At 59.8% G+C, this 55,413-nt stretch carries 56 protein-coding genes and 3 tRNA genes (1 of these 59 cut by a window edge); 37 read left to right on the plus strand and 22 right to left on the minus strand.

The features are described 5' to 3' along the window. Window positions 1-285, plus strand: the 3' portion of a protein-coding gene (locus I9184_RS01725; protein ID WP_209832486.1) for a cytochrome c. Its footprint begins 123 nt before the window's first position; 285 of the gene's 408 nt are visible here — the last part of the coding sequence; its start codon lies beyond the left edge, outside the window; the stop codon is at window positions 283-285. On the opposite strand, the gene I9184_RS01730 is transcribed toward I9184_RS01725, so the two are convergent. Together I9184_RS01730 and I9184_RS01735 are read right to left on the minus strand one after the other, a co-directional pair. Continuing rightward, on the minus strand, window positions 282-974 hold the full coding sequence (locus I9184_RS01730) for a hypothetical protein (RefSeq protein WP_209832488.1): 693 nt from the start codon (window positions 972-974) through the stop codon (window positions 282-284). The two genes, I9184_RS01725 and I9184_RS01730, sit on opposite strands and share 4 nt — an antisense overlap. Window positions 975-1,016: 42 nt before the next feature. Beyond that, window positions 1,017-1,679, minus strand: a complete 663-nt coding sequence (locus I9184_RS01735; protein WP_209832490.1) for a DNA-3-methyladenine glycosylase I — start codon at window positions 1,677-1,679, stop codon at window positions 1,017-1,019. A gap of 418 nt (window positions 1,680-2,097) precedes the next feature. Between I9184_RS01735 and I9184_RS01740 the strand changes: the two genes are divergently transcribed. The 5 genes from I9184_RS01740 (at window position 2,098) to I9184_RS01760 (ending at window position 7,530) form a co-directional block, all read left to right on the plus strand. Further along, window positions 2,098-3,048, plus strand: a complete 951-nt coding sequence (locus I9184_RS01740) for an ABC transporter substrate-binding protein (RefSeq protein ID WP_171630927.1) — start codon at window positions 2,098-2,100, stop codon at window positions 3,046-3,048. A gap of 9 nt (window positions 3,049-3,057) precedes the next feature. Continuing rightward, window positions 3,058-4,107, plus strand: a complete 1,050-nt coding sequence (locus tag I9184_RS01745) for a betaine/proline/choline family ABC transporter ATP-binding protein (RefSeq protein WP_171630931.1) — start codon at window positions 3,058-3,060, stop codon at window positions 4,105-4,107. Next, window positions 4,104-6,170, plus strand: coding sequence for an ABC transporter permease subunit (locus I9184_RS01750; RefSeq protein ID WP_209832492.1), 2,067 nt, complete (start codon window positions 4,104-4,106; stop codon window positions 6,168-6,170). The genes I9184_RS01745 and I9184_RS01750 overlap by 4 nt, the downstream gene beginning before the upstream one ends. Before the next feature lie 102 nt (window positions 6,171-6,272). Further along, on the plus strand, window positions 6,273-6,938 hold the full coding sequence (locus I9184_RS01755) for an NnrU family protein (RefSeq protein WP_171722897.1): 666 nt from the start codon (window positions 6,273-6,275) through the stop codon (window positions 6,936-6,938). 70 nt (window positions 6,939-7,008) lie between these two features. Continuing rightward, complete coding sequence (locus I9184_RS01760) at window positions 7,009-7,530, plus strand: DUF2478 domain-containing protein (RefSeq protein ID WP_171114871.1); 522 nt, start codon at window positions 7,009-7,011, stop codon at window positions 7,528-7,530. A 79-nt stretch (window positions 7,531-7,609) separates the two neighbouring features. Here the strand turns inward: I9184_RS01760 and I9184_RS01765 are convergent, their stop codons facing one another. Then, on the minus strand, window positions 7,610-8,284 hold the full coding sequence (locus I9184_RS01765; RefSeq protein ID WP_171722898.1) for a VPLPA-CTERM sorting domain-containing protein: 675 nt from the start codon (window positions 8,282-8,284) through the stop codon (window positions 7,610-7,612). Window positions 8,285-8,435: 151 nt separating this feature from the next. Next, window positions 8,436-8,519: transfer RNA gene (locus I9184_RS01770), tRNA-Tyr, on the minus strand. Between the two features lie 116 nt (window positions 8,520-8,635). On the opposite strand from I9184_RS01770, the gene rlmB reads away from it, so the two are divergent. The 3 genes from rlmB (at window position 8,636) to I9184_RS01785 (ending at window position 10,929) form a co-directional block, all read left to right on the plus strand. Beyond that, complete coding sequence (gene rlmB, locus I9184_RS01775; RefSeq protein WP_171722899.1) at window positions 8,636-9,406, plus strand: 23S rRNA (guanosine(2251)-2'-O)-methyltransferase RlmB; 771 nt, start codon at window positions 8,636-8,638, stop codon at window positions 9,404-9,406. Between the two features lie 397 nt (window positions 9,407-9,803). Beyond that, window positions 9,804-10,262, plus strand: coding sequence for a YHS domain-containing (seleno)protein (locus I9184_RS01780; RefSeq protein ID WP_171630946.1), 459 nt, complete (start codon window positions 9,804-9,806; stop codon window positions 10,260-10,262). Window positions 10,263-10,458: 196 nt separating this feature from the next. Continuing rightward, window positions 10,459-10,929, plus strand: a complete 471-nt coding sequence (locus I9184_RS01785; protein ID WP_209832494.1) for a CoA-binding protein — start codon at window positions 10,459-10,461, stop codon at window positions 10,927-10,929. On the opposite strand, the gene I9184_RS01790 is transcribed toward I9184_RS01785, so the two are convergent. From I9184_RS01790 to I9184_RS21070, 4 genes are all read right to left on the minus strand, one after another. Next, a complete protein-coding gene (locus tag I9184_RS01790; protein ID WP_171114881.1) occupies window positions 10,926-11,498 on the minus strand; it encodes a hypothetical protein in 573 nt (190 codons plus the stop codon). The two genes, I9184_RS01785 and I9184_RS01790, sit on opposite strands and share 4 nt — an antisense overlap. A gap of 69 nt (window positions 11,499-11,567) precedes the next feature. Then, window positions 11,568-11,885 carry a phosphoribosyl-ATP diphosphatase gene (locus I9184_RS01795; protein ID WP_171630951.1) on the minus strand — a complete coding sequence of 106 codons (318 nt, stop codon included), beginning with the start codon at window positions 11,883-11,885 and terminating at the stop codon, window positions 11,568-11,570. Then, window positions 11,882-12,643 (minus strand): imidazole glycerol phosphate synthase subunit HisF, encoded by a 762-nt coding sequence (gene hisF / locus I9184_RS01800; RefSeq protein ID WP_171630953.1) that lies wholly within the window; start codon window positions 12,641-12,643, stop codon window positions 11,882-11,884. The genes I9184_RS01795 and hisF overlap by 4 nt, the downstream gene beginning before the upstream one ends. Window positions 12,644-12,750: 107 nt before the next feature. Then, window positions 12,751-14,973, minus strand: coding sequence for a fused MFS/spermidine synthase (locus tag I9184_RS21070; protein ID WP_348539497.1), 2,223 nt, complete (start codon window positions 14,971-14,973; stop codon window positions 12,751-12,753). 226 nt (window positions 14,974-15,199) lie between these two features. Between I9184_RS21070 and I9184_RS01810 the strand changes: the two genes are divergently transcribed. Further along, window positions 15,200-15,646: a DUF302 domain-containing protein gene (locus tag I9184_RS01810; RefSeq protein ID WP_245217958.1), complete on the plus strand. Its 447-nt coding sequence runs from the start codon at window positions 15,200-15,202 to the stop codon at window positions 15,644-15,646. Window positions 15,647-15,656: 10 nt separating this feature from the next. On the opposite strand, the gene I9184_RS01815 is transcribed toward I9184_RS01810, so the two are convergent. Beyond that, entirely contained in the window at window positions 15,657-16,121 is a 465-nt protein-coding gene (locus I9184_RS01815) for a DUF2867 domain-containing protein (RefSeq protein ID WP_209832496.1), read from the minus strand. Window positions 16,122-16,125: 4 nt separating this feature from the next. Beyond that, on the minus strand, window positions 16,126-16,848 hold the full coding sequence (gene hisA / locus I9184_RS01820; RefSeq protein ID WP_152458684.1) for a 1-(5-phosphoribosyl)-5-[(5-phosphoribosylamino)methylideneamino]imidazole-4-carboxamide isomerase: 723 nt from the start codon (window positions 16,846-16,848) through the stop codon (window positions 16,126-16,128). A 134-nt stretch (window positions 16,849-16,982) separates the two neighbouring features. Between hisA and I9184_RS01825 the strand changes: the two genes are divergently transcribed. Further along, complete coding sequence (locus I9184_RS01825) at window positions 16,983-17,384, plus strand: DUF2147 domain-containing protein (RefSeq protein ID WP_171722904.1); 402 nt, start codon at window positions 16,983-16,985, stop codon at window positions 17,382-17,384. Window positions 17,385-17,387: 3 nt separating this feature from the next. On the opposite strand, the gene hisH is transcribed toward I9184_RS01825, so the two are convergent. Beyond that, window positions 17,388-18,026 (minus strand): imidazole glycerol phosphate synthase subunit HisH, encoded by a 639-nt coding sequence (hisH, locus tag I9184_RS01830; RefSeq protein WP_171630963.1) that lies wholly within the window; start codon window positions 18,024-18,026, stop codon window positions 17,388-17,390. After that, on the minus strand, window positions 18,027-18,614 hold the full coding sequence (gene hisB, locus I9184_RS01835) for an imidazoleglycerol-phosphate dehydratase HisB (RefSeq protein WP_209832498.1): 588 nt from the start codon (window positions 18,612-18,614) through the stop codon (window positions 18,027-18,029). It lies immediately after the preceding gene. Between the two features lie 154 nt (window positions 18,615-18,768). On the opposite strand from hisB, the gene I9184_RS01840 reads away from it, so the two are divergent. Beyond that, the gene (locus I9184_RS01840; RefSeq protein ID WP_050602861.1) at window positions 18,769-19,008 is read left to right on the plus strand and encodes an Lrp/AsnC ligand binding domain-containing protein; all 240 of its coding nucleotides are present in this window, start codon (window positions 18,769-18,771) and stop codon (window positions 19,006-19,008) included. Here the strand turns inward: I9184_RS01840 and I9184_RS01845 are convergent. The 3 genes from I9184_RS01845 to I9184_RS01855 all read right to left on the minus strand — a co-directional run bounded on the left by I9184_RS01845 (window position 19,005) and on the right by I9184_RS01855 (window position 20,135). After that, window positions 19,005-19,871: a GNAT family N-acetyltransferase gene (locus I9184_RS01845; RefSeq protein WP_209832500.1), complete on the minus strand. Its 867-nt coding sequence runs from the start codon at window positions 19,869-19,871 to the stop codon at window positions 19,005-19,007. The genes I9184_RS01840 and I9184_RS01845 overlap by 4 nt on opposite strands. 81 nt (window positions 19,872-19,952) lie before the next feature. Next, a tRNA-Gly gene (locus tag I9184_RS01850) sits at window positions 19,953-20,027 on the minus strand. Between the two features lie 33 nt (window positions 20,028-20,060). After that, window positions 20,061-20,135: transfer RNA gene (locus tag I9184_RS01855), tRNA-Gly, on the minus strand. 150 nt (window positions 20,136-20,285) lie between these two features. On the opposite strand from I9184_RS01855, the gene I9184_RS01860 reads away from it, so the two are divergent. After that, on the plus strand, window positions 20,286-20,438 hold the full coding sequence (locus I9184_RS01860; RefSeq protein ID WP_171167198.1) for a hypothetical protein: 153 nt from the start codon (window positions 20,286-20,288) through the stop codon (window positions 20,436-20,438). 15 nt (window positions 20,439-20,453) lie between these two features. On the opposite strand, the gene I9184_RS01865 is transcribed toward I9184_RS01860, so the two are convergent. The 4 genes from I9184_RS01865 to I9184_RS01880 form a co-directional block, all read right to left on the minus strand. Continuing rightward, the gene (locus tag I9184_RS01865; RefSeq protein WP_171630974.1) at window positions 20,454-20,837 is read right to left on the minus strand and encodes an MAPEG family protein; all 384 of its coding nucleotides are present in this window, start codon (window positions 20,835-20,837) and stop codon (window positions 20,454-20,456) included. A 79-nt stretch (window positions 20,838-20,916) separates the two neighbouring features. After that, window positions 20,917-24,354 carry a pyruvate carboxylase gene (locus I9184_RS01870; protein ID WP_209832502.1) on the minus strand — a complete coding sequence of 1,146 codons (3,438 nt, stop codon included), beginning with the start codon at window positions 24,352-24,354 and terminating at the stop codon, window positions 20,917-20,919. Window positions 24,355-24,514: 160 nt separating this feature from the next. Beyond that, window positions 24,515-25,636 carry an alpha-hydroxy acid oxidase gene (locus I9184_RS01875; protein WP_209832504.1) on the minus strand — a complete coding sequence of 374 codons (1,122 nt, stop codon included), beginning with the start codon at window positions 25,634-25,636 and terminating at the stop codon, window positions 24,515-24,517. Window positions 25,637-25,675: 39 nt separating this feature from the next. Then, window positions 25,676-27,451, minus strand: a complete 1,776-nt coding sequence (locus I9184_RS01880) for a diguanylate cyclase (RefSeq protein ID WP_171722910.1) — start codon at window positions 27,449-27,451, stop codon at window positions 25,676-25,678. Between the two features lie 178 nt (window positions 27,452-27,629). Here I9184_RS01880 and I9184_RS01885 point away from each other — a divergent pair, with 178 nt between their 5' ends. Then, window positions 27,630-30,023, plus strand: coding sequence for a UvrD-helicase domain-containing protein (locus I9184_RS01885; RefSeq protein WP_209832506.1), 2,394 nt, complete (start codon window positions 27,630-27,632; stop codon window positions 30,021-30,023). An 88-nt stretch (window positions 30,024-30,111) separates the two neighbouring features. Here I9184_RS01885 and I9184_RS01890 read toward each other — a convergent pair whose 3' ends face one another. Together I9184_RS01890 and I9184_RS01895 are read right to left on the minus strand one after the other, a co-directional pair. Continuing rightward, complete coding sequence (locus I9184_RS01890) at window positions 30,112-30,318, minus strand: DUF1330 domain-containing protein (protein WP_209832508.1); 207 nt, start codon at window positions 30,316-30,318, stop codon at window positions 30,112-30,114. A 373-nt stretch (window positions 30,319-30,691) separates the two neighbouring features. After that, on the minus strand, window positions 30,692-30,916 hold the full coding sequence (locus I9184_RS01895) for a DUF1127 domain-containing protein (RefSeq protein WP_171630987.1): 225 nt from the start codon (window positions 30,914-30,916) through the stop codon (window positions 30,692-30,694). A gap of 966 nt (window positions 30,917-31,882) precedes the next feature. Here I9184_RS01895 and mraZ point away from each other — a divergent pair. The 10 genes from mraZ to I9184_RS01945 all read left to right on the plus strand — a co-directional run bounded on the left by mraZ (window position 31,883) and on the right by I9184_RS01945 (window position 42,124). After that, the gene (mraZ, locus tag I9184_RS01900; protein ID WP_171630988.1) at window positions 31,883-32,386 is read left to right on the plus strand and encodes a division/cell wall cluster transcriptional repressor MraZ; all 504 of its coding nucleotides are present in this window, start codon (window positions 31,883-31,885) and stop codon (window positions 32,384-32,386) included. Between the two features lie 4 nt (window positions 32,387-32,390). Continuing rightward, entirely contained in the window at window positions 32,391-33,386 is a 996-nt protein-coding gene (gene rsmH, locus I9184_RS01905) for a 16S rRNA (cytosine(1402)-N(4))-methyltransferase RsmH (RefSeq protein WP_171633764.1), read from the plus strand. After that, entirely contained in the window at window positions 33,383-33,751 is a 369-nt protein-coding gene (locus I9184_RS01910; protein ID WP_152458671.1) for a cell division protein FtsL, read from the plus strand. The genes rsmH and I9184_RS01910 overlap by 4 nt, the downstream gene beginning before the upstream one ends. Next, a complete protein-coding gene (locus I9184_RS01915) occupies window positions 33,748-35,535 on the plus strand; it encodes a penicillin-binding protein 2 (protein WP_209832510.1) in 1,788 nt (595 codons plus the stop codon). Before I9184_RS01910 ends, I9184_RS01915 begins: the two co-directional genes overlap by 4 nt. Before the next feature lie 22 nt (window positions 35,536-35,557). Then, entirely contained in the window at window positions 35,558-37,057 is a 1,500-nt protein-coding gene (locus I9184_RS01920) for a UDP-N-acetylmuramoyl-L-alanyl-D-glutamate--2,6-diaminopimelate ligase (RefSeq protein WP_209832512.1), read from the plus strand. Beyond that, window positions 37,054-38,448, plus strand: a complete 1,395-nt coding sequence (gene murF / locus I9184_RS01925) for a UDP-N-acetylmuramoyl-tripeptide--D-alanyl-D-alanine ligase (protein WP_209832514.1) — start codon at window positions 37,054-37,056, stop codon at window positions 38,446-38,448. The genes I9184_RS01920 and murF overlap by 4 nt, the downstream gene beginning before the upstream one ends. A gap of 36 nt (window positions 38,449-38,484) precedes the next feature. Further along, complete coding sequence (mraY, locus tag I9184_RS01930; protein ID WP_171630992.1) at window positions 38,485-39,567, plus strand: phospho-N-acetylmuramoyl-pentapeptide-transferase; 1,083 nt, start codon at window positions 38,485-38,487, stop codon at window positions 39,565-39,567. A 17-nt stretch (window positions 39,568-39,584) separates the two neighbouring features. Beyond that, window positions 39,585-40,247, plus strand: a complete 663-nt coding sequence (locus I9184_RS01935) for a hypothetical protein (RefSeq protein WP_209832516.1) — start codon at window positions 39,585-39,587, stop codon at window positions 40,245-40,247. Then, entirely contained in the window at window positions 40,244-41,644 is a 1,401-nt protein-coding gene (gene murD, locus I9184_RS01940; RefSeq protein ID WP_171722916.1) for a UDP-N-acetylmuramoyl-L-alanine--D-glutamate ligase, read from the plus strand. The genes I9184_RS01935 and murD overlap by 4 nt, the downstream gene beginning before the upstream one ends. A 105-nt stretch (window positions 41,645-41,749) precedes the next feature. Further along, window positions 41,750-42,124, plus strand: a complete 375-nt coding sequence (locus tag I9184_RS01945; RefSeq protein ID WP_245217959.1) for a glycine zipper family protein — start codon at window positions 41,750-41,752, stop codon at window positions 42,122-42,124. On the opposite strand, the gene I9184_RS01950 is transcribed toward I9184_RS01945, so the two are convergent. Next, window positions 42,121-43,302 (minus strand): NAD(P)/FAD-dependent oxidoreductase, encoded by a 1,182-nt coding sequence (locus I9184_RS01950; RefSeq protein WP_171630994.1) that lies wholly within the window; start codon window positions 43,300-43,302, stop codon window positions 42,121-42,123. The genes I9184_RS01945 and I9184_RS01950 overlap by 4 nt on opposite strands. 189 nt (window positions 43,303-43,491) lie before the next feature. Here I9184_RS01950 and I9184_RS01955 point away from each other — a divergent pair, with 189 nt between their 5' ends. The 13 genes from I9184_RS01955 to ftsZ all read left to right on the plus strand — a co-directional run bounded on the left by I9184_RS01955 (window position 43,492) and on the right by ftsZ (window position 55,272). After that, window positions 43,492-43,827: a cupin domain-containing protein gene (locus I9184_RS01955; RefSeq protein ID WP_209832518.1), complete on the plus strand. Its 336-nt coding sequence runs from the start codon at window positions 43,492-43,494 to the stop codon at window positions 43,825-43,827. 226 nt (window positions 43,828-44,053) lie between these two features. After that, a complete protein-coding gene (gene ftsW, locus I9184_RS01960) occupies window positions 44,054-45,217 on the plus strand; it encodes a putative lipid II flippase FtsW (RefSeq protein WP_171362489.1) in 1,164 nt (387 codons plus the stop codon). Further along, entirely contained in the window at window positions 45,217-46,314 is a 1,098-nt protein-coding gene (locus tag I9184_RS01965; protein ID WP_209832520.1) for a UDP-N-acetylglucosamine--N-acetylmuramyl-(pentapeptide) pyrophosphoryl-undecaprenol N-acetylglucosamine transferase, read from the plus strand. Before ftsW ends, I9184_RS01965 begins: the two co-directional genes overlap by 1 nt. After that, window positions 46,311-47,720 (plus strand): UDP-N-acetylmuramate--L-alanine ligase, encoded by a 1,410-nt coding sequence (gene murC / locus I9184_RS01970; RefSeq protein ID WP_171630998.1) that lies wholly within the window; start codon window positions 46,311-46,313, stop codon window positions 47,718-47,720. Before I9184_RS01965 ends, murC begins: the two co-directional genes overlap by 4 nt. Before the next feature lie 76 nt (window positions 47,721-47,796). Further along, window positions 47,797-48,045: a DUF2484 family protein gene (locus I9184_RS01975; RefSeq protein WP_171631000.1), complete on the plus strand. Its 249-nt coding sequence runs from the start codon at window positions 47,797-47,799 to the stop codon at window positions 48,043-48,045. Then, the gene (locus I9184_RS01980) at window positions 48,042-48,308 is read left to right on the plus strand and encodes a DUF2484 family protein (protein WP_171114920.1); all 267 of its coding nucleotides are present in this window, start codon (window positions 48,042-48,044) and stop codon (window positions 48,306-48,308) included. The genes I9184_RS01975 and I9184_RS01980 overlap by 4 nt, the downstream gene beginning before the upstream one ends. Before the next feature lie 24 nt (window positions 48,309-48,332). Beyond that, window positions 48,333-48,626, plus strand: coding sequence for a hypothetical protein (locus I9184_RS01985; RefSeq protein WP_152458656.1), 294 nt, complete (start codon window positions 48,333-48,335; stop codon window positions 48,624-48,626). Next, window positions 48,623-49,549, plus strand: a complete 927-nt coding sequence (murB, locus tag I9184_RS01990) for a UDP-N-acetylmuramate dehydrogenase (protein WP_209832522.1) — start codon at window positions 48,623-48,625, stop codon at window positions 49,547-49,549. Before I9184_RS01985 ends, murB begins: the two co-directional genes overlap by 4 nt. Before the next feature lie 102 nt (window positions 49,550-49,651). After that, the gene (locus I9184_RS01995) at window positions 49,652-50,575 is read left to right on the plus strand and encodes a D-alanine--D-alanine ligase (protein ID WP_209832524.1); all 924 of its coding nucleotides are present in this window, start codon (window positions 49,652-49,654) and stop codon (window positions 50,573-50,575) included. Further along, on the plus strand, window positions 50,563-51,570 hold the full coding sequence (locus I9184_RS02000) for a cell division protein FtsQ/DivIB (RefSeq protein WP_171631006.1): 1,008 nt from the start codon (window positions 50,563-50,565) through the stop codon (window positions 51,568-51,570). Before I9184_RS01995 ends, I9184_RS02000 begins: the two co-directional genes overlap by 13 nt. Before the next feature lie 8 nt (window positions 51,571-51,578). Next, window positions 51,579-52,913 carry a cell division protein FtsA gene (gene ftsA / locus I9184_RS02005; protein WP_170344711.1) on the plus strand — a complete coding sequence of 445 codons (1,335 nt, stop codon included), beginning with the start codon at window positions 51,579-51,581 and terminating at the stop codon, window positions 52,911-52,913. Further along, on the plus strand, window positions 52,900-53,319 hold the full coding sequence (locus I9184_RS02010) for a hypothetical protein (RefSeq protein WP_209832526.1): 420 nt from the start codon (window positions 52,900-52,902) through the stop codon (window positions 53,317-53,319). Before ftsA ends, I9184_RS02010 begins: the two co-directional genes overlap by 14 nt. A 348-nt stretch (window positions 53,320-53,667) precedes the next feature. After that, the gene (ftsZ, locus tag I9184_RS02015) at window positions 53,668-55,272 is read left to right on the plus strand and encodes a cell division protein FtsZ (protein ID WP_209832528.1); all 1,605 of its coding nucleotides are present in this window, start codon (window positions 53,668-53,670) and stop codon (window positions 55,270-55,272) included. Window positions 55,273-55,413 lie beyond the last annotated feature (141 nt).

Raw genomic sequence — 55,413 nt, forward strand, 5'->3', positions numbered from 1 at the left:
GGAATCGATGCGATGGGTCAGGGTCCGATGGCAGCCGTGCTGGTGGTTCAACCAAGTGATCTGACCGCTTTGTCCAACGAAGAGGGCGTGTTCCCGACTGCGGGCGTTGTCGCCCGCATTGATGGTCGGGATCCGCTGGTCAGCCATGGTAGCCCTATGCCGGTTTATGGTCCTTATTTTGACGGGCAGGACACATCCATGAAAACGCCGCAGGGTCAGCCAATTCTGACGAGCCAGCCCATCGTGGATCTGGTGGCCTATCTGGAAACACTTCAGAAGAATTAGGTTCCGCTGCAAATCCCGTCGATCTCGGCCTCGCTCCAGGGAAGCAAGATCGCGCGCTCACGCCCTTTTTGCGGAAGCGGGGACAGATCAAAATGCGCACTCAGCATCCTGTGCAGCCGTTTGGTTCGGGTGGCCTGAGGGTCCAGCGCACGGCAGCAAACGTATTCCTCAACGATGGCGCCCTGCTGTTCAAACCCGTAGGACAGGAAGTCCGGCGAGGTTTCGAGGTCAAAAAGATACGGGTCGCTGCGCCCACCATGTTCCGCCGCTGCTCGCAACGGGTGGTAACCGGTGGTCCGGCGATTCTGCCACTGCCAGACATGCGTCAGTTCATGGGCCAGCAGCATCGCGGCCACCAGGTTCATCTGATCCGGAAAATCGGACATGTAGTCTTCCAGATACCAGTCGCGCGCAAAATAGACCTTGTTGAACAGGGCCACGGCTGCGGGCCTGCCGGTCACCGGCCCGGGTTCTACCGGAGGAAGGATGCGCTCGCGGCAGGCCAGACGTGGCCGCTCTTCGCGGAAATACGTCACATTGGTAACCGGCGCGCCTTGTACCAATCGCACGCTGTCCAGATTCAGGGTCTCGCCCTGAATGGCATCCGCAAAGTCGCGCTCTTGCTTTGTCAACGGACGGCCGCAAGAGGACAGCAAAAAAAGAGCACACAGGAATACGCGCAGAACCATGAGGTGAATCCTAGTCCTCTGCTTGCGATCCGCAAACGGTTTTCACAGGCTCATGGCCAGAACCCGGCTGATTTCCGTCAAAGACCGCCCGGATTGATCCATCCAGGAATTGAAGGCCCGTTGTACCGCCGCCATGGCTTTTTTCGACGTAGCGGGTTTGTCGATCACGCCCTCGGCGATCAGACGGGCGGTGACGTCCTGCGATAGAATGAAACTGTCGCGGCCCGCAAAACGCATTGCATATTGCGCCGAAGCCCCGCCAAGACGAGACCCGCGTTTGGCCAGCATGGCTAGAAGGTTGACATAGTCATCAGAGGGCCAGCCCCCCAGAACCTGGCCCGCGCCGCCTTCGTTGCGCAGTTCCAAAAGGAACGCCGCGTTGTCCCGCACTGCTGCGATCTTGGTTCCATTGCGGACAATGCGTGTGTCTTGCAGCAGGGAATCGAACTTTTCATCATCCATGAACGCACACCGGCCCACATCGAAGCCGTCAAAGGCGGCCTCGAATCCATCCCATTTGTTTTCGATGACCTTCCAGTTGAAACCGGCCTGAAAGACGCATTTCGTGATGATCGATAGCCACCGGTCGTCGGGCATCGCCGCCAGTTCTTCGTGGCTTTTGGGCTTGTTCAGCTGTGCTTCAAAGGCTTCGATCCCACCGTGGCGAGAGGCGGCAATATCAAAGATCTCGTCAAATGAACGCATGAACCCAACCTCAAAGCTGTCTTAGGAAGAGTGTTTTGTTTTGCCTTCCTTTTGCAATGGGAATTTTCGGTGTTCGAAAGCCACTTGACCGGAAATGAAACTCGGCCCGAACAAGAAAAACACTGAACTGTCAAAGAAATGCTCGACAAACGGGTTTAAAACGGTTTGTGATTGACTCGTCAGTCAACATTCCGTGCCCCGGGGCGGGGGATAATGGCGGGTTGGGCTGGGGTCCTTGCGGCGCCTGCGGGAAAAAATCAACGCTTCAGCGGCAAGAAAGCCGCGCTGTTACAAACTGATCACTTTCCTTTTCCGACCAAATTTGTGCATGTTGCGGCATGGTATTGTCATCAGACAAAGACACCGGCGGGAAACCCCTGCCGGGGTGGGCAAAACAAATAAGACAGGGAGAAAATCCATGAAAAAACTGAGTGTAAGCCTTATGGCCCTGACCGTTGCCGGTGCGGCGCATGCGGCGGATATGGGGGCCGTGGACGAGCCGATCAAACTGGCGATCAACGAATGGACCGGTCAGCACGTGACCACGCATGTGGCGGGTGAAATGCTCAAGGCCGCCGGTTATAACGTGGAATATGTGACCGCCGGCATGATGAACCAGTTTCAGGCGCTGGCCGATGGAGACATCGACGCGACGCTTGAAATCTGGTCGTCCAATGTTTCGGATGAATATGCAAAGAAGATCGAGGAAGGCACGGTTGTCGAAATCGGCGATCTAGGCCTGGATGCCAAGGAAGGTATCGCATACCCGGCGCATGTCGCTGATCTGTGCCCCGGCTTGCCTGCGTGGGAAGCGCTGAAAGACTGCGCGCAGGTGTTCGCCACGGCGGAAACTCTGCCCGGTGGCCGTCTGGTCGACTATCCGGCCGACTGGGGCACGCCTGGTGCGGATCGCATGACTGGCCTTGAGCTGCCGTTCAAGGCTGTCCCCGCCGGTTCCGAAGGTGCCCTGATCGCTGAACTTCGCGCATCGACCGAGCGTAAATCGCCGCTGCTGATCACATTCTGGCAGCCGCACTGGGCGATGTCTGCCTATGACGTGCAGTTCGTTGAACTGCCCGCAGGTGAAGAGGCATGTTTTAACGATCCGGCGTGGGGTCCGAACCCGAACGCGGTAAACGATTGCGACTTTTCGCCATCGCGCATCTTCAAAGCCGGCTGGAGCGGCCTGGAAGAAAAGTGGCCGGCCGCCTATGAGATCCTGTCCAACTATCAACTGGCGGTCGAAGACCAGCAGCCGATGATGGGCGCGATCGATGTCGACGGCGGTCAGGTCGAAGAAGTTGTCGCCGCATGGATGGCCGAGAACGAAGACAAATGGCGTCCTGTTGTCGACGCGGCGACCAAGTGAGCCACTTAGGTGACTGACACGACTGTGCCAGCCATCGCCTGCCGGAATCTCTGGCAGGTGTTTGGCCCGGGCGCTGACAAAGCCCTGACCGACGCGCTGTCTCGGTCAGGGAATGACGCCGACAAGGCTGCCGTCGCCCTTCGCGAACAGGGACTGATCCCCGCCGTTCAGGATGCCAATTTCGAAGTTCAGGAAGGTGAACTTTTCGTCATCATGGGCCTGTCGGGCTCGGGCAAATCCACGCTGATCCGCTGTATCTCGCAACTGCTGCCGGGCACCGGTGGTGAAATTCGGGTGGATGGCGAGAATGTCATAGGCGCCTCAAAAAAGGCCCTGACCGAGCTGCGCCGGAAAAAACTGGGCATGGTGTTCCAGCATTTCGGCCTGTTCCCCCACATGACCGTTGCTGAAAACGTCGCATATCCTCTGCGCGTTCAGGGCGTGGGCAAAAAGGAACGGCTGGACCGCGCGCAGGAAGTGATTTCGCTGGTCGGTCTGGAAGGGCGCGAAGACAGCTTCCCGCGACAACTTTCCGGCGGGCAGCGGCAGCGGGTGGGTATCGCTCGCAGTCTTGCCGTAAACCCTGACATCTGGTTTCTGGACGAACCGTTCTCGGCGCTTGATCCACTGATCCGTCGCCAGTTGCAGGATGAATTCCTGCGCATTCAAGCGACGTTGAAGAAGTCGATCGTCTTCATCACCCACGATATTCAGGAAGCGCTTAAGCTGGCTGACCGCATCGCCATCATGCGGGACGGCAAGATCGTGCAGATCGGCACGCCCACGGATATCGTCCTGCGACCCGTCGATGACTATGTGCGCGAATTCTCGAAGGACGTCGCCAAGGGGCAGCATGCCAAGGTCGCCTCGGTCATGCGAAACGAGGCAGAGTGCGGCCCGGACGATCCCGGCCTGACCACGTCGATGACACTGGACGCGGCCCTGGCCCATTGCATGGAACTTTATGAACCCGTGCCGGTGCGGGATGCCGATGGCAATGTCGTTGGCACGGTGCACCCTTCCGATCTGGCTGCCGCGCTTCAGGTGGACGAAACATGACTGCCGTAACTGAGGTTCCGACGCAGCACGGCGCGCGGCTGACGGCAGGCGCCAAGGCCGCCCTGATCACGGTTGTCGTCGGTGCGGTTTGCCTTGCACTCGAGGGCATCGCCCCATGGCTGGTCAAATGGCCCGCCGCGTGGGAACTGCCTGCAACCCAATGGGTGGGCACGTTTCTGGACTGGTTTCTGAACCTGATCAAACCGGCGATGCGGTTGTTCTCGGATTTGATGACCTATCCGATGAACTGGGCGAATTTCGTTCTTGGCAACACACCATGGCCCATTCTGATCGGGATCGTGACCGCGCTGGGCTGGTATCTGGGCGGTTTGCCCATGGCCGCGCTGGGCTTTCTGGGCCTCAGCTTTGTTCTGGCGTCGGGTTACTGGGCTGAGAGCATGAACACTCTGGCCTTGGTCGCAGTATCCGTTCCGGTGGCGTTGATACTGGGTGGTGGCATCGGCATCCTCGCCAACGAGGTACCGCGGGTGAAATCCTTCGTTCAGGCGGTTCTGGATGTCATGCAGACGGTGCCGACCTTCGCATATCTGACACCACTGTTGCTGCTCTTTGGCTTTGGCCCGGTTGTCGGTCTGATCGCCTCGGCCATCTATGCTGCGCCGCCCATGGCGCGCAACGTGATGCTGGGGCTGGAACGGGTGGAGCCCGAGATCAAAGAGGCCGCCATCATGTCCGGTGGCACGCGTTTTCAGCAACTGTTTCAGGTCGAAATTCCCGCCGCCACGACGCAGATCATGGTCGGTGTGAACCAGTGTCTGATGGCGGCCTTGTCCATGGTCATCATTGCCGCCGTCATCGGTGGGTTCAACGATATCGGCTGGGAGGTTCTGCTGACCATGCGCAAGGCGCAGTTCGGGGAGTCTCTGATGGCGGGTCTGGTCATCGTGGTCTTTGCCGTCGTCATAGATCGCATGAGCGGCACCTTGGCGACCGAGCGCAAACGTTATGACAGCCGGGTTGTCTGGGCGATGTTGGGTTTCGCCGTGGTCTTCACGGCCGCCTTCTGGGCGTGGTTGCCGAACCCATCCGAACTGACCTTGCTGGATCCGATGGCCGAGGCCGTGGACAGCGGCCTGACCGCGTTCACTCAGGCCAATGGCCCATGGTTGGATGCGCTCAAGAACAACTCACTTTTCTATGTGCTGCTGCCTTTGCGGATCGGTCTGGATCAGGCGGTGCTGCCCTTCACCTGGGGCTTTCAGTGGACGCCGGGCATGAGCTTTGGCCTGTTTGCCGCAGGTGCCGGGATCGCGCTGTTGATGGCATGGCGTGGGCGGCTGACGGGTGGTCTGATCGTCATGATCCTGATTGGAATGCTGGAAACCGGCATTGCCAACCTGCCGTGGCCCTTTGTCCTGACCGGCGCCGCTGCTCTGGGCTGGGTCGCGGGGGGCTGGCGTCTGGCGGCGCTGTGCGTGGGGCTGCTTTGCACCATCCTCGTTTCGGGCCTGTGGGAGAGAGCGCTCTTGTCGCTTTACCTCAGCGGTGCGGCGGTGTTTTCCTGTGCCGTAGTCGGCGGCCTGATCGGCCTTGCCAGCGCGGTCTGGGAGCCGGTGTGGAAAGTGGTCCGTCCGATCTGCGACATGTTGCAGACAATCCCTCTGTTCGTGTTCCTGATTCCGGTTCTCATGGTGTTCCAGATCGGCGAGTTCTCGGCGTTTCTGGCAATCTGTGCCTATGCGATCGTGCCCATGATCCGCTACACACGGCACGGGCTGGTCAACACGCCGGACGAGATGATGGAGGCCGCGATCTCAAGCGGTGCGACCGAGTGGCAGATCATGCGCGACGTGCGCGCGCCCTATGCCGCGCCCACGATCCTGCTGGGGTTGAACCAGACCATCCTCTATGCCTTTGCGATGCTGGTGATCGCCGCATTGATCGGCACCACGGGTCTGGGGCAGTCGATCTATCTGGCGCTGGGTCAGGCGGATGTGGGACTTGGCATTTCGGCCGGGGCCGCGATGGCGATTCTGGCGCTGATTGCCGACCGCATCGTGCAGGGGTTTGCCGAAGAACGCCGCGCGGCGCTTGGATTGTAAACAGGGCAGGGGCGATGCACCGCCCCTGCGCCGAACTTGATTTTGGACAAGGATACCAGTGTCGTCCTGATCTAGACCGATCCCAATAACGCGGAGATCACCATGACCGGTTGGGTTCTATTCCTTGCAGCGCTCGTCACATTCCTTCTCAGCCACGCGATTCCGGTGCGACCCGCCATACGCGGACGGCTGATCGATACACTCGGACGCCGGGGGTATTTCACGGCCTATTCGGTTCTGTCGCTGGCCGTCCTGGCGTGGTTGATCATCGCCGCTGCCAACGCTCCTTATGTCGAGGTCATTCCGCCATTTGCGGTTTTGCGCTGGGCGCCGGTTCTGATCATGCCGGTGGTCTGCTGGCTGGCTGTTGCGGGGCTGATCATTCAGAACCCGTTCTCATTCGGAGGGCTGGGCAATCGGCCCTTTGACCCAGAACAGCCCGGTATCCTGCGCACCACCCGGCACCCGATTCTCGCCGCGCTGATGCTGTGGGCGGTGGCACATCTCCTTGCCAATGGCAGCCTGTCACATGTGATTCTGTTCGGCCTGTTTGCCGGTTTTGCAGCCATGGGCATGGCCCTTGTCGACCGGCGCAAGTCGCGGGAAATGGGCTTTGAATGGGTCCGCTTGTCCCGCAACACGGCGCGGTTCTCACTGCGCGCACCGCGGCCCTGGCCGCGTCCCGGGGTGTGGCTTGCCGCGCTGGCCGCCTATGCGGTTCTGCTTCACCTGCACGCTCCCGTGATTGGCCTGTCCCCGCTTCCGTGAACGAGGGAGTGGCCGGGCGGTGTCATGCGTGCTATTTGAAACGTCACAAACGAATTACAAGAGATCCAAGATGCATCTGGCCTATGTCACCACCACCGATCGCGGCGCGACGGACCGCCTGCTGAGCGCCGTTGCGGACCGCCTGCTGGCCTCCGGAGCAAAACTGGCCGGTGTCGTGCAAACAAACACGGAATGCGCCGACAGCAGCAAATGCGATATGGACTTGCGCGTGCTTCCCGACGGTGAAACCATCCGCATTTCGCAGTCGCTGGGCACCCAGTCGCGCGGCTGCCGTCTGGACCCGGCAGCGCTGGAACAGGCGGTGGGATATGTGACTGCCTCGCTGGAGGGCGCGCCCCAATTGCTGATCATCAACAAATTCGGCAAGCATGAATCCGATGGGCGTGGATTCCGCCCCGTGATCGGCGAAGCCCTGGCGATGGATATCCCGGTTCTGGTCGGCGTGAACGGTTTGAACGAAGAGAAATTCCAGACTTTCGCGGATGGCGCAGCGGAAGCCCTTCCGGCGGATCTGGATGCAATCGAGGCGTGGTTCAACAAGGTCTCGGAACTGCGCCCGGCGGCAGAATAGAACCTTCCAAACCCTTGGTTAAGAAACAAAAAACGGCGCTGACCAACAATCAGCGCCGTTTTTTTGATGTTGGGTGCAACTAGGTTGTCTTAAGCCTGCGGTACCCGAACAGGCCCAGAACGGCCCCGATCAAAAGCAGCCCGCTTGCGGGCAGGGGGACCGGTGCAACCTGCAGGTTATCCACGTTGAATTCGCCACACCATTGGTCGCACCAAACGGTGTTTGACCCAAGGCCAAAGGGGAATTTGACTGCGTTGGGGACGTTCAGCGTGATCAAAAGTTGATCAATGGCCGTGAACCCACTTGAAAAACTAAAAGTGTTCAAAGCCGAAGGTCCGAACGTCTGCGTCGCAACTGTGGCACCGTTCAGAAGCCCCGAAAATGTCAGGGTTGGAACTGTTGCAGTACCCGCCTTGAGCCACTGGTTGTAGGCCTGCGTTCCAAGTGCGGGTGCAGGGCCGGATCCAGTCTTGAACACACGTGACAACCCCCAAAGATCGACGGACTGCACAGTGAATTTCGTCCCGTTTACGGCCTGCACGACGGTTGACAGCACACCGTTGTCATCATGGAAATTAATCTGATTTCCAAAATTGTAGACCGCACCATAGTCAAAGGTGAAACCTTGGCTGGTTCCCTGATATGTTGTCAGGCCGCTTTGGGGATCATTTGGAAAATTATTATCAAACGTAATCGTCAGCGCATTCGCCGCGCCTGCGACACACACGGCAATAGCCGCCAGTATCAATCTCATAACAAATCCCTCGCAAATACGTGAACAGACTAGCGGGCGGTGCCCTGTTTCGCAACTTTTACGAGTCTTTGCAGCCATCATTGCGCATAAGCATGCACATAAGCTCGCGCGGGCAATGCGTTCTAGCCATCTTTGAATTCTACGGGAAAGATGGTGGGCGACCCTGGAATCGAACCAGGCGTGCGTCTCCGCGAGGGAGTTACAGTCCCCTGCCACACCTTGCGGCCTGTCGCCCACTGTCAGGCGTTGCACCTGACGTGGAGGCGTGATTACTAGCGCACCAAAGGAGCGTCAACAGGAAAATTTCGCTTTGGCGCAGGAAACCGAATTCCCGGCCCGGAGGCCTGAAAAATGAAGAAACCCAAATGGGTCGTTGAAAAGGAGCAGGCGCGCAAGGCCGCGGCTGCTGAAACCGTTTGGCTGTTCGGTCTGCATGCAGTTCGCGACGCTTTGATGAACCCCAATCGGCAGAAATTGCGCCTTATCGTAACGCGCAATGCGCGGGACAAACTGGCGGAAGCGATTGAATTCGCTGGTATCGAGCCCGAGATGGCCGATCCGCGCAAGTTTACGGCGCCCATCGATGCAGGCTCGGTACACCAGGGTGCCGCGCTGGAGGTAAAGCCGTTGGATTGGGGCGGACTGGCCGAAAATTGCATCGGTCGGGAAAATCCACGCGTTATCCTTCTGGACCGCGTTACGGACCCGCACAATGTCGGGGCGATTCTGCGCTCGGCCGAAGTTCTGGGTGCCAGTGCCGTCATAGGCACCCGCCACCATTCCGCGCCCGAGACCGGGGCCCTGGCAAAAACCGCCAGCGGCGCGCTGGAGCGTCAACCCTATCTGCGGATGCGCAACTTGGCCGACACAATTGTTGAACTACAGAATATGGGATTTCTGGTCCTTGGGTTGGATGGTGAAGCAGAGGTAACGATCGAAGGCGCGCTGAGCGACGGTCGGGACCGCCCCGTCGCACTTGTTCTGGGGGCGGAAGGCCCGGGATTGCGCCAAAAGACGAAGGAAACCGTGGATCAATTGGTGAAAATTGACGCAGCCGGGGGATTCGGATCGCTGAATGTCTCAAATGCGGCGGCAATCGCCTTATATGCATCCCGGCCCTGACAAAAAAAGGAGAGCGCTATTTCCGGTCCATCCAAAATTGCGACCTGCTGCTATTGCGGGACCCGGGCTGCGCTGGTCCTGAGGGGCAAAGAACGGCACGAGCTGAGCTGTTCCAGTTGTGGCGCACCTTTGCACGATCTGAAGATGCTGCCCAAGCGGAAGGCCGCGCCTGCCAAAACAGTGCGATCTGCGGTTTCTCATGCCCCTCCGCGGAAGGCCAAGCGAAAAAAGAAGAAAAAGAGCATGTTCTCGCGCGTGTTCGATGAAGCCTGGGATGTGATCGAAGACATTTTCGATTGAACGTTTTTGGGTGAAGATCGTTCACATCCACGTCAACAGGGGTTCCGCATGCAGCAAAAAATTGCATCTTGATACCCCAGTGATTTCAGATTCTGACATGGCAATGCTGACCCGACGTTCCACACTTGGCGCGCTGTGCGCTTTTTTTCTGGCGCCTGCCACGTATGCGCAGGAAAGGCCCGTTTACTACGCCACCGAAGGGGTGGCGTTGGCCGGGTATGACGCCGTGTCCTATTTCGACGGTTCTACGCCGATCATGGGCATGCCCGAGAATTCCGTGATGTGGAAAGGGGCGCGGTGGCATTTCACCTCGCAGGAGAACCGCGAGCTGTTCGAAAGCAATCCCCGTGCTTTCGCGCCGCAGTTCGGCGGGTATTGTTCATATGCAATGGCGATGGGCGTTCTGAAGAGCTCGGACCCCAAGGCCTGGAAAGTCGTGGATGGTCGTCTGTACCTGACACACTCGATCGAGATCGAAGAAATCTGGAAGCAGGATCAGGCAGAATACATTGAGTTGGCTGAAGAAAACTGGCCGGCAATCCTCTATCACGAATGAGCGGGAATCAGCTAATTGTGAAGAGTCATCACAAAAATGCGCCGCCCCTCTTTTTTTTAACAAATATATGCCTAAATGTCACAGTGACCGCGGAATGGAACTGCCGCGGGTCATTTCACTGTCCCTCGTTCCAACAACTGGCGCCCAAGGTTTCTTGGGCGCTTTTTTCTTTTTGGAACCCTGCTAAGGATAGGGCATGCCAGACTATTCCGATCAGCACCTGAGAACCATTCTGCAACGCACCAAGTCCGTTGCCGTTGTCGGGGTGTCCATGAACCCGGTGCGGCCCAGCTACTACGTCGCCCGCTACCTGTCGTTGAAAGGGTTCAACGTGATCCCGGTCAATCCGGGCCATGCCGGGAACGACCTGTTTGGCCAGACGGTACGCGGCAGCCTTTCGGAGATATCCGAACCCGTGGACATGGTAGACATCTTCCGACGGTCCGAATCCGTGCCGCCCATTGTGGACGAAGCGTTGGAGGGGTTCCCGTCCCTCGGAACGATCTGGATGCAGATCGGGGTTGAACACCCTGAAGCGGCAGCCAAGGCCGAGGCCAGCGGTGTGGACGTCGTGATGAACCGCTGTCCGAAGATCGAGTATCAGCGCCTGTTTGGCGAGCTGCGCATGGGTGGGTTTTCCACCGGGATCATCTCGTCCAAGCTTTAGGGCGTTGCTGGCTGATAGGGTTTCAGGCGGGCAACCTGTTCCTGTCGTCGTTTTTCCAGCACCACGTCCCGAGGGACCCAATCATATCGGGTATCCTCGACCAGAGGTGACCAGAACAAAACCCCGCCATAGCGCCACGGATCCAGCACGACGCCCTCATACAGCGATTCACCCTTGCGACTGATAATCGCGGTGCTGTGGTCGATCCTCAACGGATTGTCGGCGTTGGCGATGGCGCGGTGCAATTCCAGCGTCTGGAAGTTTTCCTGTTTCAGACGACGCTCGATATCCTCGGCCCAATGCCAGCACAGACCACGCGGGCGCAATCCCTTGTTGACCTTCGCATTGTGGATCAGCGGCGGGTCGGTGATCTGGTATTCGTCCACCAGCTGCGCGGTATAGGAATAGGCGACTTGCGCCGCCCGGCGGGCTTCTTCCGGATCGATATCCGGGCCAAGACGCTGAATCTCGGCTGTCAGGCGTTGCACCTCATCCCCGGTCGAAGGGGGAGGCGCCGCACATGCCGCAACGATGGCAAGCGTTGCCACAAGCATCAAAATTCGGATCATGTCGCGCCCTCGGCCTGTCATTCTGACGCCCGAGTATAGCGGGCGTTGCGGCGGCGCGGAACCCGGCCGTTACCCTTTGGGGCGGGCGGCTTTTTCGGCAATGCCGCTGATGCCCTGACGGCGCGCAAGTTCGGCCAGAACATCCTCCAGCGCCACGTCCCGGGCGGCCAGCATGACCAGCAGGTGATACAGCACGTCTGCGGCTTCGGCGGTCAGCTTGGCCTGATCGCCCTTTGTGGCTTCGATGATGGCTTCGATGGCTTCTTCACCAAATTTCTCGGCGCATTTCTCGGGACCCTTTGCAAGCAGCTTGGCTGTCCAGCTTGAATCGGGATCAGCCCCTTTACGCGCCTTAATCGTGGCAGCAAGGTCGTGCAGAATGCTCATGTCAGCCTCATCGGAATGCCTGCGGCGGCCATATGCTCTTTGGCTTCGCGGATCGTGTATTCTCCGAAATGGAAGATCGAGGCTGCAAGCACCGCACTTGCGCCACCTTGGGTGACGCCTTCGACCAGATGGTCCAGTTTACCGACACCGCCGCTTGCGATCACGGGCACATCCACGGAATCGGAAATCGCGCGGGTCAGGGGCAGGTTGAAGCCAGCCTTGGTGCCGTCGCGGTCCATCGAGGTCAGCAGAATTTCCCCGGCGCCTTTGGCGACAACAGTTTTTGCGAACTCGACCGCATCAATGCCCGTTGGCTTGCGGCCGCCATGCGTAAAAATCTCCCACTTTCCGGGGCTGACCGTCTTGGCGTCGATGGCGCAGACGATGCACTGGCTGCCGAATTGATCTGCTGATTCCGCGATCACGTCGGGATTGGCGACGGCTGCCGAGTTGAAGCTGACCTTGTCTGCCCCCGCCAGCAACAGGGCGCGGACATCATCCTTGGTGCGAACTCCGCCGCCGACTGTCAGAGGTACAAAGCACTGCTCGGCGGTGCGCTGTACCACATCGAACATGGTGCCGCGGTTTTCGTGGGTTGCGTGGATATCAAGAAAACAGATTTCGTCCGCGCCTGCGGCGTCATATGCCTTGGCCGATTCCACGGGATCGCCCGCATCGCGCAGACCGACGAAATTCACGCCTTTGACCACGCGGCCATCGGCAACATCAAGGCAGGGAATGATCCGGGTCTTCAGCATCTGATCGTCCTTCGTTGCCGGACCTTTACCGACAAAGCGCCGCCGATGCCACAGACGTTTTGCCGCCCATGGCCCTGGTAGCACGGGCCATGGGCGGAGCGGGGGGCTTAGTGATCCCGGTTCTTCAGCAGTTTCAGTGCCGAAAGCAGGTTTGCCTTACCATCGGTCCATGGCAGCGCTCCGTCGGTTTCGACGATTTGCCAGTTTCCATCCTGCGCAAAACTCTCAATTCGGGATTTGTCGGGGCTCAGGATCACAACGCTGCTGGTGGCGGCTCCGGTTTCAACCTGCTCTTTACCCACGGCCAGCTGCTGATGCGCAGCGGTCAGGTTCAGGCTGTCGGCAATTCGGGCCAAAGGCTGGACCAGATCGTAGAACCGGTTTGTGATGTGGAACACCAAAACCCCATCATCGGCCAGGCGGCTGGTGTACATCTCTACCGCCTCGCGTGTGATCAGGTGAAGCGGAATCGCGTCCGAGCTGTACGCATCCAAAACCAGGATATCGAAGGCAAAAGGCTTTTGCTTCAGAACGATCCGGGCGTCACCCAGATGGGTCTCGGAATCGGGCGTGCATTCCGACAGATAGGTGAACAGCGAAGGGTCGCGTGCGATCTGGTCAACGGTCGCGTCGATCTCGAAGAAGTCCCAGTTTTGAGCAGGCTGCCGATAGCAGGCCAGTGCACCTGTTCCAAGACCGACAATTCCGATGCTGTTGGATTGCTTGCCGAAGTCCGACGTGATGACCTGCGCCATCGGTTCTTCGGGGTGATAATAGGACAGCGGTGTGGGTCGAGTGCCATATTCGGATTCGCGTTGCCAGCCATGCACCGTGGTGCCGTTCTTGTAAAGACGGTAGCCCTTGCTTGAATACACGGAATGCACGCCGAAAAAGCTGCGATCTTCGAACACCGGATTGTTCTTTACCGCAAATGCGGGAAGCAGAACGACGGTAAGAACCACAGGGATACGCATGGCCTGCGCCCGGAACAGGTACAGCACTGCGAATATCAGCACGAACAGCGCGCCTGCACGCGGGATATCCGCGCTCAGCGCCGCGACGCCGCGTGTCGCACCTGCGATGACGAGGATGAAAACACTTGCCGCGATGCCCATGATGACATGGCGAAGGGCAAATCCCGGGGCGCGGACAAGAAACAAGCCTCCGGCCAGAATCATGGTGATTGGCGCCTCCAACTCACGTGTGAAGGCAATCGGCGCAACGATCGAGTTGAACAGCCCGCCAATTGCTCCGCCCATGGAAAGGGCGATGTAGAACACGGTCAATTGCTCGGCGGATGGGCGCATGTCGTACAGCAGGCGGTGCGCAAAAAGGGCGATGATGAACAACACCGGGACATAGAGCAGAATAACCACCGGCGCGTCATGCTCGCTGACCACCTTGGACACCAGTAAGACACCCGCCGCCAGCGCCGCCAGCATGGGCAGGTTCAAGGCGTCAAGCGTCAGGTGTTTCCATTTGGCAAACGCGATGATGAAGGACAGGATATAGACCGCCAGCGGAACAACCCAGATCAACGGGAGAGCACCCAGATCCGTGCTAACCCGCGTTGTGAAGGACAGCATCAAGGAAGAGGGGATGAAGGCGACGAACACCCAGACAGCGATCTGCCGCAGGGTCGGGAAACTGGCCTTGAGCGCCGTTTGAACCGACGGCTTCGTGTGCCGTGATCCCCGCAAGGCGATCATGCCACTGCCAAGCAAAAGCGCGCCGAACAGCGCGAAGCCGACCAGCCAGGCACGGCTGATCTCGGCTGCGCCAAAAAATGGATCCGCAACCAGGGGGAAGGCCAACAACGCCAGCAAGGATCCGACATTGCTGGCGCTGTAGAGGAAATACGGACCATCCGCCGAAGGCCCGCCCGACCTGGCGTACCAGGCCTGCAACAGGGGCGCATTTGCCGACAATACCGCAAAAGGTACACCCACACCTACGGCGAACAGGCCAAGCGTTTGCAGCGCGGTCGAGGTCGCGGCGTCATAGCTCCAGCTTTCGCTGGTGGACAGCGGCAGGAAAGTCAGCGCCGCCACCCAAAAGGCAAAATGGGCGATGATCTGCCAGCGCAAGGGCAGAAACTTGGTCAACAGGTGCGCGTAAACATACCCGAATATCAGCACCACTTGGAAAAACAGCATAGCCGTCGTCCAGACCGCCGGGGCGCCGCCGATTTTTGGAAGAACCAGTTTGGCAAAAAGCGGCTGGACAAAGAACAGAAGACTGGCGCTCGTGAAAATCGCCGCACAGAAGATCGCAATGGTTGCCGATCCGAATCTGGACGTCTTGGGAACGTCTAGGTTGGAAACACTCACGTTTGCCACCCGGGTTGTTGTGTTTGACGAAGGAGTGAAGCGGGGATTCCGCCCGAATTATGGCTCAACACAGTAAAATGTTTGGCTTCTGGTCGGATTGTTCTCGAAAGCAAGGGTAAAATGGGCGTCATCAATTCTGGCAAAGCTTTGCTGATGCCAGACTTGTGATTGTCAGATTTCCAAAACCTGTGAGAATTGGAGTGAATATTACAGAAGGAAAACCGATATGCGTAGTTTGATACTTGCTTCAATTTTTTCGCTCGGAGGGGCTTTGGCCGCCATGGCTGACGACATCATCAAAGTTCAAACGAACAAATCCGTAGCCGAGGTGCTGGATGCGCTGGAAGCGGTCGTTGGCAACGCAGGGGCCACTGTCTTCGCCCGCATCGACCACGCGGCCGGGGCGGAAAAGGTCGGTACGCCCATTCCGGCCAATCAAGTGCTGATTTTCGGCAATCCTGCGCTGGGCACGCCGGCCATGCAGATCGATCCGCGTGCAGGATTGTTCCTGCCGCTCAAGGTTCAGGCGTATGAGGATGGGAACGGTCAGGTCTGGTTGGCCTATGAAGACCCCAAGGAAACGATGGACGAGCTGGATGACGTCGAAAAGTCACCTGTAGTCGAGAAGATGCGCGGTGCGCTCGCCAAGTTGACCGCTGCGGCCGCGGGTTAGACCTTTTGGGTCATGTGCTTGCGCTTTTCAAACGCGCAAGCGCGTTTCGCGCGATCAGGATGTGAAAAGGCAGGATCGCAGCCAGGTACAGGCGCCCGCCAAGGTTATGGCGTCGGACCCATGTGGCCAGCGAGATGCGGCCGTTTTCCGACAGGACGGACACCCGGAAATCCAGGTGGCGATCGTTGAAACCTGCGATCACCTCGGTCCTGCCATCATGTTCAACCGGGAAGATCCCCAGCTTGTCGTCAGCATCCGGGCCGGTCGTGCTGAGGCCAAAGGGTGTCACCAACAGGCCGCGCAGCCGAACCAATGCCAGCGCCCATCCGGGGAACGCGGTGATGATTTCCGCGGCCCGGCGCGGCGGAAGATTGGATTCAACACTGAAGCAGTCCAGAAAGTCGCCGGTTTTGAACCGTTCGTTCAGCAGGCTGTGCGCGGACAGTTCGGAACGCTTTACCGGCGAATGAAACATAAAGCTATCCTCTGAGCGTGGTCAGAGCCTCTTTCAGATCAATCGCTCCATCATAAAGCGCGCGGCCGGAAATGGCACCGTTCAAAGCTGCGCCACAATCGCGCAGGGCGATCAGATCGGCGATCGAGGACACGCCGCCAGATGCGATGACCGGAATATCGACCGATTTGGCAAGCTCTGCGGTGGCCTCGACATTGGGGCCCTGCATCGCGCCGTCCCGGTTGATGTCGGTGTATATGATCGCAGCGACGCCCGCGTCTTCGAAGCTGCGGGCCAGATCGGTTACCTGAACGTCGGTTTCTTCGGCCCAACCCTTGGTGGCAACCAGACCGTTGCGCGCGTCGATGCCCACGGCGACCTTGCCGGGAAAGGCTTTGGCCGCTTCGCGCACCAGATCGGGGTTCTCGACCGCGACCGTGCCCAGAATCACGCGGGCCAGACCTTTGTCGATCCAGGTCTCGATGGTGGCCATGTCGCGGATGCCGCCTCCCAATTGCGCGGGCACGTCGCAGGCTTTCAGAATCGCTTCGACCGGGGCGGCGTTGACCGGCTCACCTGCAAAAGCGCCGTTCAGATCGACCAGGTGCAGCCACTCGCACCCGGCCTCGACAAAGGCGCGGGCCTGCGCGGCGGGGTCTTCGTTGAACACGGTGGCCTTGTCCATTTCACCACGCAGCAGGCGCACGGCATTGCCGTCTTTGAGGTCGATGGCGGGGTAGAGGATCATGTCGGGCGGCCCTATATCTGTGTTGCACGCGCGGGATATCGCACAGGCGGGGCAGGGGATGCAACGCGACGCTGGGTCATTCTTGCCCGCAGCTGGTTGCCGGGTCAGACTGCCATCAAAACAGGGAGACAATCATGAAGAAATTTACGTTTGCAGCGGGTTTGATGTTTCTTGCGACCAGCGCGATGGCTGCGGATCCCGTCGACGGTCTGTGGAAGACTGCACCCGGTGATACCGGCGGCTATCTGCATGTGACGATTTCCGGATGCGGCAGTGCGATCTGCGGAACCATCGACAGCGCCTTTGATGCGGATGGCAACGAGCAGCTGGAATATGAAAACCTGGGCAAACAGATCATCTGGGACATGGTGCCCGATGGCGGCGGAAGCTATGATAGCGGCAAGATCTGGGCACCGGACCGGAACAAAACCTACAATTCAAAAATGTCACTGGACGGCCAGAACAAACTGACCGTCAAGGGATGTGTGGCGGGCGGTCTGATCTGCCGCGGTCAAACCTGGACGCGTGTTCAGTAAGCCTCAGGGTTTCCAGGTCAGGAAGTTGCCCAGCATGCGCAGGCCAACGTCCTGGCTTTTCTCGGGGTGAAACTGCATTCCAACCATCGTGTCGCGGCCAATGACGGCCGTGACCTCCTGCCCGTAATTCACATAGGCCAATCGCTGTGCCGGGTCGGATACCCGGAAGTGGTACGAGTGGACGAAATATGTGTGATCGCCGGATTTCACCCCGTTGAACACCGGGTGATCGCTGTCCAGAACAAGATCGTTCCAGCCCATATGCGGCACTTTCAGCGATGTGTCTGACGGCTCGATCCTGACGACATCGCCGGCAATCCAGTCCAGACCATCCGTTTCGCTGTATTCATGGCCTTTGGTTGCCATCAACTGCATCCCCACACAGATGCCCAGAAACGGGCGGCCTTTCTGTTCGACCGCCTCGACCATCGCGTCATAGATGCCCTTGTGCCCACGCAATTCGGCAGCGCATGCCGGAAACGCCCCGTCGCCAGGCAGAACCAAGCGATCCGCGCGTGCCACAACATCCGCGTCCGAGGTGACGACAACCTCACCGGCGCCGACCTCTTGCGCCATGCGCTGAAACGCTTTTTCCGCCGAGTGCAGGTTGCCGCTTTCGTAGTCGATAATGGCGGTCAGCATTTACAACGCGCCTTTGGTCGACGGAATCGCATCTGCCTTGCGCGGATCGGTTTCAACGGCGTCTCGCAGCGCGCGCGCTACGGCCTTGAATGCGGCCTCGGCGATGTGGTGGCTGTTGAAGCCGTGCAACTGGTCGATATGCAGCGTGATGCCGCCATGGGTGCTGAGCGCCTGAAAGAACTCGCGCAAAAGTTCTGTGTCGAATGTACCGATTTTCTGCGTCGGCAGGTCCACATTCCAGATCAAATAGGGGCGGCCGGACAGGTCCAGCGCACAGCGAACCTGAGCGTCATCCATCGGTAGGTGGCATTCTCCGTACCGCCGGATACCCTTTTTGTCGCCCAGGGCCTGCGTCAAAGCCTGCCCCAGCGCGATGCCGGTATCTTCGACCGTGTGGTGATCATCAATGTGGTAATCGCCCTTGGCGCGGATCGTCATGTCGATCAGCGAATGGCGCGCCAGTTGATCCAGCATGTGATCAAAAAATCCAACTCCGGTCTGATTTTCATACATGCCGGTGCCATCTAGATTGATCTCGACCGAAATTTCGGTTTCGGCAGTCTGGCGGCTGATCTTTGCGCTGCGCATGGGCGAATTCCTTTTGCTACAGGCGCGCTTATAGACGGGGAAGGTCGGGGTTTTCCAGACCGCGCGTTGCGATCGCTGCAAACTGTTGCAGGGGATTGCACCCGGCTTGGCCCCGTGTCAGCTTGCGAACAACACGAACCGATAGGGTCAAACCATGTCCACCTGCGTTTTCATCCAGATCCGCTGCAAGCCCGGCACCACCTACAAGGTCGCCGAGGAAATCGCCCTGCGCGAAATCCACTCCGAACTGTATTCCACCAGCGGTGAATATGATCTGCTGCTCAAGCTATATATCCCCGAGACCGAGGATGTGGGCCATTTCATCAACGAACACCTGCTGGTGATTCCCAATATCGAACGCTCGCTGACCACAATGACGTTCAAGGCTTTTTAACCCAGTTCGAATGAGGTGACGCCAAAGACACGGCTCAGATCGATATCCGGCGCGTGGCCGGAATACATCCGGGCCGTTTCAAACACCTTTTCAAGACCCAGCGCATCCGCCAGCGCAAAGGCGGCGGCGTTGGGCCGCGGCATGTCGATGAACACGTCATGCGTGGCGTGATCGTCGGGGATGGCTTCCAATACCGAGGCCAACAGGGCTTGGGCAATCTCGGCGTCGTCCGCGAACAACGGCCCGATCTTGTATCCGCTTTGACAGGGCCGCAGGGTCGCATAGCCCCGGATCACCCCGTTCTCGGCAATCACGCGCGAGGCGTGGCTGGGCGCGCTCAGCCAATCGCGAAGGAAGATGTCGCGCGGGGCAGGGAACATCTGCCGGTCATAGGCGGCTAGATCGTCCGAGAGGCTGTTCAGCTCCTCAGCCCGCGCAGCTGGTTGCGCCCCGAGCGCGGCCAGAATCCCGCGTTTTGTCCCGCCAAAGCGGTAGTTGTTATAGGCAAAGGAAAAACCGGACTTGCGGTAGTTATCCTGCTGCTCGACGACCCCATCCAGGCCGATATTGCCCGCATTGCAGTTTTCCAAGGCGTGCTGCCAGATTTTCAGCCCGTAGCCCGATCCGCGAAACTCGGGCCGGACGATGTAGAAGCCAAGGAACGCAAACGCGTCATCATACTGAACGACCGAGATGGAAGCGATCATTTCGCCATCCAGGAACCCGCCGAGAAACCCGCGAGTATCCGTGCCGTGGAAGCAACGAGCATCGTGATGCCCCGGGTTCCACCCTTCGCGCCCGGCCCAATCGACGGCCTTTTGGACCTCGTCAACGGTAAGAGGGCGGATGACGTAATCAGACATGGGTGAATCCTGCGTTGGGCAATGCAACCAGAATGACGCAATGTCATGTGAAGAACCAGCATGTATGGAGAATTTCGTATCTGGAGCGGGCGAGGCGATTCGAACGCCCGACCCTAACCTTGGCAAGGTTATGCTCTACCCCTGAGCTACGCCCGCATCAGATACATATGTGGTCCGAAGACCTCTCAATGGAGCGGGCGAGGCGATTCGAACGCCCGACCCTAACCTTGGCAAGGTTATGCTCTACCCCTGAGCTACGCCCGCGCCGTTGAGTGAGGAGGGATTTATAAATTCCCACGCGGGGCTGCAAGCGGAAAAACACAAAAAAGAGGAAAAATATTTCGACGGAACCTGGCATCCGGCCCGTTCAATCTCGAACACGGATCAAAAAAGGACACAGGCAGAGGGGCTTTCATGATTTCTGTTGCAGACATGAAGATAATGGCGCTGGCCGCAATGATCTTGCTGGTCACTGCGATGCCGAAATCGGACGATCACGAACACAACCGGATCACGCCCGTTTTGTTGAAAGCGCCCCTTGTGATGACGACGGATCTGACCGGATAACACCCGCCAGCCGACCTACAGCGCCAGAATCAGGTTGGCGATGGCCGCAACCAGAATGGCCAGGAACGTCAGGCTCATGCCAGCCTGCCGCAGGATGACGATCTGGGGCGTGCGCCCGAATCCGTACGCGTGCAGCAGACGCCCGGCCAGCAACATCAAGCCCAGTATATGCAAAAGCAATCCGCCCGCTCCCTGCAATTCCACCATGGCGATCAGCAAAAGGGCGATAGGGGCGTATTCGGCGCAATTGGAATGTGTCCGTATCGCCTTGATCATCAATTTGCTGCCCCCATCCCCGACTGAGATTTTGTCGCTGCGGCGCTGAAGGATCACTTTGACGCTGAGTGCCACGTAAAGAATAGCGATCAGGGCCGCATAGATCGGGGTGATAGCAAGCATGGTGGGTCTCCGTTCCAGCATAGAAAAAGGGCCGCGCGGTTTCCCGAGCGGCCCTTTGAACTGTAACCGGTTCGGCAGGTTATTCCAGCTCGACCAGAAGGTCCTTTGCGTCAATCTGGCCACCGGGCTGCACATGAACGGCCTTGACGGTCGCATCGCGCTCGGCGTGGATGCCGGTTTCCATCTTCATCGCCTCGATGGTCAGCAACATGTCGCCTTCCTTGACCTGCTGGCCCGCTGTTACGGCGACGGTGGCTACAACACCGGGCATCGGCGCACCGACATGATCCGGGTTGCCGACCTCGGCCTTGGGCCGCGCCTGCGTGGTCGAGGTGACCAACCGGTTCGGAACCCGGATCACGCGCGGTTGGCCGTTGAGTTCAAAAAACACTTTGACCTCTCCGTTTTCATCCGTTTCGCCAATGGCCTGACACCGGATTTCCAGCGTCTTGCCGGGGTCGATTTCCGCGGTGATCTCCTCGCCCGGCTCCATGCCGTAGAAGAAGGTGCGCGTTGGCAGGGTACGAACCGGGCCGTAGATCCGGTGGCGACCCATGTAGTCCAGGAACACCTTGGGATACATCAGATAGCCGTTCAGATCCTCGTCATCGACCTCTTTGCCTTCCAGCTGCTTGGACAGCTCGGCGCGGGTGGCTTCAAGATCGACCGGGGGCACGTCCTTGCCGGGTCGCTGCGTGTTGGGAACCTCGTCTTTCAGCACCTTCTTGATGATGGTCTCGGGGAACCCGCCCGGAGGCTGACCCAGATTGCCGCGCATCATGTCCACGACCGAGTCGGGGAAGGCCACGTCGGTATTCGGGTCCTCGACCTGTTCACGTGTCATGTTCTGGCTGACCATCATCAGCGCCATGTCACCAACGACCTTGGAAGACGGCGTGACCTTCACGATGTCACCGAACATCTGGTTCACGTCAGCATACATCTGCGCCACTTCGTGCCAGCGTTCTTCCAGACCCAGGCTGCGTGCCTGCGCCTTGAGGTTGGTGAACTGACCGCCCGGCATCTCGTGCAGATAGACCTCGGACGCGGGGGCCTGAAGGCTGGATTCGAAGGCCGCATACTGGCCACGCACAGCCTCGAAGTAATCGCTGATTTCACGGATGGCCTTGATGTCCAGCCCGGTGTCGCGGTCGGTATGGCGCAGCGCTTCGACCACGGTGCCCAGCGTCGCCTGGCTGGTGTTGCCCGAGAAGCTGTCCATCGCGCAGTCAACTGCATCGACGCCCGCCTCGGACGCGGCCAGAATGGTCGCGCTGGCAATACCGGCGGTGTCATGTGTGTGGAAATGGATCGGCAGCCCGACCTCTTCCTTCAGCGTCCGGATCAGGATTTTGGCCGAGGCCGGTTTCAGCAGGCCCGCCATGTCCTTGAGGCCCAGAATATGCGCGCCGGCGTCGCGCAGTTCTTTCGCCATGCCGACATAATATTTCAGATCGTACTTGGCGCGATCCGGGTCAAGAATATCGCCAGTGTAACAGACGGTACCTTCGCAAATCTTGCCGCTATCGACGACCGCATCCATCGCCACGCGCATGTTTTCGACCCAGTTCAGCGAGTCGAAGACACGGAACACGTCAATTCCTGTCGCCGCCTGACGCACGAACTCCTGCACTACGTTGTCAGGATAGTTCGTATAGCCCACGCCGTTTGCGCCGCGCAGCAGCATCTGGGTCATCAGGTTCGGCATCGCCTCACGCAGGTCCCGCAGGCGCTGCCACGGGCATTCCTGCAAGAACCGATACGCCACATCGAAAGTCGCGCCGCCCCAGCATTCGACCGAGAACAGCTGCGGCAGGTTCGCCGCATAGGAGGGAGCCACCTTGATCATGTCGATCGAGCGCATCCGGGTCGCCAGCAGAGACTGGTGCCCGTCGCGCATGGTGGTGTCGGTGATCAGCAGTTGGCGCTGCGCCTTCATCCAGTCGGCCACCGCCTGCGGGCCCTTCTGCTCCAGCAGGTTGCGCGTACCCATCTGCGGTTCGGCCTTCAGCGCCGGAGGCCTGGCCTCCTTCAGGTCGGCGCGCGGGCGCGGGCGGTCCTTGGTTTCGGGATGCCCGTTCACGGTGATGTCCGCGATATAGGTCAGAACCTTGGTGCCGCGGTCGCGCCGCTTCTTGAAGGTGAACAGTTCGGACGTCGTGTCGATGAACTTGGTGGTGTATTCGTTCGACAAGAAGGTCGGATGCTTGAGCAGGTTGATGACGAAGTCGATATTCGTCGAAACCCCGCGGATGCGGAACTCGCGCAGGGCGCGGTCCATCCGAGAGATCGCCTTTTCGGGCGTGGGGGCCCAGGCCGTAACCTTGGTCAGCAGCGAGTCGTAATAGCGCGTAATCACCCCGCCCGCATAGGCCGTGCCGCCATCCAGACGGATGCCCATACCGGTGGCCGAGCGATAGGCGGTGATCCGGCCATAGTCGGGGATGAAGTTGTTCTGTGGGTCCTCGGTGGTGATCCGTGTCTGCAACGCGTGCCCGTTGAGCTGGATATCCTTTTGGCTGGCCATGCCGGTCGCCTCGGCCAGCGTCTTGCCCTCGGCGATCAGGATCTGCGCCTGCACGATGTCGATACCGGTGACTTCTTCGGTCACGGTGTGTTCGACCTGAACGCGCGGATTGACTTCGATGAAATAGAACTTGCCGGTGTCCATATCCATCAGGAACTCGACCGTGCCGGCACATTCGTAATTCACATGCGCACAGATCCTGCGGCCAAGCTCGCAGATCTCGGCGCGCTGTTCGTCGCTCAGATACGGGGCAGGGGCGCGTTCCACGACCTTCTGGTTCCGGCGCTGGACCGAGCAGTCGCGTTCATACAGGTGATAGATTTCACCGTGCTTGTCGCCCAGGATCTGCACCTCGACGTGGCGCGCACGAATGATCATCTTTTCCAGATAACCCTCGCCATTGCCAAATGCGGCTTCGGCCTCGCGACGGCCTTCCAGCACTTTCTCTTCCAACTCTTCTTCCGACTGGATCGGGCGCATGCCGCGCCCGCCGCCGCCCCAGGACGCCTTGAGCATCAGCGGATAGCCGATTTCGGCGGCCTCCTTGCGGATCGCGTCCATGTCATCGCCCAGAACTTCGGTGGCAGGAATGACCGGAACGCCTGCTTCGATGGCTACGCGTCGCGCGCTTGCCTTGTCGCCAAGCGCGCGCATGGTTTCCGCCTTGGGGCCGATGAAGGTGATGCCGTTCTTGACGCAGGCATCGACGAAATCCGGGTTCTCGGACAGCAGACCATAGCCCGGATGAATCGCGTCGGCGCCACATTGCTTGGCAACACGGATGATCTCGTCGATCGAAAGATAGGCGGCAACCGGCCCCATGCCTTCACCGATCTGATACGCCTCGTCAGCCTTGAACCGGTGCAGGCCCAGTTTGTCTTCTTCAGCGTAGACGGCGACGGTTCGTTTTCCCATCTCGTTTGCTGCGCGCATGACGCGGATGGCAATCTCGCCGCGGTTGGCGATCAGGATCTTGTTGAAGTCTGTCATGATAGGTCCCGGTCTTTTGTGTATGGGCGTCTTATTGGGCGGAGAATACGCGCAGGTATATCCGTTCTTCTGGGTAGAACCGGCATGTTATCGCTCGCAAACGCCCTATGATCGCAGCGCCCTTATACTTTTGCTGCGCCGCAGCATCAAATGTTTAACGTTAACTCTCAATCTGACACAGGCTTGCCAGGCCCATCTGGCCCATATTTGCATGCAGGTCTTGCCTGAGAATCTCGATGACATGTGCAGGCCCCCGCGCGCCAAGTGCCGCAAGACCATATAAAAAAGCCCGCCCGAGCATCACGAAGTCTGCGCCCAGCGACATGGCACGCAAAATATCCAGACCGCCTTCGACACCACTGTCGAAGATCAGGGGCAGGCGGGTTGCATCCCGGACAGAGGGCAGAACCTCGATGCTGGCCGGGGCCGCGTCAAATTGCCGACCGCCATGATTCGACACCCACAAAGCATCGACACCGACCTGTTCCAGCCTGCTCGTATCCTCTGGTCGCAGGACACCCTTCAGGACAAGCGGACCGTCCCAATGGTCGCGCAGCCATTTGACATAGTCCAGATCCGGCGAGGTTCGAAGCAGGTAACCGATATGAGCCGTGGGCGGCAGATTCCCGGGGTTTTCGATATATTTGTCCAGCGTTCGCATATGCGGCACACCGTTGCGCAGCATGCCCATCGCCCAGGCAGGTCTTTGGGCGATCTGCGCCAGAATGCGCGGGGTCAGCTTTGGCGGTTGCCGCAGGCCCGATCGTGTCTGCCTTTCCCTGCGCGATGCGACGGGAACATCCGCGGTGAGGACCAGGGTTTTGAACCCGGCCTTGCGGACCCGGTTCAGCAGGTCTTTTCGAATATCCGGATCCCGGGGCGGGTAAAGCTGGAACCAGGCATTGTCCCCAAGATGCGGTGCCATGTCTTCAGGGCTTTGGCTGGCTACGGTCGACAGGGTATAGGGAATACCCGCCTCTGCGGCCGCGCTGGCCAGCAGTTGCTCGGCGCGGGGCCAGACCAGCCCGGACATTCCGATCGGCGCGATTCCGAACGGCAGCGGATACGAAGCGTCGAGAAACGACTTTGACGTATCAAAGTCCAGCTCGCCATGCAGGATCGAGGGGCAGAGGCGCACGTCATCCAGCGCCTTGCGGTTCCGGTGCAGCGTCGTTTCAATCCCGGTTCCACTGTCGATATACTCCCACACGAAATGCGGCAGACGACGGCGCGCACGGTGTTTCAGATCCGGTATACCGGGATAGGTGCTGTGCAAGTCCATGCAGATTGATCCGACCTGCCATGCGATTCGGCAAGTTTTTTAAGCTGCATCCTTGGGTGGTTGCCGGTTTTCAGGCGACGCATTTTCGGTCTTGTTCCTGGTGCCGCTTGCAACATGCACCTGGTTGCGCCCCTTGTCCTTGGCGACATAAAGCGCATCGTCAGCCGCGCGCATCAGGTCCTGCGGCATGGTGCCGTGGGCCGGGTAATGTGCAACCCCGACCGATATCGTAATGCGCGGCAATACCTTCTCGCCATATCGGACGGTTACGGCTTCAACCGCCTGGCGCAGTTGTTCGGCGCGGGTCATGGCATCTTCGGGGCTGTTGTCAGGCAGGATCAGCATGAACTCTTCCCCCCCGATGCGGCAGGCGACTTCGTCCCGGTCGCACCCTTGTTCCAGGGCGGCGCCGACGGCGCGCAATACCATGTCGCCCGCATCATGCCCATGAGTATCGTTGAACTTCTTGAAGTGATCCACGTCCACGGCGATCAGGCTTAGCGCGGCGCCCGTCTGCTGGCTGCGGCTGATGGACTTGCGCAGCGTCTCGGTCATATGGCGGCGATTGAACAGCCCGGTCAGGGGGTCTCGTACCGATTGGTCGTGAAGCTGATCCCGCATGCGGACGTTGGCGATCGCCATACTGATCTGTTCGGCGCATAATTGGGCCAGCTTGCGGCTCTTGTTGAAGCAGTCTTCGCGCCCCTCAAGTGCCCGCAAATGCAAAAGACCAACGGTTTCGCCATGGGCCAGAATGGGAAAGCAGAAATAGGGCCGCCCGTCATGCGGTTCGGCGTGCTCGCAGACAAAGTCAATCTCGGATGCGCCGAACTCGTAAGTCCGGCCGCGCCGCAAACCCCAGCAACCTTCGGGGTGAATGTGGGATTTATGAGTTCCACCGTTCCAGCTGGCGCAGCCATCCAGCACATCGCGTGAGTTTGAGTAGACATACACGCTGCCTTCGGCCTCTGGCAGGATGTGGGTCATGAAGCGAGACACCATGTCGAACAGTTCATCCAGCGACCGGCTTGATTGCAGCCATTCGTTCAACTCACCCAATAGACGGACCTCTCGGGCCAGGCGCAGCTGCTCGTCCATCAGCTCCCTCTCTTTCTGGGCTCGTTTGCGCAGGTCGCGAACCTGACGACGGTTGGTGCGATGGACAATCAGGATGACAGTCGTCAGCGCCAGCAGAGCGACGCCGCTCAGCAGCGCCAGAGACAGGCGAACGCGCGTGATGAACAGGTTCCGCAGGTCGGTTATGTCGGAATAGAACTCGATCGCGCCCATGAACGTCGCATCCTTGATGATCGGCGTATAGACCTCGGCCACATGGCGGCTGCTCAGTTCCGTATCCCGGGAATTGTCGAAAACAAAGGAATCAACTTCGGTAACCGGCTTCTCTTCGTGTTTGTAAAAAAGGCCCCCAGCGGCGACGATCGACTGGAAATAGGGTTTCGTATTCACGAACCCGACGTCGCTGGCTCGGGTCGACCAGAACACCTGCCCCGAAGCATCAAACAGCTTGAAGCGGTAAATGTCCGTGGTTTCGGGCAGTAGCTCCAGAAACTCCTGGTCATGATCGGTCAATGCGTGAAAACGGAATGTCTGCTCAAGATCGTTTAGATGGCTTTCGACCTGGCGGCTCATCCGCATCGCGTTCTTTCGCAGGTCTGCTTCCAGCATGCGATCAACCACTGGCGCAGGGGCGGCATAGATCCCCCAGCCCGCCGCTGCCGTCAGCGCGAGCAGCATCAGGGCCACGCCTATCATTTTAAGCCTCGAGGACTGACCCGTCAGTTCCGCCTGTTTCATATGTCCGCTCCCACTACACTCTGCCAAACATCCCAGTCAGGATTTGACAGAGAGTTAACGGGGTGCGGGGCGGTGGTGTGTTTGTTTAGAATTGAATGTAAAAAGAAGTGCGAAAAGTCTGTGAACAAGCCGTGAACAAACCCTTTCCCTTCGCGCTCATCCGGCGTAGTTTGGGGCCATGAGCAGTTTTGACGAAATGGACGCCTTCGAGGGCGCATCGCTGTCGGCGCGGGCCATGGCCGTGCGCCCTTCGCCCTATCTGGATGAGCTTAACCCGGCACAACGGGACGCGGTCGAGCGTCTGGATGGCCCGGTTCTGATGCTGGCAGGTGCCGGAACGGGCAAGACCAAGGCTCTGACCGCCCGGATCGCACATCTTCTCAACACCGCGCGCGCACGTCCGAATGAGATTCTGTCGGTAACCTTTACCAACAAGGCCGCGCGCGAGATGAAGGAACGGGTGGGCCGCCTGTTGGGGCAGCCTGCTGAGGGGATGCCATGGCTGGGTACCTTTCATTCGATCTGCGTCAAACTGCTGCGCCGCCATGCGGAACTGGTCGATTTGAAATCGAACTTCACCATTCTGGATACCGACGACCAGTTGCGCCTGCTCAAGCAGTTGGTGCAGGCCGCAAATATCGACGACAAACGCTGGCCTGCGCGGATGTTGCTGGGAATCATCGACGATTGGAAGAACCGAGCGCTGACACCCGACAAGGTGCCAGCCGCCGATGCCGGGGCTTATGACAACAAGGGCATTGAGCTATATGCCCAATATCAGACCCGCCTGCGCGAATTGAATGCGGTGGATTTCGGCGATCTGCTTCTGCACATGGTTACGATCTTCCAGACCCATCAGGATGTTCTGGAGCAATACCAGCGCTGGTTCCGCTATATCCTGGTGGACGAGTATCAGGACACCAACATCGCCCAATATCTGTGGCTGCGGCTGCTTGCGGGCGGGCACAAGAACATCTGCTGCGTCGGCGATGACGATCAGTCGATCTATGGCTGGCGCGGGGCCGAGGTGGGCAACATCCTACGGTTCGAAAAGGACTTTCCCGGCGCGTATGTGGTGCGGCTGGAACAGAACTACCGCTCGACCCCGCATATTCTGGCGGCTGCGTCGAACGTCATTCGCGGCAATGAAAACCGTCTGGGCAAAGAGCTGTGGACCGAAGCCGAGGAAGGCCACAAGGTCAATCTGATCGGCCATTGGGACGGCGAGGAAGAGGCCCGCTGGATCGGCGAGGAAATCGACGCGATGCAGGGCGGTACGCGCGGTATTCGCCCGATGAACCTTGATGAGATCGCTATCCTCGTCCGCGCCAGCCACCAGATGCGCGCCTTCGAAGACAGGTTTCTGACCATCGGTCTGCCCTACAAGGTGATCGGCGGCCCGCGATTCTACGAGCGGATGGAGATTCGCGATGCCATGGCCTATTTCCGGCTGGTGGTCAGCCCCGAGGATGATCTTGCGTTTGAGAGAATCGTAAACACGCCGAAACGCGGCCTTGGCGACAAGGCGCAGCAAACCATCCAGATGACCGCGCGCGGAAATGGGGTGTCACTGGTCGAAGGTGCTCGGATTGCGGTCGATAACGGGTTGATCAAGGGCAAGGGAGGCAAGGCGCTGCGCGAACTGATCGACGGTCTGGCGCGTTGGAATGCGATGACACGTGGGCCGCGGATCGAGGTGGACGACGATTCGGTGATCGATGACGGTTCGCCCATGCGGTTCGGCGCACCCGAGCATACGCATATCGAACTTGCGCAGATCATTCTCGACGAATCCGGCTATACCGCCCACTGGCAGAACGACAAGACGCCCGAAGCGCCGGGGCGCCTTGAAAACCTCAAGGAACTGGTGAACCAGCTGGACAATTTCGAGAACCTGCAAGGGTTTCTGGAACATGTCAGTCTGGTCATGGACAACGAACAGGACAGCGACGGGGCCAAGGTTTCGATCATGACCCTTCACGCGGCCAAGGGGCTGGAGTTTCCCGCCGTCTTCCTGCCGGGCTGGGAGGACGGGCTGTTCCCCTCGCAGCGGTCAATGGACGAATCCGGGCTCAAGGGGCTCGAGGAGGAACGGCGGCTGGCCTATGTCGGCATCACCCGTGCCGAAGAAGTGTGTACCATTTCTTTTGCCGCCAACCGGCGGGTGTTCGGTCAGTGGCAGAACTCGATGCCGTCCCGTTTCATCGACGAATTGCCGGAAGATCACGTTGAGGTCCTTACGCCTCCGGGGCTCTATGGCGGCGGCCAGCCCGCTGCTGGCATTGAAACCCGCGCGGCCGAAGCGAATGTCTACAACTCGCCGGGCTGGAGACGGATGCAGGCGCGGCAGGGGCAATACGGCATGTCGCAGCCACGCGAATCCCGCAACACGGTGATCGACGCGACCGCCGTGGCCAGTTTCACGCTAGGGGAACGGGTGTTCCACCAGAAATTCGGCTATGGCGCGGTTGTCGGGATCGAGGGCGACAAGGTCGAAGTCGAATTCGACAAGGCAGGCACAAAGAAAGTGGTCTCGCGTTTTCTGACCAACAAGGATGACGTCCCGTTCTGAGGCGTCATATCACTTCGACCAGAACCAGATTGGTTGAGGCGGTGGCTTGCCGGACCTTCGCCAGCTCGATGTAATCAGGGTCGTCTTTCTAGGCTTTCGCCGCGGCAAGGTCCGGAAACTCCATCAGCACAATGCCACCTTTGGGCCAATCGCCTTCGACCCGTTCGACCGGTTTCGATGAAACCGTGAGCAGGCGTCCTTTGTGGCGGTCGAAGATCGGCATGAAACCCGCCAGATAATCCTGATACCCATCCGGGTGGTGGATGTCGATCTGCGCGATGAAATAGGCGGCCATTGTTTCCTGCGGATCAGAAATCAGAGGGCCATCTTACACCTATGTCAGAAAAACAAAAAAACGGCGGTTCCCAGGGAGGAGGAAGGGGAACCGCCGTCTTGTCAACATCAGAGCAGGGAGGAGGAGAGCCCCGATGTATTCGAACCCGGGTTTGAGCCCGGTATGGAGAAGACGCGGCGACGTCAGGGAGGAGGAAGGCGTCGCCGCGCGCTTTCAACATCAAGGCAGGGAGGAGGAGAGCCTCGATGTATCAGGATCCGGCGGGTTGAGGCCGGTATATGGTGCGGCAACGTCAGGGAGGAGGAGAGACGTTGCCGCTGATAACAGACCCTAAGGGAGGAGGAAGGGCCTGATCTCGATATTCGTGGCGCGCTTATTGCGCGATGTGATCGTTGGCGGCCTGCATGGCCACCCGACGGATCATGGAACGATGCAGGCCCAGATCGGCCAGTTCACGGTCCGACAGTCCTGCCAGCTCATTGACGGTCTGGCGATACATACGATAGCGGGCAAAACGCGCCTTTGCGTTTTCGATCAAAGTTGCGATTCCGAACGCCGGTGTGCTCTTCGATGCTGTATGTGTGCTTGCGACTGCCATGCTCATCATCCGTATTTATTTGCTTTGCCGATTACGCTCGGCCCTTGCTTGAGGTTGAAAATAGGCAAATGCTGCGATTGCACAATAGGTCGCGTCGTCAATGCTGCTATGCAGCAAGCGCATAGATTGGTTCAGTTTTTTCCTTCAACTCGAAATGCACCTTGAAACATTGGGCCTTCCCTTGGGTCACGGGTGACAGCGGAAACATGGCCTTCTTTTGGCTTGCCTTTTAATTGAGCGGTGTTGGCTGGAATATGTGCGCAATAAAACCATTCAAGACGTGCGTGTGACCGAAGCGCCAGGCAAGGCGTGGCGGTTCAGCTATTCCCTGATGCACGATTTGCCAGTTTCGCACGTCGCAGAGCAAACTGCCCGAACGCCACGGGATTTCATGGGCCAATGTGGTTGTCGAGGGGAAGTCCCGCCGAAATTGCGCTCAAAGTGCAGATGATTCTGCGAGATCGCTGCCCAAAGATGCCGGGTTTTTCCACCCTGAATGGTAACTCTTAAGATATTCCGGGAAATCGTGGGAAAAAAATTCCAACTTCGAATTGTCTATATCTGGGGTGCTGCGCGGAAAGACCTCCTACAATTGGTGTCATTGTACTCAAATTTCATGATGGTATTGTTGTTGGAGCGTGTTTCATGGAGCACGGTTCGCAAAATTCCTGTTGATTTCCATGAATTCCCATGGCATCCCTAATACATCCGATGAGGACGAGGCAGCAGGGGCACCAAACGACCCCGACCAAAAATAATCAGGTTTCATACAGGCATCTCGCTTTCATCAATCAAGAGATCCGGCGCGCGGGCGAGCAGACATCCCCCCAGGTGGCGCGTGCAGCTGGACATCCCGCACAGCGGGTCAATGCGGCGGGTTGATCAGTGGCAGCAGATCAACCCGCCGTTTTTCATCCGGGGGGAACGCGAATTTCAAGTGGGGCGCAAGCGAAAGGGACAGTCGTCTTGGCGCGCAGGTTCAGAGGTGAAAGCCACCATAAGGTGGATGCGAAAGGCAGGGTGTCGATCCCGGCCTCGTTTCGCCGCGTGCTTGAAGCCTCCGATCCCAACTGGCAGCCCGGCGACAATCCAGAGCTTGTGATTGTCTACGGGGATCATCGCCGCAAATACCTGGAATGCTACACGATGGAGGCGATCGACGAGGTCGATGCCAAGATCGATGCGCTGCCACGTGGCGCGATGAAGCGCAAGATGTTGCAGCGCCTGTTCCATGGGCAGTCCTTCCCGACCAATGTCGATGAAACCGGGCGGCTGGTTCTGCCGGCAAAGCTGCGCAAGAAAATCGGTCTTGAGGGCGAGGCGTTTTTTATCGCCGCCGGGGATACTTTTCAGATCTGGAAGCCCGAGACCTACGAATCCGAGGAACTGGCGGCGACCGAGGAATGGCTGGACGGCCTTGGCGACGATGTTGATCCATTGGAATTCCTCGATGAAGTCGAGGGCGGGTGACGGCATGGCGGCCGCGGATCATCCACAACCGGACGCGCCTCACATCCCTGTCTTGCTGCGCCCGCTCTTGGCGGCGGTGGCGCCGGTCACGGGCGTCTGGCTGGACGGAACCTTCGGCGCAGGCGGGTACACCCGCGGATTGCTGGAGGCCGGGGCCGACAAGGTGATCGGCGTGGATCGCGATCCCTTGGCTTTTGAGATGGCGTCAGACTGGGCGGGCGCCTATGGTGATCGGCTGGTGATGCAGCCCGGCGTGTTCTCTCGTATGGATGAATATGCACAGAACCTGGACGGCGTTGTTCTGGACCTTGGCGTTTCCTCGATGCAACTGGACCAGGCCGACCGCGGGTTTTCCTTCATGAAGGATGGTCCTTTGGACATGCGCATGAGCCAGGATGGCGAAAGCGCCGCCGATCTGGTCAATACCGCGACCGAGGCGCAACTGGCCGACATCCTGTTCCACTATGGTGAAGAACGCGCCAGCCGCCGGATTGCCAAGGCGATCGTCAAAGCGCGCACGGAAGAGCCGATCACCACAACCCTGCGTCTGGCCGCGATCATCGAATCCTGCCTGCCACGTCCGAAACCGGGGCAATCCCACCCGGCCACGCGCAGCTTTCAAGGGCTGCGGATCGCCGTGAATGCAGAATATGAAGAGCTGTTTCAAGGGCTGATGGCCGCTGAACGTGCTTTGAAGCCCGGCGGGCAACTGGCCGTTGTCACTTTCCATTCCATTGAAGACCGAATGGTGAAACGGTTTTTCCAGTCCCGCGCGGGCAAGACGGGGCGCGCGAACCGCTATGCGCCCGAGATTGAACAGGAACAGCCGCAATTCACACTGAAGACCCGCAAGGCGGTGGGGCCTGACGAACAGGAATTGCAGGAAAACCCGCGCGCGCGCTCGGCAAAACTGCGTGTGGCGATCCGAACCGAAGCTCCGGCGGGGGAAATTGAAGCGCGGGCCATCGGAATGCCGCAACTGGGGGGAAGGGCAAGATGAAGAGTGTTTTGTATGTGTTGACTGCTCTGTCCGTGTTCGGGTTGGCGTTGTGGGCCTATCAGGAAAACTACCGAACCCAGCAAGTGGTAAAGGAAACCCAGTCTTTGCAGCGCGAGATCGGAATGGCACAGGTGCGACTGGCTGTTCTGAACGCGGAATGGGCCTATCTGAACCGCCCGGACAGGCTGCGCGAACTGGCCGACCTGAACTTTGAACGCCTTGGTCTGCTGCCGTTGCGGGCCGAGCAGTTCGGGCGCGCGGATCAGATCGCCTATGCCGAAGACCCGGACCTGCCCGTCGTTGATCCGATTGAATTGCAGGCCATCACTGACATTCAGGCTTTGGGCGAGGTGCAGATTCCATGACACGCACCCCTCTGCGCCCCCTGGCCCGAATCCTAGATGCCCGCGCGCGGGGCGAAAATCCCAAGGCAATCGAGCGTGAGAACATCCGCAAGCGCCACGAAGAGATGAAGGATCGCGCCCGCGCCCGCGCCGAAGGGCGTCTGCTGGTGCTGGGCCTGTTCTTCTTCTGCGCTTTTTCAGTCGTCGGTGTCCGCATGGGCATGCTGGCGACATCGGAAGCACAAGAGCCTCTGGCCAGCGCACCAGGTGCGGCGATTGCCATGCAGCGCGCCAACATCGTCGATCGCGAAGGGCGCATACTGGCCACCAATCTGGACACCTATTCCGTTTACGCGCAGCCCCCGTTGATGATCGATCCCGTCGCCGCTGCAGAGCAGTTGGTTGCGATTTTTCCTGATCTGGACAAAGAGCGGCTGATCAAGGACTTCACCGGCAACCGCAAATTCCTGTGGATCAAGAAACGCATTTCGCCCGAGCAGAAGCAGGCCGTGCACGACATCGGTGATCCCGGCATCCTGTTCGGTCCGCGTGAAATGCGGCTTTACCCCAACGGGCGGCTGGCCGCTCATATCCTGGGCGGGTCCGGTTTTGGTCGTGAAGGCGTCAGCGCCGCCGAAGTGATCGGCGTGGCCGGTGTGGAAAAGCAGTTCGACGATTATCTGCGCGATCCGGCCAACGGCAACAAGCCACTGCAACTGTCGCTGGACCTGACGATTCAAGCCGCAGTAGAACAGGTTCTTTACGGCGGTATGAAGATCATGAATGCCAAGGGGGCCTCGGCCGTTCTGATGAACGCGCATACGGGCGAGGTTATTTCCGCTGCTTCGCTGCCTTCTTTTGATCCGAATGACCGCCCGCGCCCACCGACCTCGGGCTTTGACCCCTCGGACAGCCCGCTTTTCAACCGTTATGTACAAGGCGTGTATGAACTGGGATCTGTTTTCAAGATTTTCACCGCGGCCCAGGCCGTTGAACTTGGATTGGTGAATTCGAACACCATCATCGATACGTCCGGGCCGATGAAGATCGGCCGCTTTCCCATCGGCGAATTCAACGGCAAAAATTACGGCAAGATCAGCGTGGCGGATGTGATCGTCCACAGCTCGAACCGAGGCACGGGGCGTCTGGCCTTGCAAATCGGTGCCAAACGGCAGCAGGAGTTTCTGGACGCGCTTGGCATGTTCGATCCGACCCCATTCGAGATTGTCGAGGCCAAGGGCGGTGTGCCGCTGAAGCCGAAGAAATGGGGCGAGCTCAGTACCGTGACAATTTCTTATGGCCACGGCCTGTCGACCAGCCCGATGCATCTGGCCGCGGGATACGCGGCGATTGCCAATGGCGGGCATTACGTCAGCCCGACCATTCTGCGCCGGAACGGCCCGCAATACGGGCCTCGTGTCATGTCGCAGAACACTGCACGGCAGGCGCAAAAGATGCTGCGCAAAGTGGTAACGGACGGCACCGCCAGTTTCGCCGAGGTCAAGGGCTATGACGTGGCCGGCAAGACCGGTACGGCCGACAAGCCCAAACCGCGCGGCGGGTACTATGATGACAAGGTCATTGCCACCTTCGCGACGATCTTCCCGGCCTACGATCCGCAATACGTTTTGATCGTGACGTTGGACGAACCTTCGATCGTGGCCTACGGTGAAAAACGCCGCACGGCCGGGTGGACCGCCGTGCCTGTTGCCGCCGAACTGATCGGACGCGTCGCACCGTTGTTGGGGTTGCGTCCCCGGCTTGAGCCTGAGGCGGGCGCTGCTATAACGCTGACCTCAAACTAGGCTGTCCGGCAAGAGGTGGGTCATGGGCACAAGGACGAAGAAACTCAGCCAGCTGGCCCTGACCGCAAGAGAGGGCGCAAACCCGGATATCACCGGTCTGGCCGTTGACAGCCGCGAGGTGAAAGAGGGCTTCCTGTTTGCCGCGCTGCCCGGGTCCCGCGTTCATGGCGCAGAATTCATCCAGTTTGCCCTGCGCATGGGGGCCGCTGCGATCCTGACCGATGCCGAAGGGGCAGAGATCGCCGAGGCCGAACTGGCAGCCTCGGACGCAGCGCTGGCCGTGGTGGAAGACCCGCGACAGGCGCTGGCCGGTGCCGCGGCGTTGTGGTTCGGCGCGCAGCCGCAAACCATCGTGGCCGTCACGGGAACGAACGGCAAAACATCTGTTTCCACCTTCGTTCGGCAGATCTGGTCCGCGCTTGGCCACGCCGCCGTCAACCTCGGCACCACCGGGGTTGAAGGTGCGTGGACAGCGCCGCTGGCCCACACCACGCCCGAGCCGATCACCTTGCACCGCTGTCTGGCCGAGGCGGCCGAGAACGGCGTGACCCATGCCGCAATGGAGGCTTCGTCCCACGGCCTTGAACAGCGCCGCCTTGACGGCGTTCACCTGACCGCCGCCGGTTTCTCGAACTTCACGCAGGACCACCTGGATTACCACGAAACCTTCGAGGCCTATTTCAACGCAAAGGCCGGTCTGTTCGACCGGGTTTTGCCGCAGGATGGAACGGCCGTTGTCAACCTAAGCGACCCGAAAGGGGCCCAGGTCCGGCGGATCGCCGAGATGCGCGGCCAGTCGGTGCTGACGGTGGGGCTGGGCGATGCCGACCTGTGTCTGATCAACCAGCGGTTCGACGCCACGGGGCAGGACCTGCGCTTTGCGTGGCAGGGCCGAACGTTCCAGACCCGCCTGAACCTGATCGGCGGGTTTCAGGCCGAAAATATCCTGCTGGCCTGTGGCCTGGTGATCGCTGCCGGGGACAGCCCCGAACGGGTGTTCGAAACTCTGCCCCATCTGACGACGGTTCGCGGGCGGATGCAACTGGCCGCCACGCGTGACAATGGCGCGGCGGTGTTTGTGGATTATGCCCACACGCCTGATGCTGTTGCCACGGCACTCAAGGCGCTGCGCCCGCATGTGATGGGCCGTCTGATTGCCGTTATCGGTGCGGGCGGGGATCGCGACGCCAGCAAACGACCCTTGATGGGCAGGGCGGCAGCCAACCATGCAGACGTGGTCTTTGTCACCGATGACAACCCGCGCAGCGAAGATCCGGCAGTCATCCGCGCGGCCGTGATGGCAGGCGCGTCAGAGGCAGCAGGCGACGCCAGCGTGACCGAAGTCGGCGACCGCGCCGAGGCCATCCTGCGCGGCATCGATGCGCTGCAACCCGGTGATGCGCTGCTGATCGCCGGAAAGGGGCATGAAACCGGTCAGATCGTGGGAGATCAGGTTCTGCCCTTCGACGATGTCGAACAGGCCAGCATTTCCGTTGCAGCGCTGGACGGGAGGGTCGCATGACGCTCTGGACTGCATCCGAGGCTGCTCAGGCAACGGGTGGACGGGTCACGACCGACTGGGCCGCTGATGGTGTCTCCATCGACACCCGCACCCTTCAACCCGGTGATCTGTTCGTGGCGCTGAAAGCGGCACGGGACGGGCATGAGTTCGTAGCCCAAGCGCTTGAGAAAGGCGCGGGCGCGGCTTTGGTCTCGCATATTCCCGACAACGTATCGCCAGACGCACCACTGCTGATCGTCGAAGATGTGCAGGCGGCGCTCGAGGCTTTGGGGCAGGCGGCTCGCGCCAGAACGGATGCGCGTGTGGTGGGGGTGACCGGCAGTGTCGGCAAGACGTCGACCAAGGAAATGCTGGCCGTGATCCTCGAAACACAGGGCAGAACCCATGCCAGCGTGGCCAGCTACAACAACCACTGGGGCGTTCCGCTGACCCTTGCCCGGATGCCGCGCGACACTGAATTCGCAGTGATCGAGATTGGCATGAACCATCCGGGCGAGATTGCCCCGCTGGCCCGGCAAGCCCGCCCGCATGTGGCGCTGGTCACGACCGTGGCGGCGGTGCATCTGGAAGCCTTCGAGAATGTGGCTGGCATCGCCCATGAAAAAGCTGCGATCTTTGAAGGGCTCGAATCCGGTGGCGCGGCAATCGTCAATGCGGATATCGAGCACGCGGACATCCTGCGCCAAACGGCACTTGGGCAGGGGGCCGGGATCGTGGATTTCGGCCAAGGCGCAACGGATTACCGGCTGACCGACGTTCAGCAGGGGACGAGCGCCGTGAATGCCGAAGCTGCCGTTGGTGATCAGGTATTCCGCTTTGCGGTGAACTCTGCCGGTACGCATTTCGCCATGAACGCACTGGGGGCTTTGGCAGCCTGCGTTGAACTGGGTGTCGATCTGGATGACGCTATCGCGGGTCTGCGCGCATGGTCTCCGGTCAAGGGGCGCGGCGTACGGGAAAGCCTGCCTTTGCCCGGCGGCGGGCAGATCGAACTGCTGGATGACAGCTATAACGCCAACCCGACCTCGATGGAGGCCGCGCTGGATGTCTTGGCCGCCTCCAAAGGCACCCGCCGCGTTGCGTTTCTGGGTGACATGAAGGAACTGGGCGCCCAGGAAGAGGCCATGCATGCCGCCATGGCGGATATCGAGGCGATGGCGCGCGTGGATCAGGTTCATTGCATCGGGCCATTGATGCAGGCAATGCACCGCGCGCTGCCCGAGAAGAAACGTGGGCTCTGGTTCGCAACCAGTGCGGAAATGGCGGAACATCTGCCTGCTTTGATCCGGGATGGAGACACGGTGCTCGCCAAGGGCTCGCTCAGCATGGCGTTGGCCGCGATTGTTGACGGTCTGCGCAAAATGGGGCAAGGGGGCGCGCTTGATGGGTGAACTTGCCCGCGCGCCTCGTGTGAGAAAGGTATTGTCATGCTGTACTGGTTGACCGCTCTGTCGGACGGAGGGGATTTCTGGAACCTCTTCCGGTATATCACCTTCCGCGCAGGCGGTGCCTTCATGACCGCGCTGATCTTTGGGTTCATCTTCGGAAAACCCCTGATCAACGTGCTGCGCAAGAAACAGGGCAAAGGCCAGCCGATCCGTGACGACGGCCCCGAAGGGCATTTTTCCAAGGCAGGCACGCCGACGATGGGTGGATTGCTGATTGTCGGAGCTCTGGTCACGTCAACCCTTGTCTGGGCGCGGTTGGACAACCCTTATGTCTGGATGGTTCTTTTTGTGACCTTGTCTTATGCGGCCATCGGATTCGCGGATGACTACGCGAAGGTCTCAAAACAGAATACGCAGGGGGTTTCAGGCAGGATGCGCCTGGCTTTGGGCGTGATTATCGCCGTGCTGGCTTCGCTTTGGGCGACATTGCACCATCCCGAGGCGTTGCAGAACCAGCTGGCTGTACCCGTCTTCAAGGACACGCTGGTCAATCTGGGCATCTTCTATATTCCGTTCTCGATTGTCGTGATCGTCGGGGCCGCCAATGCGGTGAACCTGACCGACGGTCTGGACGGGCTGGCCATCATGCCGGCGATGATCGCAGCCTCGACTCTGGGCGTGATCGCCTATGCGGTCGGTCGGGTCGACTTTACCGAATATCTCGATGTGCATTACGTACCCGGCACCGGTGAGATCTTCATCTTCACCTCCGCGTTGTTCGGAGCCGGCCTCGGGTTTCTCTGGTACAACGCCCCTCCGGCGGCAGTGTTCATGGGTGACACCGGATCGCTGGCCCTGGGCGGCGCGCTGGGTGCCATCGCCGTGGCCACCAAGCACGAGCTGGTTCTGGCCGTGGTCGGCGGCCTGTTCGTGGTCGAAGCGCTGAGCGTGATCATTCAGGTCCTCTATTTCAAGCGCACCGGCAAACGGGTCTTCCTGATGGCTCCGATCCATCATCATTATGAGAAAAAAGGCTGGGCCGAGCCGACCATCGTGATCCGCTTCTGGATCATCTCGCTGATCCTGGCGATGATCGGTCTGGCGACGTTGAAGGTCAGATAGCCGTTATTGAAGTAAATATGCACTCCAAGAATGAAAAACTGTCCTCGAGAGACAGAATCTACGCGATCACCTCAGGTTTGCAGTCCGCCGGGTTGGCGTTTGCCTTTGTTAAGTTCGGCGTTGACCCTCTAACCGGCGGTCAACCGATCTGGTTTTTGGACCAAATTCTTGCGCTCCAGAAGCCGAATTTATCCTACTGGACGGTAGTAATCGTGGCGGCACTCTTTAGTATCATTAGCATTTTGTTGTCGGTTGGTTTGGTGCGTATCGCGGGAAGTATGCAATCCAATTCTAAAAAGAGTTGGAGGATGTTTCGCAGGTGCAGGGTATGTAGAAAGGTCTTTTCTCGGGACATGCAGCCGCTGCTTTGGACTGCCATGCTGAGTTTTTTGGGCCTGATTGTTTTGGGGCTGTTTGAATATCAAGTCCGGATTCTCATTATTGCAGTGGCAGTTGTTTTGCTCGCTGCGCTGCATGTTGCGCAAAGTTCGATGCAAATCTTGGGTTACAAATTAAAAGATTTGGACGGGAGAATTGATCCCATGGCAGTAAAAAGCCAGATTCTTGGTTTGTTTTTTGCGACACTCCTGTTTCTTGGCGGATTAGTAACTGTAGACTTTCAAAAACCTGATCCTGTGATCAAGGTGCTTGTGGAAATTGAAGCGGTAGTGAACAAATGATCCCGGTCAAAGGCTTTGCAGGGCAGAAAGTGGCCGTTCTGGGGCTGGGCCGGTCCGGTCTGGCCACTGCACGTGCGCTGCGTGCGGGCGGGGCGGAACCGGTGTGCTGGGATGACAACCCGGCCGCCCGTGATACCGCCGAAGGCGAGGGATTCACCTGCGCCGACCTGCGCAAGCATGGGGCATTTGACGACATCGCGTCGCTGATCGTTTCACCGGGCATTCCGCATCTCTATCCTGAACCGAACCCCGTGGTGGCGGCAGCCCTGGATGCAGGCGTGCCGGTGGACAATGACATCGGCCTGTTCTTCCGCTCCTTTGCCGGACCGGAATGGAACAACTACGACACGCCTCCGCGCGTGATTGCGGTGACAGGCTCGAACGGGAAATCGACGACTGCCGCTTTGATCCATCATATCCTGACCGAGGCCGGTCGCGAGGCGCAGTTGGCGGGGAATATCGGGCGCGGTGTTCTGGATATTGATCCGGGCGGTGATGGTTCGGTCGTGGTGCTGGAGCTTTCCAGCTATCAGACCGAGCTGGCCCGCGCTCTGACCCCCGATGTGGCGGTGTTCACCAATCTGTCGCCCGATCATCTGGACCGCCACGGCGGCATGGGGGGATATTTCGCGGCCAAGCGGCGCCTCTTTTCCGAAGGCGGCCCGGATCGCGCGATCATTGGCGTCGACGAAACCGAAGGTGCGTTTTTGGCAGGGCAACTGGCTGAAGGACCATCGGATGACCGGGTGATCCGTATCTCGGTGGCGCGGAAGCTGACTGGGCCGGGCTGGCAGGTCTTTGCGCGCAAAGGGTTCCTGTCGGAATACCGCAAGGGGCGGCAGGCGGGGTCTATCGACCTGCGCGCCATCAAGGGCCTGCCCGGTGCACATAACCACCAGAATGCCTGCGCGGCCTACGCCGCCTGCCGGTCGCTGGGCCTTGCCCCGCGCGTGATCGAGGATGCGCTGCATTCCTATCCGGGTCTGCCGCATCGCAGCCAGATCATCGCCGAGGCCGATGGGGTTACCTACGTCAACGACTCCAAGGCGACCAATGTCGACAGCGCCCTGAAAGCGCTTATGGCATTCAAAAAGATCCGATGGATTTGCGGCGGTCTTGAGAAAGAGGGTGGCATATCAGCCCTGAACATGGCGGCGGGCGAAGTCATCAAGGCCTATGTGATCGGTCGCGAAGCGGCCGGTTTTGCGATGCAGCTCGAGGCTGATGCGCAGGTCTGTACGACGATGTCAGAGGCCGTGGCGCAGGCCATGGCGGATGCCCGACCCGGCGAGACGGTCCTACTGGCGCCCGCGGCGGCAAGTTTCGACCAATATGACAACTTTGAACAGCGCGGCGAGGATTTTGCAACGCAGGTCAAGCGCCGGCTGACAGAATAGCCATTTGCAATAGACCGCCGGCTGGGCCAAACTTGGATGCTATCAGCTTGACGCGGCACCATTATTGGTTTTGCCTGCCAGCAGATTCAACACGAGGTTATGACTATGCCATTTCGTAGACTTTCTCTGATCCTACCTGCCATTCTTGTTGCGGGGGCCTGTACGAACACGGGTGCTAACTATCAGCCCATCGTCGACGGTCCGGTCGGCCCGAATTACAACGTGGACCTGCAGCAATGCCAACAACTGGCGGCATCGCAGAGCAGCGTTGATGGCTCTACCGCGGGGAATGCAGCAATTGGCGCAGCGGGTGCTGCGGCCGTTACCGGGATCGTTCAGGACAGCAGCGACAATCTTGGTCGCGCGGCTGTGGCAGGTGCCCTGGTAGGCGCTGGCGCAGACGTCATCAATAAAAACCAGAACAAGGAAGTGATCGTGCGCAACTGCATGCGCGGGCGTGGCTACAACGTCGTAGGCTAGCGTCCGGCGGCAATTGCAACACCTGCAGCATGGCCTGACGACCATGCCCACTGGAAGTTGTAGCCGCCCAACCAACCGGTGACATCAACTGCTTCGCCAATTGCATAGAGGCCGGGGACATCCCTGGCCTCCATCGTTTTCGAAGACAAGTCATCCGTGTTGATCCCGCCCAAGGTGACTTCGGCGGTGCGATACCCCTCGGTCCCCGACGGCACCAGTTGCCACGCAGACAAGGCCGAGGTCAGTTCGGCCAGTTTCGCGTCCGACTGATCCGCCAGCTTCCCGGACATCGGAATGATCCGACACAGGTAATCGACCAGCCGGGCCGGCAGATGCCGCGCCAGTTCAGTGGTCAGCGCCTTGCGGCCAGCGCTTTGCCGCTGTGCGCGCAACAGATCCAACAGGGGCAGGTCGGGGATCAGGTTCACCTGGATTGCCTCACCTTCGCGCCAGTATGACGACAGTTGCAACACCGACGGCCCGCTGAGACCGCGATGGGTGAACAGCAGCGCCTCGTCGAAGCTGGCGCGATCATTCGACAGTCGCACGGGAAGTGAAACGCCGGACAGGTCCTTGAACCGCCCGTCCGAGAAGGTGAAAGGCACCAGCGCCGCCCGAGTCTCGGTCATCCGCAACCCGAACTGGCGCGCGATGTCATAGGCCAGCCCGGTAGCGCCCATCTTGGGAATCGATTTCCCGCCCGTCGCCAGCACCAGATTGGCGCAGGTCAGGTGCTGCCGTTGCCCGTCACGCTCCACCTCCAGCGCAAAGCCGCCTTCGGTCTTGCGCAGATCGCGCAGCAAGGTTTGAACCCACAGCTCTGCTCCTGCACCGCTCATTTCATCCAGCAACATCCGGATGATCTGTTTCGAAGAGCCATCGCAGAACAACTGGCCCAATGTTTTCTCATGCCAGGCGATGTTGTGACGCTCGACCAGATCGATGAAATCCCATTGCGTGTACCGTGAAAGGGCGGATTTGCAGAAATGCGGGTTTCGCGACAGGAAGTTGCCCGGCCCGGCATACATGTTGGTGAAATTGCAGCGCCCCCCGCCCGAGATGCGGATTTTCTCGCCGGGTGCCTTGGCATGGTCAATCACCAGCACGCGCCCACCGCAATGGGCCGCACACATCATGCCGGCAGCCCCGGCCCCAAGGATGATCGTGTCGTAGGTCATGCGCGGGGGATGGCGTGGATTAAACAAGATGGCAAGAGCCCATGCCGAAGTCGCGCGGCGCGCGCTCGCCGCGTTCTCTCAAATTCGAAGTCGGCTGACAGGGCGATTGCCAGAGTTCCAGCGCACTGACATGCTGCGGCCATACCGCAAAGAGGTTTTGACAAGACAAACTGGCAAAAGGAACTCTGAATGCAATTCCCCGAATTTATTTCGTCATTTCCAAAACTGGATGTGCCTTTTCCTGAAGACGTGGTGCAGACGGCCGTCATTCGATCAGATGCAGGGCTGGTCGCTTTCTTCACTTTTCTTAAGGACATGGAGCTTCCCCTGCATTCGCATGGTGCCCAATGGGGGACGGTGGTTGAGGGTGAAATTGAACTCACGATCGGTGGCCAGACCCGCATCTACGGCCCCGGCGACAGCTACTCGATCCCAAGCGGAGTCGCGCACGGAGGGACCATCAAGGCGGGGTCTCGCGTCATTGACGTGTTTGAGGAACCCGACCGATATCCGATCAAGGAATAATGCATAGCAACCCGCCTTGTGGATCAACGCGCGCCGCTCCGCCAAGCGGTGTGTCCAAAGCTGCAATAACCACGGGCCGCCACGTGCAGCCGGGGGTGCTTTGGGCCTGGAAGGTCGATTTATGCCTTGTGGCTTCATCCTACTAGCCCAAACACAAAAATCCCTGTAGAGTCTCAATCAGACCCCGAAAACGGGGCGTTGACGAGGCAGAGAGTGGCGGTATCTCATGACTGAGATGGTGTATGGCGCGGTCCAGGACCAGCGCGGAGAACCGATTCTACCGAAATGGTGGCGCACAATCGATCGCTGGACGATGTCCTGCGTTCTGATCCTGTTTGCCATCGGTCTGTTGCTGGGGCTGGCGTCTTCGCCACCGCTGGCCGGGCGAAACGGGTTCGATCCGTTCCATTATGTCGAACGTCAGGCCATCTTCGGCGGATTGGCGCTGATTGCGATGCTTCTGACCTCGATGATGTCACCGACGCTGGTGCGTCGTTTGGCGGTGCTGGGTTTCCTGGGGGCCTTCGTGGCACTGGTTTTCCTGCCCGTCTTCGGGACCGACTTTGGCAAGGGCGCGGTGCGCTGGTATTCGCTGGGGTTCGCCTCGCTTCAGCCGTCCGAGTTTCTGAAGCCCGGCTTCATCGTCGTTGCTGCATGGCTGCTGGCTGCCTCACAAGAGATCAACGGCCCGCCGGGGCGAATCTGGTCGTTTGCCCTGTGCATGGCGATTGTCGGTATGCTGGTGATGCAACCTGATTTCGGTCAGGCCTGCCTGATCCTGTTCGGCTGGGGGGTGATGTATTTTGTCGCCGGGGCGCCGATGCTGCTGCTGGTTGGAATGGCCGGGTTTGTTGTTCTGGGCGGTATGTTCGCCTATTCCAATTCTGAACACTTTGCCCGCCGTATCGATGGCTTTCTGAATCAAGAGGTCGATCCGACCACCCAGTTAGGCTATGCCACCAACGCCATCCGCGAAGGGGGGCTGTTCGGTGTCGGCGTGGGTGAGGGGCAGGTCAAGTGGTCGCTGCCGGACGCGCATACCGATTTCATCATCGCGGTCGCGGCCGAGGAATACGGCCTGATCCTGGTGCTGATCATCATCGCGCTTTATTCGTTGGTCGTGGTACGTTCGTTGCTGCGCCTGATGCGGGAACGCGACATGTTCATCCGCCTGGCGGGCACCGGTCTGGCATGCATGTTCGGCGTGCAGGCGATGATCAACATGGGTGTTGCGGTACGTCTGCTGCCCGCGAAGGGAATGACGCTGCCTTTTGTCAGCTATGGCGGCTCATCCCTGATTGCAGGCGGTATTGCGGTCGGAATGCTGCTGGCCTTCACCCGAACCCGCCCACAGGGCGAGCTTGGCGAAATTCTGCGCGGACGAGGATAATGGCGAACCCTTACCTGTTGATTGCGGCTGGCGGGACCGGGGGGCACATGTTCCCGGCTCAGGCGCTGGCCGAGGCGATGCTGAACAAGGGCTGGCGCGTGCGCCTGTCCACCGACCCGCGCGGCGCCCGCTATACCGGTGGTTTCCCGCATTCGACCGAGATCGTCGAGGCATCATCGGCCACTTTCGCGCGTGGCGGTCTGGCGGCCAAGGCCATGGCCGGCCCCAAGATCGCCGGTGGCGTGGCTGGCATGGTGTTCCAGATGGTGCGGGACAAGCCCGACGTCGTTGTGGGTTTCGGCGGGTATCCCTCGATCCCGGCGCTGAGCGCTGCGACCATGCTCAAAATCCCCCGCATGATCCACGAACAGAACGGGGTGCTGGGGCGTGTGAACCAGTTGTTCGCCGCCCGTGTCGCGCAGGTGGCCTGTGGTGTGTGGCCCACGGACCTGCCCGAGGGCGCGCATGGCATCCACACCGGAAACCCGGTCCGGTCCGCCGTTCTGGACCGCGCCGCGGCCGGTTACATTCCGCCCGGTGATTATCCGATGTCGGTCCTTGTCATGGGCGGTTCGCAAGGCGCACGCATCCTCAGCGATGTGGTGCCTGGTGCCATCGCCGCACTGCCCGAAGAAATCCGCACTCACATCCGCGTGGCGCATCAGGCCCGGGACGAGGATGGCGAGCGCGTCACAGCCTTCTACAACGAACACGGCATCCGCGCCGACGTGCAGCCCTTCTTTGATGATGTCCCCCGTCGCATGTCGGATGCCCAACTGGTGATCTCGCGGTCTGGCGCGTCCAGCGTTGCCGATATCTCGGTCATCGGGCGCCCGTCGATCCTGATCCCCTTTGCCGCCGCCGCCGGAGATCACCAGACAGCCAACGCACGGGGCTTGGTGCAGGCGGGCGGGGCCATCATGATCCCGGAAAAGGCTCTTGACGTTCCTGCGCTGACACAGCAAATCACCACGGTTCTCACGAACCCCGAAGCCGCACAGAAAATGGCCCATGCCGCCTTGTCCGTCGGGGCACCTGACGCCACCGAGCGTCTGACAGCCCTTGTTGAACAATTGGCGCAGAAGGAGACCACATGAACCCAGCAACCAAACTGCCGCAGGACGTAGGGCCGATTCACTTTGTGGGGATCGGCGGGATCGGAATGTCGGGTATCGCCGAGGTGCTGCTCAATCTGGGGTACCGGGTTCAGGGCTCGGACCTGAAGGCATCGAAGATCACCGACCGGCTGGCAAGTCTGGGGGCCGAGATCTTTGTCGGTCAGCGCGCGGAAAACCTTGAAAACGCGGCCGTTGTGGTGGTCTCGACCGCGATCAAACCGGGCAACCCCGAGCTTGACGGCGCCCGTGCCCGCGGCCTTCCGGTGGTGCGCCGGGCTGACATGCTGGCCGAACTGATGCGGCTGAAATCCAACATCGCCATCGCCGGGACTCACGGCAAGACCACCACGACCACGATGATGGCCGAACTGATGGTGGCAGGGGATTTTGACCCGACCGTGATCAATGGCGGCATCATCCATGCCTACGGCTCGAACGCCCGGATGGGACAGGGCGAATGGATGGTGGTCGAAGCGGACGAGAGCGACGGCTCGTTCAACCGCCTGCCCGCGACCATCGCCATCGTCACCAATATCGACCCCGAGCATATGGAGCATTGGGGCGATTTCGACAAGTTGCGCGCGGGTTTCCATGAATTCGTATCGAATATCCCCTTTTACGGGCTGGCTGTGTGTTGCACCGACCATGCTGAGGTGCAGGCGCTTGTCGGCCGCATCACCGACCGCCGCGTGCGCACCTATGGCTTCAACGCGCAGTCCGATGTGCGGGCCGAGAACCTGACCTACAAGGGCGGCGTCGCGCATTTCGACATTCACCTGCAATACGAAGACAAGGTGATTGAAGGCTGCACTCTGCCGATGCCCGGCGACCACAACGTCTCGAACGCTTTGTCCGCCGTGGCTGTTGCCCGCCATCTGGGCATGAAAGCCTCGGAAATTCGCGAGGCACTGGCCAATTTCGGCGGCGTCAATCGCCGCTTTACCAAGGTCGGAGAGGTCGACGGTGTCACCATCATCGACGACTATGGCCACCACCCCGTTGAAATCACCGCAGTCCTGAAGGCCGCGCGACAGGCGACCGAAGGCCGCGTAATCGCCGTGCACCAGCCGCACCGTTATTCGCGCCTGTCCAATCTGTTCGATGATTTCTGCACCTGCTTCAATGACGCCGATGTCGTGGCTATCGCCGATATCTTCGCGGCTGGTGAAGACCCGATCGAAGGCGCATCGCGCGACGATCTGGTGCAGGGTCTGATCCGTCACGGCCACCGCCACGCCCGCGCGCTGTTTGACGAAAACGATCTTGAGCGGCTTGTGCGAGAGCAGGCCCGCCCGGGCGATATCGTAGTCTGCCTCGGGGCCGGTACGATCAGCGCCTGGGCCAATGGTCTGCCTGAGAGATTGCAACGAAAACAAGCTGTTTGACTTCCCTTCTGTTTGGTGCACAACCTGAAAGTGTAAAAAGTTGCCCGCAGCCGCCGCATGTCCTCGGAGGGGACAGATGGACTATTCGATGATCATTGCCGCCCTTTGGGTGATCTGCGCCACGATCGTGGCGTTCTTGCCGATGCGAATGCAGTTTCCGCCGGGCGTGACCCTGCTGATCTGCGCTCCGGTACTGATCGTCTGGCTGGGTTATGATCACGGTTGGTTCTGGTCGGTTTTCGCCTTCGGCGGATTCGTTTCGATGTTCCGCAACCCCATCCGGTATTACTGGCGAAAATGGGTGCGCGGGGAGGTCATGGAATGAACTGGTCCATCGCCCTTGCCGGTCTGTGGGGCGTTTCCGCGAATCTGCTGGCAATGATCCCGAGCAAAGACAACCACTGGACACGCGCCTATATCCTGATCGCCGTGGGCATTCCGATTCTGGGGTATGTCACCTATCAGAACGGCCCGTGGATCGGCTTGCTGGTGCTGGCCATGGGTATGTCCGTGCTGCGCTGGCCCGTGATTTATCTGACCCGTTGGACAAAGATGAAAATGCAGGGCATGAAGGCGGCTGACGAATAACCGGCCAGTTTCAGGAGGTCCGCCATGGCGTCCGTCGCCACATTTGCCTATCTGCCAATTCTTTCTTTCCTGCTAGGTGCCGCCGCCGGTTTTACGGCGGGCCGTTGGCTGGGCCTGCGCGGCTTGTTGTGGCTGATCGGTCTGGCCTCGGCCGTCGGGCTGGCGTTGATCGTGGTACTGGCCGGTATTGGCACCGGCGAAGAGGAACAGGCGTTCGGCCCGCTGGTCTGGCTGACCGCTGGCGTTCTTCCCTTTCTGTTCGCCGCGATCATGGGCGGTGTGGGCGGACGTAGCCTGGCGGTGCGTGCAGACGCATGACAACGTTTCCCGTTCCGAAAGGTCGCCTGTCTCGGGCGCGACCTCTCTCTGAGCTCACATGGCTTCGCGTCGGCGGCCCGGCCGATTACCTGTTCCAGCCTGCCGATACCGAAGACCTGCAAGCCTTCCTGCGGGAACTGCCCGCACAAAACCCGATCTTTCCGATGGGTGTCGGTTCGAACCTGATCGTTCGGGATGGGGGGCTGCGGGCCGTGGTGATCCGGCTGGGGCGCGGGTTCAACGCGATCTCGGTTGACGGCAACACGGTTACAGCAGGGGCTGCGGCGCTGGACGCGCATGTTGCGCGAAAGGCGGCGGATGCCGGTGTTGACCTGACCTTTCTGCGCACCATTCCGGGCTCGATCGGCGGCGCGGTGCGGATGAACGCGGGCTGTTACGGCAGCTACACGGCGGATGTTCTGCGCAAGGCCACGATTGTCACCCGGCAAGGCGAACTTGTGGACCTGACGCCCGAAGACTTGAACTTTCGCTATCGCCAGACGGACCTGCCGGAAGGCGCCGTGCTGATTTCGGCTGTGTTCGAGGGCCCTTCAGGCAGTCCCCAAGAACTCCATGCCCGTATGGAGGCACAGTTGAAAAAACGCGACGAAACCCAGCCCACCAAAGATCGCAGCGCGGGGTCGACCTTTCGTAACCCGGCGGGGTTTTCTTCGACCGGGCAGGCGGATGACGTGCATGACCTCAAGGCGTGGAAAGTGATCGACGACGCCGGAATGCGCGGCGCGACGCTTGGCGGTGCGCAGATGAGCCCGAAGCACTCGAATTTCCTGATCAATACCGGCGCGGCCACCGCTGCAGACCTCGAAGGTCTTGGCGAAGAGGTGCGAAAAAAGGTTTACGAAACAAGCGGCATCACGCTAGAGTGGGAAATCATGCGGGTCGGTGATCCGCTGACAGAATAAAGCCCCGACCGTCAGACCATAACAGGCAAATTCAGGCGACGGATCAAAGGCATAAACGCAGTACGGACCACCACATAAGGTCCGGGGACATTGAGGCGCACATTGGGTATGTCGAGCAGGACAAACCCCAAAGTGGCGGTATTGATGGGTGGACCCTCGGCGGAACGCGAGGTGTCTCTCAGCTCTGGGCGCGAATGCGCGGCCGCCCTTGTGGGAGAAGGCTTTGAAGTGGTCGAACTGGACGCGGGTCCCGACCTCTGCGCGCGCCTTGTGGACATCAAACCGGATGTGGTTTTCAACGCCCTGCATGGCCGCTGGGGCGAAGATGGGTGTGTGCAGGGCCTGCTGGAGTGGATGCGTATCCCTTACACCCATTCCGGTGTGCTGGCCTCGGCGCTGGCAATGGACAAGCAGCGCAGCAAAGAGATTTACCAGACCGAAGGGCTGCCCGTCGTACCAAGCGTGATCGTGCCCAAGGTCGAGGTGGTCGAAGCTCACGTGATGAAGCCACCCTATGTGGCCAAGCCGAACAACGAAGGCTCCAGCGTTGGGATTTACATCGTCCATGAAAACGCAAACGGCCCGCCGCAGCTGTCCGAAGACATGCCCGATCAGATCATGGTCGAGAAATATGTTGCGGGGCGTGAACTGACCGTAACGGTGATGGGCGACCGCGCCCTGACCGTGACCGAGATCATGACCGATGGTGGTTGGTATGATTACGATGCCAAGTACAAACCGGGCGGATCATGGCATGTTCTGCCTGCCGATGTGCCACCGGACATCTTTGACCGTTGCATGGATTACGCCGTGCGTGCGCATGTTGCCTTGGGATGCAGGGGCGTCAGCCGCACCGATTTCCGCTGGGATGACAGCAAGGGTGCCGATGGGTTGTTCCTGCTGGAAACCAATACCCAGCCCGGCATGACGCCAACCTCTCTGGTCCCGGAACAGGCCGCTCATCTTGGAATGACATTCGGACAGCTCTGCGCCTGGATGGTGGAGGACGCCTCATGCGACCGCTGATCGCCAGTCGTTCATTGGAAATCCACCGCAGCAAACCACTTGCGGGGCCGGATGCCGATTTCGCCTCGGCCGACACGGACTCGCACGAGGCCGAACCGCTTTTGCGCCTGCGCGGTGCGCGTGTGTTTTCCCGCTCTGCGAGGCGCAGTGACCCTGCGCCGTCTCGTCTCAGCTATCGGCTGCAACGTTGGATGCTGACGCCGGGCATTCGCCTTGGTGTCAAGGTCGGCCTGCCGATCTGCGCCATCGCTGCCGCGGTTGGCATCTTCTTTGCCTCGCAGGACCGTCGCGACGCACTTGCCGCTTATATCGCCGATGTGCGCACTTCGATTCAGGAGCGCCCCGAATTCATGGTCAACCTGATGGCCATCGATGGGGCGGGAACCGACCTGTCCGAAGATATCCGTGAAATCGTTCCGCTGGATTTCCCGATCAGTTCCTGGGATCTGGATGTGGAACAGATCCGCGACACGATCACCGGGCTGGACCCGGTGAAATCCGCAACCGTCAGAATCCGCCCCGGAGGCATCCTGCAAGTCGATGTCGTCGAGCGTCAGCCCGTAATCGTCTGGCGAACGCGTGAGGGGCTTGAGCTGCTGGATGAGACAGGCGCGCATGTCAAGGAAGCCACCTCTCGCAAGGATCACGCCGATCTGCCGCTGATCGCAGGGATGGGCGCCGACGATCACGTCGGCGAAGCGCTGGAGCTTCTGCGGACTTCGCGCAGCCTGGGCAATCGCGTGCGCGGCTTGGTGCGCGTGGGAGAGCGGCGCTGGGATCTGGTGCTGGACCGTGGTCAGCGCATCATGCTGCCGACCGAACGCCCGGTGCGTGCGCTGGAACGCGTGCTTGCCGTGAACGAGGTACAGGACCTTCTGGAACGTGACGTGGCCGTGGTCGACATGCGCCTCGGGCAGCGTCCTACCATCCGAATGACCAAAGCCGCCAGCGAAGACTGGTGGAACACAAAAGTGACAGTGAGTAACGGGCAGTAACGACCATGATGACCGATCTTTATCAGTCCCAACGTGCCATGCGTCAGATGCGGCGGCAGGCATTGCAACGCGGTGTGATTGCGATTCTGGATGTGGGCAGTTCGAAAATCGCCTGTCTTGTGCTGCGCTTTGACGGAACCGGTCGGCTGAGCGAGGACAACACCATCGGTTCCATGGCAGGGCAGACAGGTTTTCGCGTCATCGGTGCCGCGACCACCCGGTCGCGGGGCGTGCAGTTCGGCGAAGTCACCGCCATGCAGGAAACCGAACGTGCCATCCGCACCGCGCTTCAGGCCGCACAGAAGATGGCCGACATCCGCGTCGACCATGTGATCGCCTGTTTCTCGGGCGCGAACCCGCGGTCTTACGGGCTGGATGCACAAGTCGATCTGGACGGTCAGATCGTGACCGAGGCCGAAGTAGGCCGGGTTCTGAACGCCTGCGACGTGCCGGATTATGGTGACGGGCGCGAAGTACTGCATGCTCAACCGGTGAATTTCGCGCTCGACAACCGATCGGGCCTGATCGACCCGCGCGGGCAGATGGGCCAGAGCCTTGCGGTCGACATGCATATGCTGACCGTGGATTCGTCAGCGATCCAGAACATCGTGCGCTGTATCAAGCGCTGCGATCTGGAACTGGCCGGGATTGCGAATTCGGCCTATGTCTCGGGCATCTCGGCGCTGGTCGAGGATGAGCAGGAACTGGGTGCGGCCTGTATCGACATGGGCGGCGGCACCACGAGCGTTTCGATCTTCATGAAAAAGCACATGATCTATGCCGATTGCGTGCGCATGGGCGGCGATCACGTGACTGCCGATATCTCGATGGGCTTGGGTGTACCTGCCGCCGTGGCGGAACGGATCAAGACATTCAATGGTGGCGTTCATGCCACCGGGGCCGACGACAGGGATATGATTGATATCGGTGGTGATACCGGCGATTGGGAACACGACCGCCGCACCGTCAGTCGTGCCGAGTTGATCGGCATCATGCGCCCGCGTGTCGAGGAAATTCTTGAAGAGGTCCGCGTCCGGCTGGACGCCGCCGGATTTGAACACATGCCAAGCCAGCAGATCGTGCTGACCGGCGGCGGCAGCCAGATCATGGGGCTGGACGGGCTGGCCACGCGCATCCTCGGTCAGCGCGTTCGCCTGGGCCGCCCCTTGCGCGTGCATGGCCTGCCCCAATCAGCCACCGGGCCCGGGTTCTCGTCCGCTGTCGGCCTCAGCCTGTTTGCAGCCCATCCTCAGGATGAATGGTGGGATTTTGAAATCCCGGTCGATACCTATGCCGCGCGTCCGTTCAAGCGCGCCGTGCGGTGGTTCCGTGACAACTGGTAGAGTCCTGCGCGGGTGTGCACTGGGCCCGGCGCTGCTGCCTTGCTTGGCCTCGGCCCAGACCATGATCACGCCCGAGGCGTTTCTGGACGCGGCGGTCGGCAAAACTCTGACATTCTACGAAATCCGCAGCGGTGGCCTGGTGGGAACCGAACAATTTCTGAGCCGCCGCATGTCGGTCTGGCGCGAAGAGGGGCAGGGCTGTGTCTACGGGCAGATCACGACGCCAAACGGTCAGTTGTGTTTTCTGTACGACAATGACCCGGACGGCATTCCGGTCTGTTGGTGGCCGTTTTTGCATGAAGATCGTTTGATGGTGCGGCTTGCCTCATTCGTCGATGGCGAAATACAGGAAGTGCGATCCATGACGGATCGCGGCCTGGACTGTCCAAATGCACCGCTCAGCTGAAGAAACCGGTTGCAGCGTTTCGATTTATCCCGCAAGATATCCACAAGGCCCGAAAGAGGCCTCGCGGCAGGACCTGAGCAGTTTTCCGCAATGTAGTTGACAGTCGATCAGAGCGCGATGAACGAATGTGTTCTCGCGTTCATGCTGGTTGTCTAGTAATGGTCGCCGTTGTTTCCGCTATATCTGGCGTGACCTGCGAAATGCCGCCGGTTTCTGCCTTATTTCCTCCATATTTTGTGGGAAAACGCGATTTTTGACGTGACCTTTTGGCATCAGGCCGCTAGAATCGAACAAGGATAGGTAAGAAAAACACCGCTTTGGCGGGACATAAATACAGGCGGACAGAGCATGACATTGAATCTTTCGATGCCCGGGCACGACGAACTGAAGCCTCGGATTACAGTATTTGGCGTTGGCGGTGCAGGCGGGAACGCCGTCAATAACATGATTGAAAAACAGTTGGACGGCGTTGATTTCGTGGTCGCCAACACCGACGCACAGGCGTTGCAACAAAGCCAGTCTTCGGCGCGGGTGCAGCTGGGCGTGAAAGTCACCGAAGGTCTGGGGGCAGGGGCCCGCCCGACCGTAGGCGCGGCCGCCGCCGAGGAAAGCATCGAACAGATTGTGGACCACCTTGCCGGCGCGCATATGTGCTTCATCACCGCCGGTATGGGCGGCGGTACCGGCACGGGGGCTGCTCCGATCATTGCGCAGGCTGCCCGCGAATTGGGTGTTCTGACCGTCGGTGTCGTCACCAAGCCCTTCCAGTTCGAAGGTGCCAAGCGGATGCGCCAGGCTGAAGATGGTGTCGAGGCGCTGCAACAGGTTGTCGATACGCTGATCATCATCCCGAACCAGAACCTGTTCCGTCTGGCCAATGAAAAGACCACCTTTACCGAGGCGTTCTCGATGGCTGACGACGTTCTGTATCAGGGCGTCAAAGGCGTGACCGACCTGATGGTGCGGCCCGGCCTGATCAACCTCGACTTTGCCGACGTTCGCGCCGTAATGGACGAGATGGGCAAGGCAATGATGGGCACCGGCGAGGCAACAGGCGAAGATCGCGCCATTCAGGCGGCGGAAAAGGCCATTGCAAACCCGCTGCTGGACGAAATCAGCCTCAAGGGTGCCAAGGGCGTGCTGATCAACATCACCGGGTCGCACGACTTGACCCTGTTCGAACTGGACGAAGCCGCCAACCGCATCCGCGAGGAAGTGGATCCCGAGGCCAATATCATCGTCGGCTCGACGCTGGATACCGCCATGGAAGGCGGAATGCGCGTGTCGGTTGTTGCGACCGGCATCGACGCCAGCGAAAAATCGACCGAAGTCCCGGTGGCACGCCGTTCGATGTCCGAACCGCTGACCCGCACGGTTTCGGCTGAAGAGCATATTCAGGAAGAAGCGCACGTAGCTGCCGACACAGCAGAGCCTGCCCCGCAGCCGGAAGAAAACCGCGAACCTTCGCTGTTCGAAGCCGCGGAAGAGCCGGCGCAGCCACAATTCCAGCCGCGCGTCGAGCGTGACGATGACGGCTTGCCGCCACCCGCTTATCAGCCGCGTGTGGCCGAATTCGAACCGCAGCCCGAGCATGTTGAACCCGCGCCCGAGGCATTCGTGGCACCGCGCGGGCATGCTGCCGGCACCCCGTCGCCCGAAGCGTTGCAGCGTTTGCAGGCCGCTGTGCAGAAGGTTCCGTCGGCGCCACAGCGTCCGGCGGCGCCCCGTCAACCCGAAGCAGTTTCGCAGCCGGAACACGAAGAACGCTCGCGGTTTGGCTTCAATCGCCTGATCGACCGGATGACCGGGCACGCCTCTGACACACCGGCTCAACCGCCGCGTCAGCAGCCCGTTTTGCGACAGTCCGAGGCAACCGCGCCGCTTCAGGAAGAGGCCGATCCGGATCAGGACCGTATCGAAATTCCGGCCTTCCTGCGCCGTCAAGCCAACTGATCGCGGTAACAAAATCCACTCAAAGGGCTGCCATTTGGCGGCCCTTAATTGTTTATTAATAGTCACTTGCAACTATGTGAGCAGGGTTTTGCCGATCTGTTACATACATGTTTCAATCGGTTGCAAAGAGTGAGTTGAGCC

The organism is Ruegeria sp. HKCCE3926, from assembly GCF_017872515.1.
Lineage (GTDB): Bacteria > Pseudomonadota > Alphaproteobacteria > Rhodobacterales > Rhodobacteraceae > Ruegeria.

Excerpts from the sequence above, each read along its gene's own strand:
- I9184_RS01740 (WP_171630927.1), top strand. The coding sequence starts at position 2,098 with ATGAAAAAACTGAGTGTAAGCCTTATGGCCCTGACCGTTGCCGGTGCG.
- I9184_RS01875 (WP_209832504.1), bottom strand. The coding sequence starts at position 25,636 with ATGGACTTGCACAGCACCTATCCCGGTATACCGGATCTGAAACACCGT.
- I9184_RS01845 (WP_209832500.1), bottom strand. The coding sequence starts at position 19,871 with ATGTCTGATTACGTCATCCGCCCTCTTACCGTTGACGAGGTCCAAAAG.
- I9184_RS02000 (WP_171631006.1), top strand. The coding sequence starts at position 50,563 with ATGCGACCGCTGATCGCCAGTCGTTCATTGGAAATCCACCGCAGCAAA.
- I9184_RS01780 (WP_171630946.1), top strand. The coding sequence starts at position 9,804 with ATGGCAATGCTGACCCGACGTTCCACACTTGGCGCGCTGTGCGCTTTT.
- I9184_RS01975 (WP_171631000.1), top strand. The coding sequence starts at position 47,797 with ATGGACTATTCGATGATCATTGCCGCCCTTTGGGTGATCTGCGCCACG.
- I9184_RS01965 (WP_209832520.1), top strand. The coding sequence starts at position 45,217 with ATGGCGAACCCTTACCTGTTGATTGCGGCTGGCGGGACCGGGGGGCAC.
- I9184_RS01765 (WP_171722898.1), bottom strand. The coding sequence starts at position 8,284 with ATGAGATTGATACTGGCGGCTATTGCCGTGTGTGTCGCAGGCGCGGCG.
- hisB (WP_209832498.1), bottom strand. The coding sequence starts at position 18,614 with ATGCGCAGCGCAAAGATCAGCCGCCAGACTGCCGAAACCGAAATTTCG.
- I9184_RS01860 (WP_171167198.1), top strand. The coding sequence starts at position 20,286 with ATGATTTCTGTTGCAGACATGAAGATAATGGCGCTGGCCGCAATGATC.
- I9184_RS01895 (WP_171630987.1), bottom strand. The coding sequence starts at position 30,916 with ATGGCAGTCGCAAGCACACATACAGCATCGAAGAGCACACCGGCGTTC.
- I9184_RS01730 (WP_209832488.1), bottom strand. The coding sequence starts at position 974 with ATGGTTCTGCGCGTATTCCTGTGTGCTCTTTTTTTGCTGTCCTCTTGC.
- I9184_RS01880 (WP_171722910.1), bottom strand. The coding sequence starts at position 27,451 with ATGAAACAGGCGGAACTGACGGGTCAGTCCTCGAGGCTTAAAATGATA.
- murB (WP_209832522.1), top strand. The coding sequence starts at position 48,623 with ATGACAACGTTTCCCGTTCCGAAAGGTCGCCTGTCTCGGGCGCGACCT.
- I9184_RS01980 (WP_171114920.1), top strand. The coding sequence starts at position 48,042 with ATGAACTGGTCCATCGCCCTTGCCGGTCTGTGGGGCGTTTCCGCGAAT.
- I9184_RS01935 (WP_209832516.1), top strand. The coding sequence starts at position 39,585 with ATGCACTCCAAGAATGAAAAACTGTCCTCGAGAGACAGAATCTACGCG.
- rsmH (WP_171633764.1), top strand. The coding sequence starts at position 32,391 with ATGGCGGCCGCGGATCATCCACAACCGGACGCGCCTCACATCCCTGTC.
- I9184_RS01920 (WP_209832512.1), top strand. The coding sequence starts at position 35,558 with ATGGGCACAAGGACGAAGAAACTCAGCCAGCTGGCCCTGACCGCAAGA.
- I9184_RS01910 (WP_152458671.1), top strand. The coding sequence starts at position 33,383 with ATGAAGAGTGTTTTGTATGTGTTGACTGCTCTGTCCGTGTTCGGGTTG.
- I9184_RS01890 (WP_209832508.1), bottom strand. The coding sequence starts at position 30,318 with ATGGCCGCCTATTTCATCGCGCAGATCGACATCCACCACCCGGATGGG.
- I9184_RS01865 (WP_171630974.1), bottom strand. The coding sequence starts at position 20,837 with ATGCTTGCTATCACCCCGATCTATGCGGCCCTGATCGCTATTCTTTAC.
- mraY (WP_171630992.1), top strand. The coding sequence starts at position 38,485 with ATGCTGTACTGGTTGACCGCTCTGTCGGACGGAGGGGATTTCTGGAAC.
- murC (WP_171630998.1), top strand. The coding sequence starts at position 46,311 with ATGAACCCAGCAACCAAACTGCCGCAGGACGTAGGGCCGATTCACTTT.
- I9184_RS01790 (WP_171114881.1), bottom strand. The coding sequence starts at position 11,498 with ATGATCCGAATTTTGATGCTTGTGGCAACGCTTGCCATCGTTGCGGCA.
- I9184_RS01795 (WP_171630951.1), bottom strand. The coding sequence starts at position 11,885 with ATGAGCATTCTGCACGACCTTGCTGCCACGATTAAGGCGCGTAAAGGG.
- I9184_RS01870 (WP_209832502.1), bottom strand. The coding sequence starts at position 24,354 with ATGACAGACTTCAACAAGATCCTGATCGCCAACCGCGGCGAGATTGCC.
- rlmB (WP_171722899.1), top strand. The coding sequence starts at position 8,636 with ATGAAGAAACCCAAATGGGTCGTTGAAAAGGAGCAGGCGCGCAAGGCC.
- I9184_RS01885 (WP_209832506.1), top strand. The coding sequence starts at position 27,630 with ATGAGCAGTTTTGACGAAATGGACGCCTTCGAGGGCGCATCGCTGTCG.
- ftsA (WP_170344711.1), top strand. The coding sequence starts at position 51,579 with ATGACCGATCTTTATCAGTCCCAACGTGCCATGCGTCAGATGCGGCGG.
- I9184_RS01945 (WP_245217959.1), top strand. The coding sequence starts at position 41,750 with ATGCCATTTCGTAGACTTTCTCTGATCCTACCTGCCATTCTTGTTGCG.
- I9184_RS01840 (WP_050602861.1), top strand. The coding sequence starts at position 18,769 with ATGTCCACCTGCGTTTTCATCCAGATCCGCTGCAAGCCCGGCACCACC.
- I9184_RS01735 (WP_209832490.1), bottom strand. The coding sequence starts at position 1,679 with ATGCGTTCATTTGACGAGATCTTTGATATTGCCGCCTCTCGCCACGGT.
- I9184_RS01950 (WP_171630994.1), bottom strand. The coding sequence starts at position 43,302 with ATGACCTACGACACGATCATCCTTGGGGCCGGGGCTGCCGGCATGATG.
- ftsW (WP_171362489.1), top strand. The coding sequence starts at position 44,054 with ATGACTGAGATGGTGTATGGCGCGGTCCAGGACCAGCGCGGAGAACCG.
- I9184_RS01915 (WP_209832510.1), top strand. The coding sequence starts at position 33,748 with ATGACACGCACCCCTCTGCGCCCCCTGGCCCGAATCCTAGATGCCCGC.
- I9184_RS01810 (WP_245217958.1), top strand. The coding sequence starts at position 15,200 with ATGCGTAGTTTGATACTTGCTTCAATTTTTTCGCTCGGAGGGGCTTTG.
- hisA (WP_152458684.1), bottom strand. The coding sequence starts at position 16,848 with ATGATCCTCTACCCCGCCATCGACCTCAAAGACGGCAATGCCGTGCGC.
- hisF (WP_171630953.1), bottom strand. The coding sequence starts at position 12,643 with ATGCTGAAGACCCGGATCATTCCCTGCCTTGATGTTGCCGATGGCCGC.
- murD (WP_171722916.1), top strand. The coding sequence starts at position 40,244 with ATGATCCCGGTCAAAGGCTTTGCAGGGCAGAAAGTGGCCGTTCTGGGG.
- I9184_RS01785 (WP_209832494.1), top strand. The coding sequence starts at position 10,459 with ATGCCAGACTATTCCGATCAGCACCTGAGAACCATTCTGCAACGCACC.
- I9184_RS01760 (WP_171114871.1), top strand. The coding sequence starts at position 7,009 with ATGCATCTGGCCTATGTCACCACCACCGATCGCGGCGCGACGGACCGC.
- I9184_RS01825 (WP_171722904.1), top strand. The coding sequence starts at position 16,983 with ATGAAGAAATTTACGTTTGCAGCGGGTTTGATGTTTCTTGCGACCAGC.
- I9184_RS01985 (WP_152458656.1), top strand. The coding sequence starts at position 48,333 with ATGGCGTCCGTCGCCACATTTGCCTATCTGCCAATTCTTTCTTTCCTG.
- I9184_RS01755 (WP_171722897.1), top strand. The coding sequence starts at position 6,273 with ATGACCGGTTGGGTTCTATTCCTTGCAGCGCTCGTCACATTCCTTCTC.
- ftsZ (WP_209832528.1), top strand. The coding sequence starts at position 53,668 with ATGACATTGAATCTTTCGATGCCCGGGCACGACGAACTGAAGCCTCGG.
- I9184_RS01955 (WP_209832518.1), top strand. The coding sequence starts at position 43,492 with ATGCAATTCCCCGAATTTATTTCGTCATTTCCAAAACTGGATGTGCCT.
- murF (WP_209832514.1), top strand. The coding sequence starts at position 37,054 with ATGACGCTCTGGACTGCATCCGAGGCTGCTCAGGCAACGGGTGGACGG.
- I9184_RS01750 (WP_209832492.1), top strand. The coding sequence starts at position 4,104 with ATGACTGCCGTAACTGAGGTTCCGACGCAGCACGGCGCGCGGCTGACG.
- hisH (WP_171630963.1), bottom strand. The coding sequence starts at position 18,026 with ATGCTGACCGCCATTATCGACTACGAAAGCGGCAACCTGCACTCGGCG.
- I9184_RS01815 (WP_209832496.1), bottom strand. The coding sequence starts at position 16,121 with ATGTTTCATTCGCCGGTAAAGCGTTCCGAACTGTCCGCGCACAGCCTG.